A 57,671-nucleotide genomic window follows, 5' to 3' on the forward strand; every position below is an offset into this window, starting at 1 on the left:
TCGTTGACGCCGGAGCGGGTGGACAGGGTGTTGCGTCCGAAGGTGGACGCGGCGCTGCACCTGCACGAGCTGACCCGCGACCTCGACCTCTCCGCGTTCGTGGTGTTCTCCTCGGCCTCCTCCAACTTCGGTGGCGGCGGCCAGGCCAACTACGCCGCGGCCAACGCCTTCCTGGACGCCCTGGCACACCAGCGGCGCGGGCTCGGCCTCCCCGCGGTCTCCCTGGCCTGGGGCATGTGGGAGCAGCGCAGTGAGATGACCGGGGACCTCGGCGAGGCGGACCTCCAGCGCATCGCGCGAGCCGGGCTGAACGCGCTCAGCTCGCGCGAGGGCCTCGCGCTGTTCGACGACGCGCTCAGGACCGACGAGACCGTGCTCGTGCCGACCCACGTGGACCTCGCCGCTCTGCGCGCCCAGGCCCAGACCGGTGACGTCCCCGCGCTGCTGCGCGGCCTGGTGCGGGTTCCCCGGCGCCGGGCCGCGGCGTCGGAGCCCACGCACACCGGCACCGGGTCGCTGCGGGACCGCCTGGCCGGTCTCTCCGCGGCCGACCAACACCGGGCACTCCTTGACCTGGTGCGGGTGCAGGTGGCCACCGTCCTCGGCCATGGCTCGCCGGAGGCGGTGGAGCCCGACATGGCCTTCAAGGAGATGGGCTTCGACTCGCTGACCACGGTGGAACTGCGCAACCGGCTCAACGCGGAGACCGGGCTGCGGCTGTCGGCGGTGCTGGTCTTCGACCACCCGACCCCCACGGTGCTGGCGGTCCACCTGCGGGAGGAACTCCTGCCGGACGGCGGCACGGGCGAACCCCTGGTCTTCGCCGAGCTCGACAAGCTGGAGCCCTTGCTCTCCCACGTGATGGACGACGGCGAGGCGCGCACGAAGGCGGCCGGACGGCTGAGGGAGCTCCTGGAGAAGCTGGTCGAGGCTTCCGACGACTCCGGCTCCGCCGAGGTGGTCGAACGGATCGGATCGTCGTCCAACGACGAACTGTTCGCCTTCATCGACAACGAGCTCGGGCTGTCCTGAACCGGTGTCCAGCGCCCTCTGACCCCCCTGACTTTAAAGAAAGTGACGGCACACAGTGAGCGAGACGAAGCTCCGCGACTACCTCAACAGGGTGACGACCGATCTGCACCGCACCCGGCAGCGCCTTCAGGAGGTGGAGGCGAAGCAGCGTGAGCCCATCGCGATCGTCGCGATGAGCTGCCGCTTCCCCGGTGGGATCAGCTCTCCCGAGGAGCTGTGGAACATGGTCGCGGACGGCGCCGACGGACTCTCGCCGTTCCCGACAGACCGCGGCTGGCACGAGGAGGTGTACAACCCGGACCCCGACAGCCAGGGCACGAGCTATGTGAACGAGGGCGGGTTCCTGCACGACGCCGCGCAGTTCGACCCCGTGTTCTTCGGCATCTCCCCGCGTGAGGCGCTGGCGATGGACCCCCAGCAGCGGCTCCTCCTTGAGGTGTCCTGGGAGGTTCTGGAGCGGGCGGGCATCGACCCGCTGTCCGTCAAGGGCAGCACCGGCGGCGTGTTCATGGGCGCCGCCTTCCAGGGGTACGGCGCGGCAGGACCGATCGAGGCCGAAGAGGTCGAAGGCCATCTGATGACGGGGCAGACGCCCGCCGTCACCTCCGGCCGGATCTCCTACGTCCTCGGCCTCGAAGGCCCCGCGGTCACGGTGGACACGGCGTGTTCGTCGTCCCTGGTGACGCTGCATCTGGCCGCGCAGGCGCTGCGCCAGGGCGAGTGCGACTTCGCCCTGGCCGGCGGCATCACCGTGATGGCAGGCCCCGGAACGTTCACCGAGTTCAGCCGTCAGCGGGGACTCGCCTCCGACGGCCGCTGCAAGCCCTTCGCGGCTGCCGCGGACGGCACCAACTGGTCCGAGGGCGTCGGCGTGCTGCTCGTGGAACGCCTGTCCGACGCCCGCCGCCACGGCCACCCCGTGCTGGCGGTGATGCGCGGCTCCGCGGTGAACCAGGACGGCGCCAGCAACGGCCTGACGGCCCCCAACGGCCCGTCGCAGCGCAGGGTGATCCGGCAGGCGCTCGACAACGCGGGACTCACCCCGGACGACGTCGACGTGGTGGAGGCGCACGGTACGGGTACCACGCTGGGTGACCCGATCGAGGCGCAGGCACTGCTGGCCACCTACGGCCAGGGCCGGCCCGCGGACCGGCCGCTGTGGCTGGGATCCATCAAGTCGAACATCGGTCACGCGCAGGCGGCGGCGGGTGTCGCGGGGATCATCAAGATGGTGATGGCGATGCGGCACGGCGTCCTGCCGAAGACGCTGCACGTCGACGAGCCGACCCCGCACGTGGACTGGTCGGCGGGGGCCGTGGAACTGCTGACCGAGGCACGGCCCTGGCCGGAGACGGGCCGGCCCCGCCGGGCGGCGATCTCCTCCTTCGCGATCAGCGGCACCAACGCGCACACCGTCATCGAGCAGGCCCCCGAAGCCGAGGAGCCGGGGCCGGCCGATCCGCAGGAGGGCCCGGGAGCCGAGGCACCCGGAACGGTCGCCGCCGCCGTCGTGCCGTGGCTCGTCTCCGGCAAGGGCGAGGCCGCGCTGCGGGCACAGGCCGAGCGGCTGCACACGCGTCTGACGGCTCAGGGATCCTCGCGGGACGACGATCCCGCGGCCGCACCGGTGGCGGACGTCGGCTACTCCCTGGCGGTGTCCCGGTCGGCGTTCGAGCACCGCGCGGTGGTGATCGGCGAGGACCGCGAAAGCCTTCTGCGTGGCCTTCGGGCCGTGGCGCAGGGCGAGATCGCTCCGGGTGTGGTCAGGGCACAGGCGGTGAAGGGCCGCAGGACCGCGTTCCTGTTCACCGGCCAGGGTGCGCAACGCCTGGGTATGGGGCGGGAGTTGTATGACTCCTTCCCGGTGTTCGCTCAGGCTCTGGACGAGGTGTGCGCCCATCTGGATGTGCTGCTGGACCGTCCGCTGAAGGACGTGATGTTCGCGGCCGAGGGTGGCGCGGACGCCGAACTGCTGGACCGGACCGCGTTCACGCAGCCCGCGCTCTTCGCGGTCGAGGTGGCGTTGTTCCGGCTCCTTGAGCACTGGGGTGTCACCCCGGACGTGCTCATCGGGCATTCGGTCGGTGAGATCGCTGCCGCGCATGTGGCGGGAGTGTTCTCCCTTAAGGACGCGTGCACGCTGATCGCGGCGCGTGGCCGTCTGATGCAGGCGCTGCCGGAGGGCGGCGCGATGGTGGCGGTGCAGGCGTCGGAGGAGGAGATCGCGGCGTCGCTTGCCGGTCGTGAGGCCGAGGTGAGCATCGCGGCCGTCAACGGCCCGACCGCCGTGGTCATCGCCGGTGACGAGGCCGCCGTACTGGAGATCGCCGGGCAGTGGGCCGAGCAGGGCCGTAAGACCCGCCGCCTGCGCGTCAGTCACGCCTTCCACTCGCCCCGCATGGACGCCATGCTGGACGACTTCCGCAAGGTCGTCGAGGGGCTGTCGTTCGCCCCGTCGGCCATCCCCTTCGTCTCCAACGTCACCGGAGAACCGGCTTCGGACGCCGAGGTGTGTTCGCCGGAGTACTGGGTGCGGCACGTGCGCGCGGCCGTGCGCTTCGCCGACGGTGTACGCAGCCTTGAGGCGCAGGGAGTGAACACCTTCCTGGAGGTCGGCCCGGACGCCGTGCTGTCGGCGATGGCCCAGGACTGTCTGGGCGAGCGGTCCGAGCGGGCCGCGGTCGGCCCGGTGACGGTGCCGATGCTGCGCAAGGACCGGACGGAGGTCCAGGCGCTGACGGCCGCCGTCGCCGAACTCCACGTCCACGGCGCCGCAGTCGACTGGGAGCGGGTGTTCTCCGGGCGCGGCGCGCGGCGGGTGGCCCTTCCCACGTACGCCTTCCAGCGTCAGCGCTACTGGCTCGACTCCATGGCGGCCGTCGGCGACGTCGGCTCGGTGGGCCTCGGACCGGTATGGCACCCGCTGCTGGGCGCCGTGCTCTCCCTGGCGGGCGGCGACGGGGTGCTGCTCAGCGGGCGGTTGTCGATGGCCACGCACTCCTGGCTCGCCGATCACACGGTGCAGGGCATGGCGCTGGTGCCCGGGACGGCCTTCATGGAGATGGCCGCCCGAGCGGGTGACCAGGTGGGGTGCCCCCGGGTCGACGAGCTGGTGATCGAGGCGCCCCTGGTGATGCCCGAGCGCGGCGGGGTGCAGATCCAGGTCGAGGTGCGGGAGGCCGATGCCGAGGGCCATCGTGAGGTGAGCGTGTACTCACGACCGGAGTCGGCCGATGACCGGGCCGACCTCGGGGAGCCGTGGGTACGGCACGCACACGGTGTGCTCACCCCGCCCGGCCCGGCCGCCTCCTTCGACTTCGTGAAGTGGCCGCCCTCCGGGTCCAAGCCCGTCGACATCTCGGGCGGATACGAGCACGCCGCCGAACACGGGCTGCGCTACGGCCCCGCGTTCCAAGGGCTGCGGCGCGCCTGGCGACGCGGCGACGCGGTGTTCGCCGACGTCGAACTGCCCGAGGACCAGCTCGGCACCGCGAAGTACTTCGGCCTGCACCCGGCGCTGTTCGACGCGGCCCTCCACGCCATCGGCGTGGGCAAGGAAGTGCGCGGCGGCGACGACGCGCCGAGCGCGGGCACTCTGCTGCCGTTCTCGTGGCGAGGCTTCTCCCTGGACGCCGTCGGCGCGGGAGCGCTGCGCGTCCGGGTGGTCCCGGACGGGCGTCAGGCGGTGTCCCTGGCGATAGCCGACACGTCGGGCCGCCCGGTGGCGTCGGTCGACTCGCTCGTTCTGCGGCCCATGCAGGCGGACGCGCTGAGGAACGCGAGCCGCAAGACCGGTGACGCGCTGTTCCTCATGGAGTGGACGGCGGGCGCGGCCGCGCCCGCCGAGGGCGTGGCGTCGGGCTGGTCGGTGGTCCTTGGCGACGACCGCCTCGGCGTGGGCGCCGCCCTGGAGGCGTCGGGCGTCACCACCGACGTGTACACGGACCCGGCGGCGCTCGGTGACGCCGTGGCGTCGGGCACGCTCATGCCCGGCACTGTGGTGCTGCCGGTGGCTTCGGACGGCTCGGCCGTGGCGGGCGAGGTGCATGCGCGGGTCGCCGAGGTACTGGAGACCGTCCAGTCCTGGGTGGCGGACGAGCGGTTCGCGGGGAGCCGGCTGGTGCTCGTGACCCGGGGGGCCGTGGACACCGGCGACGGTGTGACGGATCTGGCGGGCGCGGCCGTGTGGGGACTGGTGCGCTCGGCGCAGTCGGAGAACCCGGGCCAGGTGGTGCTGGTCGACATCGATGACGTCGAACGGTCGGCCGGGCTCCTCGCGGGCGTGGCGGCTTCCGGCGAGGAGCAGGTGGTGGTGCGCTCCGGCGAGGTCCGCGTGCCGCGCCTGGGCCGGGCGCCGCTCTCGGGCGAGGCTCAGGAGCGGGAGGTGTTCGGTTCCGGCTCGGTCCTTGTGACGGGGGGCACAGGGCTGCTGGGCGGCTTGGTGGCCCGGCATCTGGTCACCCGGCACGGCGTCCGGAAGCTGGTGCTGTTGTCCCGCCGCGGGGCGGAGGCCGACGGCGCCGCCGGGTTGCGGACCGACCTGGAGGCCGCGGGCGCCGAAGTGGTGATCGAGGCGTGCGACGCCGCGGACCGCGAGGCACTCGCCACGGTCCTTTCGGGGCTGCCCGAAGAGTTCGCGCCGAGCGCTGTGGTGCACGCGGCCGGGGTGCTCGACGACGGGCTGTTCGCGTCCCTGACGCGCGAGCGGGTGAGCGCGGTGCTGCGGGCGAAGGTGGACGCGGCCTGGAACCTGCATGAACTGACCGCGGACATGGACCTGTCGGCGTTCGTCCTCTTCTCCTCGGCCGCCGGTGTGCTCGGCGCGGCCGGACAGAGCAACTACGCCGCGGCCAACGTGTTCCTGGACGGCCTCGCGTCGTGGCGGCGCACCCAGGGGCTGCCGGGCGTCTCGCTGGCATGGGGCCTGTGGGAACAGGCCGGCGGCATGACCGGGCACCTCGGGCAGGAGGACCTGCGCCGGGTGGCGCGTTCGGGTCTGGTGCCGCTCTCCTCCGAGGAGGGCCTGGAGCTGTTCGACGAGGGCGTCACCTCCGGCCGGGCCGTGGTGATCCCCACCCGCCTCGACCTGGGTGCGCTGCGCGCCCAGGGGGCCGCGATGCCCGCCGTGTTCCGTGCCGTCGTCCCGGAGCCCGCGGCCCGGCGCACGGCCCGGGCGGCCGAGTCCGAGTCCGGCGACCAGTCCGCCCAGTTGCGCCGGCGACTGGCAGGCCTTTCGGAGACCGAGACCGAGGAGGCGCTGCTCGAACTGGTGCGTACGCTCGCCGCCGCGGTGCTCGGGTACACGTCACCCGACGAGGTCGACACCAGCCACGAGTTCATGGAGATGGGCTTCAACTCCCTCACGGCGGTGGAGTTCCGGAACCAGCTCGCCGCGGTCACCGGCCTCCGCCTTGACACCACGGTGGTCTTCGACCATCCGCGCCCCCTGGAGCTGGTGTCCCATCTGCGGCCCCGGCTCGCGGCCGGAATCGCGTCCGCTCCCGCCGACCGCCGGCCCAAGGCGCCGTCGGCCCAGGCCGCCACGTCGACGCCCGCGACCGCGCCTCCGGCCTCGCAGGCGGACGCGCCCGACACCCTCGGCTCCCTGTTCCGGGAGGCGGCGGCGCTGGGCAAGACCAAGATCGGCATGGATCTGCTGGTGAACGCCGCGCGGCTGCGTCCCACCTTCGAGGACCCGGCCGACTTCGAGGGGACCATCAGGCCCGTGCGGCTCTCCCGGGGTGCCGAGCACCCCCGGCTGATGTGCTGCTCCTCCTACATGGCGCTGGGCGGCGTCCACCAGTACGCGCAGCTCGCCGCCCCCTTCCGGGGCAGCCGGGACGTCGCGGCCCTGCCCGCCGTGGGGTTCGTCCAGGGCGAGAGCCTTCCGGCCACCCCGGAGGCGCTGTTCCGCCTCCAGGCGCGGATCGTCTCGGAGTACGCCGACGGCGCCCCGGTCGTCCTCGTCGGTTCGTCGGCCGGCGGAATGGTCGCCCACTCGGTGGCCGCCGCTCTGGAGAGCCAGGGCACACCGCCCGCGGGAGTCGTCCTGCTGGACACCTACCTCCCGGACAGCGCGAGCATCGGCCAGTTCGAGAACACCATGCTCGACGAGATGTACGAGCGGGACGCCCTCGTCTCCATGGAGGGCGTCCGGATGTCCGCCATGGGGTGGTACCTGCATCTGTTCGAGGGGTGGAAGCCGCCGGAGAGCGCGGTTCCCAGCCTTCTCGTCCGTGCGGCGGAACCGATGGGAGAGCTGGACCCGGACGCGCCGGGCTGGCAGTCGGACTGGCCGGCCGACTCCGTGATCGACGTACCCGGAACCCACTTCACGATGGTGGAGAAGCAGGCGGCCACCACCGCACAGGCCATCGAGGACTGGGTGTCCGGCCTCTAGCGCAGTACGCGCCCGCCCGCACCGACGGCCCGCGGGCGGGCGCCCCACGCCGCAGCCGAGGCCGGCGCGGCACACAGCTTTGACGCAGGGTTTTACCCAAGGCAGGAGTTAGGTGAGCACCATGTTGAACGGGTCCAGTGACTCGGGAGATTCCATCGCGCAGGCTGGACCGGGCCGTGACGAGAGCACTGAACTGCCCTCACTCGGTTCGGACTTCCACGAACTGCCGGACCTCGAACAGCGCAGGGTCCTCTTCGACCTGGTACGCGCACACGTAGCCGCGGCGCTGCGGTCCGAGTCGCCGCGCACCCTCGACGCCGGGAGTTCGTTCCTCGACCTGGGCCTCGACTCGCTGGCGGCGGTCACTCTGCACCGCGGACTGGTCGCCGCCACCGGGCTCACCCTCGAGGTGACGCTCGCCTACGACCACCCGACCCCCGGCGAACTGGTGGACCACCTCCACCGGCGGATCGTGCCCGTGGCCACGGACGAGGCCGCCCCCGCGCGTGCCGTCGTGGGCTCGGACGACCCCATCGCGATCGTCGGGATGAGCTGCCGCTTCCCCGGTGGCATCAACAGCCCCGAGGACCTGTGGAAGGTCGTCTCCGAGGGCGTGGACGCCATCACGCCGTTCCCCACCGACCGCGGCTGGGACCTGGAGGCGCTCTACAGCCCGGACCCGGACCGCCCCGGCACCAGCTACGCGACCGAGGGCGGGTTCATCCACGACGCGCCCGAGTTCGACGCGGAGTTCTTCGGCATATCGCCGCGCGAGGCGCTCGCCATGGACCCGCAGCAGCGGCTGCTCCTCGAGACCAGCTGGGAGGTCTTCGAGCGGGCCGGAATCGACGTGACCGAGCTGCGGGGGAGCCGCACCGCCGTCTTCACCGGCGCGGAGCACCACGACTACGGGCCCCACCTCCAGAGCACCAAGAGCGGCCTCGAGGGCTATGCGCTGACCGGCATCGCGGGCAGCGTCGCCGCCGGGCGCATCTCCTACACCTTCGGCTTCGAGGGCCCGGCGTGGACCGTGGACACCGCGTGCTCCTCGTCGCTGGTCTCCCTGCACCAGGCGGCGCACTCGCTGCGCCAGGGGGAGTGCGATCTGGCGCTCGCCACCGGCGTCGCCACCATGCCGACCCCGGGTGACTTCATCCTCTTCAGCCGCCAGCGCGGGCTCTCCTCCAACGGGCGCTGCAAGGCGTTCGGTGCCGAGGCCGACGGCACGTCATGGGCCGAGGGCGTCGGCGTCCTCCTGGTGGAGCGGCTCTCCGACGCCCGGCGCAACGGCCACGAGGTGCTGGCCATCGTGCGCGGCTCCGCCGTCAACCAGGACGGCGCCAGCAACGGCCTGACGGCCCCCAACGGGCGCTCCCAGCAGCGCGTCATCCGGCAGGCGCTGGCCAACGCCGAGCTGACCGCGGACCAGATCGACGTGATCGAGGCGCACGGCACCGGAACCTCGCTCGGCGACCCCATCGAGGCGCAGGCGCTGTTCGCCACCTACGGCGAGAGCCGCCCGGAGGGGGACCCGGTGTGGCTGGGCTCCCTCAAGTCGAACATCGGCCACACCCAGGCGGCCGCCGGTGTGGGCGCCGTCATCAAGATGGTGATGGCCATGCGCCACGGCATCCTGCCCAAGACGCTGCACGTGGAGGTACCGACCCCGCACGTGGACTGGTCGTCGGGCGGTGTGGCGCTGCTCGCCGAGCAGCGCGCCTGGCCGGAGACCGGGCGGCCACGCCGGGCCGGCATCTCCTCGTTCGGCATGAGCGGCACCAACGCGCACGCCATCATCGAACAGGCCCCGCCGCAGGAGCCGGCCCCCACCACGGACGCCGACGCCGACCCGGACACGGCCTCCCAGCCCGTGTCCTGGCTGGTCTCCGCCAGGAGCGAGGAGGCGCTGCGGGCGCAGGCCGCGCGGCTGCGCGAGCACGTGGTGCGCCACCCCGACGCGCGGCCGGTCGACGTCGGATGGTCGTCCGCCGTGACACGAGCCGCGCTCGAACACCGTGGCGTGGTGGTGGCGTCCGACCGCGAGGGGCTGCTGCGCGGCCTCGCGGCGCTCGCCGAGGAGACCGACGCGCCGGGCCTGGTCCTTGGCAGGTCCACGGCGCAGCGGGTGGCGTTCCTGTTCACCGGCCAGGGCGCCCAGCGGCTGGGCATGGGCCGTGAACTCCACGAGACCTACCCGCTCTTCGCCGACGTGTTCGACGAGGCGTGCGACTACCTGGATGTGCGCCTCGGGGCCTCCGTGCTCGACGTGGTCTTCGGCCCCGAGGACGACGACGCCGCCGCGACCGGTGACGAGCTCAACCAGACGATGTTCACCCAGGCCGGTCTTTTCGCCTTCGAGGTGGCCCTGTTCCGCCTGCTGGAGTCCTGGGGCGTGCGCCCCGACTTCCTGATGGGGCACTCGGTGGGCGAGATCGCCGCGGCCCACGTCGCCGGGGTGCTGTCCCTGGAGGACGCGTGCGCCCTGGTGGCGGCCCGCGGACGGCTGATGCAGGAACTGCCCGAGGGCGGCGCCATGGTGGCCGTCCAGGCAACGGAGCAAGAGGTGGCCGAGAGCCTGGAGGGCCGCGAGGACCAGGTGTCGCTGGCGGCGCTCAACGGCCCCACCTCGGTGGTGCTCTCCGGCGACGAGGACGCGGTGCTCGAACTCGCCGCCCACTGGGAGGCCCAGGGCCGCAAGACCAAGCGACTGCGGGTCAGCCACGCGTTCCACTCCCCCCGGATGGACGCCATGCTGGAGGAGTTCGGCCAGATCGCCGCCTGCCTGGCGTACTCGACCCCGGCCATCCCGGTCATCTCCAACGTCACCGGCGATGTCGCGGGCGCCGAACTGGCCACCCCGGAGTACTGGGTCCGCCATGTGCGGGAAGCGGTCCGCTTCGACGACGGCATGCGCCGCCTCGCCGACCAGGGCGTGACGACGTGCGTGGAGCTCGGCCCCGACGCCGTGCTGACCGCGATGGGCCAGGACTGCCTGGACGCCGTCGGCGCCGACGCGGCCTTCGTGCCCCTGGCCCGCTCCGGGCGCGCCGAGGCCCAGACGCTGGCGCAGGCGGTCGCCACCCTGTACGCGAACGGCGTCGGCGTGGACTGGGACGCGGTGTACTCCGGGCGCGGCGCACAGCGCGTCGCCCTGCCGACCTACGCCTTCCAGCACAAGCGGTACTGGCTCGAGTCGGGCGGCGCCGTGACCGGCGACGCCCGGAGCGTCGGCCTCGGCAGGGTGGACCACCCGCTGCTCGGCGGCCTCACCGAACTGGCCGAGGGCGACCGCACGGTGCTGACCGGACGCCTGTCGCTGCAGACCCACCCGTGGCTCGCCGACCACGCCGTGGCCGGTGGAGTGCTCTTCCCCGGCACCGGATTCGTGGAGCTCGGCCTGCTCGCGGGCACCGAGACCGGGGCGGGACGGCTCGGCGAACTCACCCTTGAGACCCCGCTCCTCCTGCCGGAGCAGGGCGGCGTCCGCGTCCAGCTCGTGGTCGGCCCCGCCGACGCGTCCGGCGTACGGCCGCTGGGCGTGTACTCGCGCTCCGACAGTGACGAGCCGGGGGAGGAGTGGGTGCGGCACGCCCAGGGCGTCCTCGAGGCGGACAGCGGCGCCGCGGTCACCGACAGCCTGCTGCAGTGGCCCGTCCCGGGCGCCGAACAGGTGCCGATGGAGGGCTTCTACGAGGGCCTGGCCCAGGTCGGTTACGGATACGGACCGGTCTTCCAGGGCCTGGAGTCGGTCTGGCGCCTTGACGGCGACGTCTACGCCGAGGTGGCGCTGCCGGACTCGGCCGCTCAGGAAGCCGGACGGTTCGGTCTGCACCCCGCCCTGCTCGACGCCGCTCTGCACGCCATGGAGATGGGCGACTTCGGCGGCGAGAGCGGACGCGTGACCCTGCCGTTCTCCTTCACCGGGGTGACCCTGCACGCGGTGGGCGCCGGACGGGTGCGAGTGCGGCTGCGCCCGCAGGGCAAGGACACGGTCGCGCTGCTGGTGACCGACGCCACGGGCGCGCCCGTCGCCTCGGTGGAGTCGCTGGTGGTGCGGGAGGTGGCGGCCGAGCGGTTCGCGTCCGGGCCGCGCTCCACCGGCGGCGACGGAACGCTCTTCCGGGCCAACTGGGACGTGCTCGCCACCGCTCGCGGCGGCGACCGGACCGCGGCCGGTGTGTCCACGGCCGTGGTCGGCGCCGACCGGGCGCGGGTGAGCGAACTGCTCGCCGCCTCCGGTGTCGAGCACGCCGAGTACACCGGAGTGGACGCGCTCGTCACCGCCCTCGACGAGGGTGCCGCGGTGCCCGACGTGGTCTGGGCCTGGTGCGACGCCGGGCCGGACGTCGACGATCTCGCCGACGCCGCCCACAAGGCCACCCACCGGGCGCTGGCCCTGGTGCAGTCCTGGCTCGCCGAGGACCGGTTCGACGGATCCCGGCTGGTCGTGGTGACCCGCGACGCGGTCGCCGCGGGACCGGGCGAGGGCGTCGCCGGACTGGCCAACGCCGCCGTGTGGGGACTGGTGCGCTCGGCGGCCACGGAGAACCCGGGCCGGCTCCTCCTGGTGGACCTCGACCGCCACGCCGAATCGGCCACCGCGGCCGCCGGTGTGGTGACGACCGCGATGGCGGCGGGCGAGCGCGAGGTGGCGGTCCGCGCCGGCCAGGGGCTGGTCCCCCGGCTCGCCAGGAACGCCTCCGGGCGGGTGCTCGAAGCCCCCGTCGGCACCTCGGCGTGGAAGCTCGGCACCACGGGCGGCGGCACCCTGGACAACCTCTCGCTGCTGCCCGACCCTGCGGCGGAGGCGCCGCTGGCCCCCGGATACGTCAGGATCGCGGTGCGTGCCGCCGGTCTGAACTTCCGTGACGCGCTGATCGCCATCGGCATGTACCCCGAGGACGACGCCACCATGGGCGGCGAGGGCGCCGGTGTGGTCCTGGAGGTCGGCCCGGGCGTGACCGACCTGGCCCCCGGAGACCGGGTCATGGGCATGATCAACGCCTCGTTCGGGCCCATCGCGATCGCCGACCGGAGGCAGATCGTCCACATGCCGCGCGGCTGGACGTTCGCGCAGGGAGCCTCCGTGCCGGTGGTCTTCCTGACCGCCTACATCGGCCTGGTGGAACTCGGCAAGCTGCGGGCGGGCGAGTCCATCCTGGTGCACACCGCCACCGGCGGTGTGGGCATGGCGGCCGTGCAGCTCGCACGCCACCTCGGCGCCGAGGTGTACGCCACGGCCAGCCCCGGCAAGTGGGACACCCTGCGGGCGATGGGATTCGACGAGGAACACATCTCCTCCTCCCGTGACCTGGACTTCGAGCCGCGCTTCATGGAGGCGACCGGCGGCCGGGGCATGGACATGGTGCTGGACTCGCTCGCCCGCGAGTTCGTCGACGCCTCCCTGCGGCTGCTGCCCAGGGGCGGGCGGTTCCTGGAGATGGGCAAGATCGACGTGCGCGACCCCGAGGTCGTCGCCCAGGACCACCCCGGGGTGAAGTACACGGCGTACGACCTGGTCGCGGCCGACTACGACTGGGTCCAGCGGATGCTGGTCGAGCTGGTCGAGCTCTTCGACAGCGGCGCGCTGCACCCCATCCCGGTGACGGCGTGGGACGTGCGGCGGGCCCCGGACGCGGTGCGGTACATCAGCCAGGCCCGGCACATCGGCAAGAACGTGTTCACCATGCCCCGGACCCTCGACCCCGAGGGCTCGGTACTGGTGACCGGCGGCACCGGCGGCCTGGGCCGCGAGGTGGCACGCCATCTGGTGGCCGAGCGCGGCGTGCGCAACCTGGTGCTGGTCTCCCGGCGCGGGCCGGACGCGGAGGGCGCCGCCGACCTCGCGGCCGAACTGACCGAGGCGGGCGCCTCGGTGACACTGGCGGCCTGTGACGTGGCCGACCGTGCCTCGCTGGAGCAGGTGCTGTCCGGCATACCCGCCGACCACCCGCTGACCGCGGTCGTGCACGCGGCGGGCGTACTCGACGACGGTGTCATCGACACCCTGTCGCCGAAGCGGATCGACGCGGTCTTCGAGCCGAAGGTCGACGCGGCGTGGAACCTGCACGAGCTGACCCGGGAGACGGACCTGGCGGAGTTCGTGATGTTCTCCTCCGTCGCCGGTGTGTTCGGCAGCCCGGGACAGGGCAACTACGCCGCCGCCAACTCGTTCCTGGACGCGCTCGCCGCACACCGGCGCGGCCTCGGCCTCCCGGCGGTCTCACTGGCCTGGGGCCCGTGGGAGCAGGCCGGCGGCATGACCGGCACCCTCAGCCAGGCGGACATGGTGCGCATGGCGCGCGAGGGCATGGCGGCCCTGTCCATGGCGGGCGGTCTGCGTCTGCTGGACGCCGGCGCCGTGAGCGAGGACGCCCTGCTCGTGCCGATGCGCCTTGAGACCTCCGCGCTCAGCGGCCAGACCGACATCCCCACCCTGCTGCGCGGCGTGGTCCGGGCGCGGAGCAAGGCGGCGGGCGGCGGCAAGGCGACCGCTCCCGAATCGGCCAAGGTACGGCTGGCCGGTCTGGCCGGAGCCGAACTCGAGCGGGCGCTGCTCGATCTGGTGCGCGGCAGCGCGGCGATGGTCCTCGGGCACAGCGGCGCCCAGTCCATCGAGCCCGACCGCTCCTTCCAGAACCTCGGCTTCGACTCGCTGGCGGGCGTGGAGTTCCGCAACCGGCTGAACTCGGCCACCGGGCTCCGCCTCCCCTCCACGCTGATCTTCGACAACCCCACGCCCGCGGTGCTCGCCGAGTATCTGCGCGGCCGGGTGGCGACGGACGGCCCGGCCGAGCCGGACGTCGATCCGGAAGAGGCCAGGATCCGCGCCCTGCTGACGTCGATCCCGCTGGAGCGGCTGCGCCGCGCGGGTCTGCTCGACACACTCACCGAGCTGGCGAGCGGCAAGGACCAGGCCGAGAAGGACACCGAGGAGAAGGAGACGGACTCCATCGACGCGATGGACGACGACGACCTGATCGACATGATGCTCGGCGACCTCGACACCTGACGGCCCGCGAGTCCCCCCGGAGACCTCCGGGGGGACTCGCGGTCCCGGCCCACGGCTCGCGGAGCGTCGGCGTCGTGGGTGGCTCCCCCCAAGAGACTTCAAGAAGAAGAAAGGCTCAGTGAAACCCGATGACCGCAAAGGTCTTTGCGACGGAAGCGGTGCATGCGCTTCCCGAGTTCGAACAGAGGGCCCTGGCCATCGCCGAAGCCCTCCGTGAGCGCGGGGTCGGCGACGGCACCCGGGTCATGCTGAAGGCCAGCAACTCCGTCGGCTTCGTCGGGGTCCTCCTCGCCCTGATGCACACCGGCGCGTCGATCGTCATGGTCGACCACCAGGAGCGGGCGGAGGCCACCCAGCGCATCTGCGACCGGGCCGGGGTCAAGATCTGTGTGGTCGACGACGACACCCCGATGCCCAAGAGCGGCCCGGCCAGGGTCACCGTCTACGAGCTGCTCATGGCGTCCATGGAGCAGACCCCCGCCGAGCGGCGGCTGTCCCTCGACACCTGGTGCGAGCTGCCCGACGGCCTGATCATGTGGTCCTCCGGATCCACCGGGGAGCCCAAGGGCATCGTCAAGACCGGGGCGAAGTTCCTGAAGAACCTGGAGCGCAACGCCCAGCAGGTGGGCCATCGCCCCGATGACGTCCTGCTGCCGCTGCTGCCCTTCTCCCACCAGTACGGGCTGTCCATGGTGCTCATCGCCTGGCTGGTCAAGTGCTCGCTGGTCATCGCGCCCTACCGGCGCCTCGACCGGGCGATGACCATGGCGGGCACCTGCGGGGCCACGGTGGTCGACGCCACCCCGGCCAGCTACCGCAGCATGCTCAACATGATCGGCAGCAAGCCCGCCCTGGCGGACGAGTTGTCCGGTGTCCGGATGTTCTGCAGCGGGGCGGCCCCGCTGGACCCCGGCCTGGTCGCCGACTACGTCGAGCGATTCGGACTGCCCCTGCTGGACAGCTACGGCAGCACCGAGGCCGGGAACGTGGCCTTCGCCACCGAGGACAACGCGGTCGCCTGCGGGCGGGCCGTCGAGGGCCTGAAGCTGCGGATCGTCGACGACGAGGGCGCCGTCCTCACCTCCGGCGAGGTCGGGGAGATCCAGATCCATTCGCCCGACCTGATGGAGGGCTATCTGGCGGAGGACGGCACGGTCACCCCCGTCGACCCGGCCAGGGCCGACTGGTACCCCACCGGCGACTTCGGCTATCTGGACGGCGGGGACAACCTCTTCGTCCTCGGCAGGAAGGCCGCGGCGCACCGCAACGGCCACACGCTCTACCCCGAGATCATCGAGCACAAGCTGGCCGCGGCCGGCTGCCTCGTCAAGATCGTCCCGGTCCCCGACGAACAGCGCGGCTGCCAGCTCTTCTTCTTCGTGGAGGACGAGCAGCAGCGCGAGCCGCGGCACTGGCGGGAGCCGATCACCTCCCTGCTGCCCGACTTCGAGCACCCCAACCGCATTCACGTCCTGGAGCGATTCCCCCTGAACCGAAACGGCAAGCCCGACAAACGAAAGCTCGAGCAGCTGGCTCTCGACCTGACGCCGCGAGCGAAGGCATGACAGAGCAGCAGGCCACCGAGCCACAGGCCACCGAGCCACAGGCCACAGAGCCGCGGACATCCGATCCGGAGACCAGCCGCACGGCGATGGTCTTCCCCGGGATGGGGCCCTTCCGCTTCACCGATGTGGGCGAGTTCCTGCTGACCAACCCCCATGCCCGGCGCCGGCTCGCGATCGCCGACGAGGTGGTGGGGTACTCCGTGTTCGACCGGTACCGCCAGTCGGACGCCGACGAGGAGGGGCAGTACACCGCGCACACCCAGATCGCCTTCCTGACCGTCTGCCTCTCCCTGGCCGACTGGGCGGAGGAGACGCTGGGAGAGCGGCCCGAGCTGTGCGCCGGACCGAGCTTCGGCCAGCGGGCCGCGGTGACCTACGCGGGGTCCCTGCCGTTCGAGGAGACCGTGCGGCTCACCGCCGAACTGGCGCGCTGCGAGGAGGAGTACTTCCGGCAGGAGCACCGTGACGCGGTCACGCACTGCGTGATCCACACCCCCGAGGAGCGGCTTCAGGAGGCGCTGGCCGAACTGGACGCCGAGGGGGAGTGGCACGACGTCTCCGGCTACATCGACCAGGGCTTCTACCTCGTGTCCCTGCGCGAGCCCGTGCTCGACCGGTTCAAGAAGCGGATCGGCGAGCTCGGGGGGTACAACATGTACACCATGTGGCCGCCCGTGCACGCCCCGGCGTTCGGCGCCCTGCGCCGCAAGGCGGAGGAGGTGCTCGGCACCTTCGAGGTGGCCGACCCCAAGCTGCCGGTCGTCGCCGACCAGAACGGCGAACTGCTGACCGGCGCGGACGGTGTGCGCACCATGCTGCTCGACACCTTCGACCACCCGATCCGCTGGCCGGACATGGTGGAAACGATGCGGGAGCAAGGCATCACCAAGGTCTGCATCGCGGGTCCGGACAATCTCTTCGGCCGGGTGAACCGTACTGTGGACAACTTCGAGGTAGTGGCCATCGACGCCCGCAAGGCGATGCGCCCGCGGGTCCGGCAGCGGAGCGCCCGCCGGGCGAGGCGGTGATGGTGGGCGCTGCCCCCGGGCAGCGCTCACCACGTCAATCAGCGCGGTGACCCCGGAACCGGACACACCCAGAGCTGCTTCGCGGTCAACGCCACGAAGGGCAGGGCGATACCGACCCATCGAAGTGCGTCTTCCCGCGTGCCGCGCGAAATGACGACGCGTCAACAGCCATTCCCACCTGATGCCACTTACCCGTGCGGGTGCAGGGCGGGCAGGTGGGCCATGGCTGTGGTCCGGGCTGGTCGGTGCTGGGCGGCCGTGACCAGCAATTCCCTAGAGTCCTCTGTCCTCGCTGGTCCGTGTCCCGCACGGCGTGCTGGGCTAGAGGCCGCCCACCCACCACAGGGAGAAACCATGTGTGATGCGCGAGGTCCGGGTTCGATACCACGGGGAAGGGCCGGTCGGCCCGCAGCGGGTCCCGGCGCGACGAGGGGATAGGTCCAACATGCTCCCCACTGCCCTCCACGGGAGTGGCCCGTCGAACTCTCGAATCACCATGCTCTGCCCCGACTTTCCCTTCGCCTACGACGACTGGCTGCGCCACCCGGCGGGCCTGGGCGGCGTCCCGGCCGACGCTGTGGGAACCGAGGTCGCGATCGTCGGCGGCGGGATGGCCGGGCTGGTCGCCGCGTACGAACTGATGCGGATGGGACTGCGTCCGGTTCTCCACGAGGCGGGACGCCTGGGCGGCCGGATGCGCTCCGCCGGCTTCGACGGGTTCCCGGACGAGGTGGCCGAGCTGGGAGCCATGCGGTTCCCGCTCTCGGCCGCCTCGCTGTTCCACTACGTTCGCATGCTGGGCCTGCGCACCACGCCGTTCCCCAACCCGCTCGGCCCGTCCACCCCCATGACGGTGTTGGACATCGGCGGCGTCAGCCACTGGGCCCGGACCGAGGCCGATCTGCCGCCCGTCTACCGGGAGGTCGCCGACGCCTGGGACAAGACGTTGCGCGAGCGGGCCGACGTATGGGTCATGCAGGAGGCGATCCGCACCCGGGACACGGCCACGATCAAGGCGCTGTGGAACCGCCTCGTGCCGCAGCTGGACGACCAGTCCTTCTACGGCTTCCTCAGTTCCACGCCCGCCTTCGCCTCCTTCCGGCTCCGTGAGCTCTTCGGGCAGGTCGGCTTCGGCACCGGCGGCTGGGACACCGACTTCCCCAACTCGATGCTGGAGATCCTCCGCGTCGTCTACACCGAGGCCGACGTCGACCAGCAGTCCATCGAGGGAGGCTGCGAACAGGTACCGCTGGGCCTGTGGCGGCACGCTCCCGAGGGCCTCGCGCACTGGCCGGCCGGTACGTCGCTCGCCACGCTCCACGACGACCGGCCCCGGCCCGCCGTCACCGCGCTGCGTCGCGCGGGGGAGCGTATCGAGGTCACCGACGCCGACGGCCGGACGCGCGACTACCGGGCGGTGGTCTTCACCGGGCAGCACCGCCTGCTGAACAGCCGGGTCGCCTGCGACGACGCGCTGCTGCCCGGGCCGGTCCGGTCGGCGATCGAGCGCACCCACTACATGAGTTCCTCCAAACTGTTCGCGCTCACCGACCGGCCGTTCTGGCTGGACGTCGACGCCGCGACCGGGCGGGACGTGATGGGGATGACGCTCACCGACAGGCTGCCGCGTTCGGTGTACCTCAACGACTGGGGGCCCGGCCGACCCGGAGTGATGTGTCTGTCCTACACCTGGAACGACGACTCGCAGCGGGTCGCCGCGTTGTCCGCCGAGGAGCGGTTGGAGGTCGTCCTGCGCTCGCTCGGCGAAATCTATCCGGGCGTGGACATCCGGTCACACATCATCGCGCCGCCGGTGGCCGTCACCTGGGAGAACGAACCCTGGTTCACCGGAGCCTTCAAGGCCAACCTGCCGGGCCACTATCGCTACCAGCGCCGCCTGTTCACCCACTTCATGCAGGACGCGCTGCCTGAGCACCAGCGAGGATTCTTCCTGGCCGGCGACGACGTCTCCTGGACCGGCGGCTTCGCGGAGGGCGCGGTCACCACGGCCTTGAACGCCGTGTGGGGTGTCGTACGTCATCTCGGCGGCGACTGCCACCCGGCCAACCCCGGGCCGGGGGATGTGTTCGCCGAGCTCGCGCCCCTGGAGCTCGACGAGTTCTGACCCGGGGACACCACGAAGAAGCGGTCCCGTGTGCACCCGGCACACGGGACCGCTTCTCCGTGGCAGATCCGCCGTACGCCCTGTCCCTCGGCCGTCGTCACCGGTGAGCCGGACGTCCTGGACGTGGGTACGGCGGCGGCCGTCCGGCCAGTCGAGGAACTGGAGGGCGGACACGGCCCCGCCGCCCGTGGTCGCGGCGGAGACCGTGATGGGGGACGGGGGTGGCTCTGGAGCTGCGGGACATGCCGGCATCAGCTGCCCCGTCTGTGTCTCGGCCGGTGTCTCGGCCCGTTCTCAGGCGGGCCGCTCGGTGCCGGAGCCGACCGCGGGGAGCGTCAGGGCGGTGAGCACCATGCCCTCGCCCACCAGCCACCGGCCCGTCAGGTCCACGGCCCCGCCGTCGGCCGCCCGTATGAGCTCGGGCGGCAGGGGCACCAGCAGCCGGACCGAGAACGTGCCGTGCTCCATGCCCGCCGCTCCTGGCTCGCGGGCGAAGCGCAGCCGGGCGTCCTCGAAGCCGAGCGGTTTGAGGGTGAGGGGGAACCACACCTTGTAGACCGCCTCCTTGGCGCTGAACAGCAAGCGGTCCCAGGGGATGTGGGGCGCCGCGCTCGTCAGCCGGGCTAGGTCGGCCCGTTCCTCGGGCAGCGACACCGCGTCGAGGACGCCTTCCGGCAAGGGACCGGCCGGTTCGGCGTCGATGCCGAGCCCCGCCAGATCGCGATCGTGGGCGACCGCGGCCACCCGGTACCCGGCGCAGTGGGAGATCGCGCCGACCACCCCGGCGGGCCAGCAGGGCGCACCCGACGGGCCCGGCAACAGCGGGGCCGCCGTACAGCCGAGCGCCGCCAGCGACAGGCGGGCGCAGCGGCGGCCGGTGGCGAACTCCCGTCGCCGCTTGGCCACCGCCCGTGCCACCGTCGCGGCCTCCTCCGGGAACAGCGGCGGAGCCGACAACTCGCCGCGCACCTCGGTCACTTCGACATGGTCCGGCAGCAGCCGGCGCATCAGCGGCGTCATCGGGCACCTCGCTGGGACAGGGCACCCCGGCGGGGCAGGGGCTCGCGCAGCAGCGGATCGGGTCGGCCGCGGGCCTGCCACTCGCGCGGGTGGCCCGGAGACACCTCGCGGTGCGGCACTCCGTCGTGCCAGATGGTGCGGGGGATGTGGAGATGGCCGTAGACCACGGTGGCTGCCCGGTAACGGCGGCGCCAGTGCAGTCGCAGCGCCCACTCGACATCCACGGTCAACTCCCCGATGTCACCCGCGTCCCCGACGTCACCCGCGACGATCGGCCAGTCGGAGAGGTCGGAGAGGTCGGAGGGGTACAGATCCTTAACGACCGCCCGGTTCTGCTCGTAGGCGACGTGCAGGTCGCTGACCGCGAAGAGCCGTCTGCCCGTGGGGCCGCGTACTGCTTCGCCGTTGGAGGTCCGCGGATTCGTGGTGCTGGGCATGCCGAACTCCTCGCTGCGGGTCCGGCGCCTCGATTCGCGTCCGGCGCTCAGATTTATGCCATCGGCCCACCCGTTCCTTCAACGCGTGACCGGCGTGCCGGGCCAAGGACGAGGGATTCGCCCAGACTCCCCGACGCGTGACCCCCCTGGACTCACGCGCCCCCGATAGTGGTGTGGTGTCCACCTGAACAGGCAATGCTCCACGGTCGATACACAGAAGCAAAGAGAGAAAAGGGAATGGAAGCAGCGTGAGTGTGAGCCCCCAAGACGACGGCCAGTGGTGCCGCCGGTTCCAACCGGTGTCCCCCGCCGCCCACCGCCTGATCTGCTTCCCGCACGCGGGGGGCTCGGCCAGCTACTACGTGCCCGTCGCCAACGCCCTCGCCCCGCACGTCGACGTCGTCGCGCTGCAGTACCCGGGCCGCCAGGACCGGCGCAAGGAACCGCTGATCGACGACATCGGCACACTCGCGGACCGCGTGCACGAGGCGCTGCGCGGCGAGGCCGACCGTCCGCTCACCTTCTTCGGCCACAGCATGGGCGCGCTCGTCGCCTTCGAGGTCGCTCGAAGGTTCGAGCGGGACGGCCGCACGGCCCCCGTACGGCTCTTCGTCTCCGGCCGGCGGGCCCCCTCCCGCCACCGCGAGGAGAACGTCCACCTACGCGACGACGACGGGGTCATCGCCGAGGTCAAGGCCCTGAGCGGCACCGACGACCGGGTGCTCGGCGACGACGAACTCCTACGCATGATCCTGCCCGCGCTGCGCGGGGACTACCGGGCAGTGGAGACGTACCGCTGCCCGCCCGGCGTCACGGTGGACATCCCGGTCACCGCCCTGGTCGGCGACAGCGACGCCAAGACGACGATCGACGAGGCCCGCGACTGGGATCGGCACACCACGGCCGACTTCGACCTGCGGATCTTCCCCGGCGGGCACTTCTACCTCAACGAACGCGCCGCTGACGTGCTGAGCGTCCTCGACGAGCACTTCGCGGCGCTGAGCGTCCCCGACGGGGTCTGAGCCGGGGCCGGAGCCGTAGTCGGAATGGCACCGGCCGGGCCTCCGGCCTTCCTCTGTCGAACAGGCCCGCGTCCTTGAGCACGGCGGCGAGCCCCGGGCGGCCGGAGGTCGACATCGTTCGATAACAGCTCGTCAGATGTCGCTCCACCGCCCGCCCGTTGACGCCGAGGGTGTCGGCCATGACCGGCCTGCGAAGCCGGTCCGGCACCGGGGCGGCCAGTTCCGGCTGCCGGGTCGCGGCCGCCGAGTGCAGCAAGGTCACCAGCAGCTCCCGCTCGTCCCTGCGCGCGGTATCCGACCGAGGGGTCGGGCCGACACCTCCAGGGCTTCCTGGGCGAGTTCGAGAACGAGTCGCCGCTGGGAGTCGATGAGGTCCGCCTCCGGAGGGGAGACCCCGAGGAATCCGGCGTCGAAGCGCTCGACCTCGTCGAGGAACTCACCCCAGCGGCAAGCCTCTTCAGTGCCCTGAACACACTCGCCCGAGCCCGTCTCGGTGTCCGTGCCCGCGCCTTAGGTGTCGTTTCTTGCCCTCGGCATGGGACCACAGCGTTCGGCTACCGCATGCACGCCGACGGTGCGCGTGCCGCCGGCTCTGCACGTCAAGGGCGCATGCACTAAGGCGACCCCTAGAATCCGCCCGGCCCAATGTGCTTCGCGAGGTCTCGGCGTGCCCCGTGTTTTGGGAAACGACCAGATGTCGCGCCGAGGGTGAAACAGGTATTGCGCACACCCAGGACTTCCTCCTTAATAGGTTCGGCCAGCCCGAAGCGACGGGAGTTGCATGCCGGGATCTTGGATCGGCACAGGTGGCGATGGACTGGCCGGTTCGGACGAGACGGAGGAACGCTTAGTGAGCGCGGAACTCGTGGAAATCCGAAGAGTCTTGATGAAGCTGCGTGACAGCCTGCACGAGCTGCGGAACGGCCAGGGCGACTCTCCGTACGTGCGCAGGCTGATGAATGATCTGGACCGTTTCGAGCTGAACATGGAGGACCTCAAATCGCGGGACCAGTTGGCCTCGATGAACGCCTCTGTGGCCACGTTGACGCAGATGGCCGTGGAGAACGTCGCCCGCGACGTCGTCCGCGTACAAGAGAGTTTCGACCACAACGTGTCCTGGCACGACGCTGACGACGAGGGGATAGGTGGTCACCGCCGCTGAGCGGCCGCCCGGCTCCGCGGCGGCCGCCGGGACCGACAGCCGGGCGGCCGCTCTTCGTCGGTCACTTCACGAAGTCGGGCAGCACGCGGGGCGGCCAGCTGCCGACCGTGAAGACGCCCATCGCGTAGGCGCGGGAGACCAGCGTGGCGCGGTTGGGCGCCTTGAATCGGCGCAGCATCAAACCCACGTGGTACTCGACGCCCTGGCGGCTCAGATACAGGCGCGAGGCCAGCTGGATGGTCGATGCGCCGGTGGCGACCCCTTCCAGGATGCGGGCGTCGAGAGGAGTGAGAAGAGGCGTCGACTTCGCTGCCGGGGCGGCCTCGGGCAGGTCGTCGTCGGGGGTCATCAGGACGACGACACCTGAGAAGGCGTCCCCCTCACCCTGGATCGCTATGCCTGTTATCTCGGCCGAGAAGACCCGGTCATCGCCGCGTTTCGCGACCACTTTCTCCACGAATCTTCCGCCATGGCCGTCCGAGAGATGGCTGAAATGCTTGGGCAGGACGTTGCGGGCGCTCGGGTGCAGTACGTCGTAGATGCTCTGTCCGCAGACCTCCTGTGAGGGACGTGCGACATGACGGAAGAAGTCGGAGTTCGCTGCTTCGATGTTGAGCTCGGCATCAAGACTTGCCATACAGGTGAAAGGGTGCGGCCCGGTTGTCCGACGATTTCGGTGAACAGTTTTCTGTGCGGGCAAGGGAAGACCGTCGGTCATGGTCGTTCGGTCGGTGTTCTGGGGCATGAAAACCTCTCCCGAGTGTCGGCTGAGCAATAGATCTGCAGCGGAGTCGGCGCTGCAAACCAGTCGAAGGATCGGATGCGCTATCTGTGTGCCGCTGGCGGTGATATCAGGGTTGGCTCACTTCGAGAGTCAACGGTTCATCTGACCCGCAGCGGAAAACTGCGATGCCCCTGTGGGGTGGGAGGCCACGCAGTGAATCCGCGTACTCGCCGGTGGGCGTCATCGGGTTGACCGGCACCGCGAGCGCGCTTGCTGCTCCCTGGCCCGGCTTCAGGCGCCGGCCAGAGCGGGCCGTCGGGGCGTGACAGACCGAGTGGCAAGTGGTGCCGCTTCGGCAGATCCACTCCCGCATCGACGGCCGGGCCGCCCTGTCGCCGACATCTGCGCCGCCGTGGTGCCTGATCTCATGATCAGAAAGGTAGGTACCAGAATGAGCCGATACTAGAGATATACGGTCAGAGTTGTTGCCCAAAAGGGCATGTCTTCCTGGTCGCAAGGGGTCGGGCTGACTCGTGGCAGCGGACCTCGAGGACGTGGACGGGGCGCGGCACGGAGCGGCGGCGGGCCAGGGCGTGGCCTTGCGGAGGAGACGGCCAGCAGAGCGGCACCGCACCCGCGGGCGTACTGCGTGTCGGTGCGGAACCGGCACGGGTCTCCGACCTCGACCAGCAGGTCCATGGCGGTGACTGTGCCGATGCGGCAGATCTCGGCGTGTGTGCGGCCCAGGGGGGACCCCAGTGTCCGGCAGCACGCGGCCGCCGGGCCACCGGCCGCCACGACCCGCCCGCCCTGCCGGGCGCCGAGGATGAGGACGAACGTGAAGGGGGTTCGGGGCGTGGCACGGCTGCGTTCCCTCATCGGGGAACAGATCACACGCGCGATGCGCCGGAGCCCCGAGGGGTGTGAGGAAGAGCAGCCACGAGGTGTGTGGCGGACAGTGGAGCGCAGTGCTGGGAGTGTTGAGCACGTCGGTCTCACAGACCGCGATGCCATCGCAGGCCACCACGCCGGTGAGGCGTTGCCGCACGCCAACGCCCATGGTGGAGTCCACCACCCCGGCCAGGCGGGTTGGCGCCGCGCGTACGGCCGTTGGGCCACGACTGCGCGTCGTCCGCCTGCCCTAAGTCCTGCCTCGCGATGTCAACCATGGTCAAGGGACTCCGTTCTTAGCATCTAGTGTGCTGCTGCGTTGGACTGGTGGCAGGCGTGAGCGCTCTTGGCCCCTTGCAGCGCACGGCTCTGAGAGTCCTCCGTTTCGGACTCGTCCGCGTTCTCGCCACAGATAGGGCTACTGTTCACCTTCTGAACGGCCACGATGTCGGGGGCGGAGGCAAGGAGCAGCTCATCCTCCAGGTTTCCTCCCGGGTTCCGTGGCGCGTCCCAGGGGCGCTGTTCTGCAGGTTGAAGGCGGCTGCCGTGTAGTTCTGCACAGCGGCCGGGGTCGGCGGTCCCTGGGTGACCACAAGGTCTGCAGCGGCGTTGTGAGCACGGCCAGCGCCACGGCTCCCGCCAAGCCCTGCCGGCGGGGGCCCGGCGCGGGCGGTAGGGATGTTCATGGTGCCGGATGGTAATAGCAGTTGTTCAACGGCCAATCAACAACTGTTGAACGAGCGCGGTCATGGGGCACCGTGGCCGACCGTCAGCCGAGCCCCACCCGCACCGTCTTGTGCGGCTCCGGCCCGCCCTCCGTGCCCCATCGGTCCGCGAACGCCGCCACCAGGGCAAGCCCCCCGGCCCGACTCGTCGTCCGGCTCGGGCTTACTGGCTCTGACGCAAGCGGTTCATCATATGACGTTCAGCTTGCCGACTCTTTGGTGTGGTTATGGAGGGGAGTCTGTCGAGGCCGTTGATCGTGCCGGACGAACTGTGGTCGCTCATCGAGCCGTTGCTGTCTGATCCTGCTCCGAAGCCGGTCGAAGACAGACCGCGGATACCGGACCGGCGAGCCTTGTGCGGGATCCTCTTCGTCCTGCACACAGGCATCCAATGAGAGTACGTGCCCCAGGAGTTGGGCTTCGGTTCGGGCATGACCTGCCCGCAGGGGCCCCAAAGCGGGCCCAGCCCGGTCGACCGCGCACGGCCGGGCAGGCAAGCGCCACCTCATCGCCGATGGGCAGGGCATCCCGCTCACCGTGTCGCTGAGCGGCGGAAACCGCAACGACGTCACGCAACTCCCGCCCCTCCTTGGCAAGATCGCGCCCTGTCATCGCGGAGCGGGGCCAACCGCACGGCACCGGCCTGGGCATCTTCCGATACCTCGCCGAGCCCGCGATCTCCTGGCTGCACGGCTTCCGTCGGCTGCGTATCCGCTGGGAACGACGCGACGACATCCACGAAGCCCTTCCTCGGCTTGGTGGCTTCACGGCCTTGCGGCTCACTGCTTCGCTTGGGCATCCATAGAAGTCAGCGGAAATGCCTCGCCGGAGTCCGCGTAAGGGTGGAACCGGCCGACCCAGGAGGGATCCTGAAGGGCGCGGACCTGGGCACGGGGCAGTGCCATATGCACATCGCGGGCGCCGTCCTGGTCGGCCGGGGTCGGCGCGATGTGCACGGTCCAGGGAACCACCATGGAGGTGAAGTCGTACCAGAAGGGGGTGCCTTGCCCGAAGTCGATGCTGTAGAAGGGCAGCTTCGACCAGTTGTTGATCGCGATCGTGCTGTCGAACGAGTCCAGCGCCATCGTGGTCATGACACGCTTGAGGCGCCCCGCATCGCGTTCGGCACAGAGAAACGCCACTTCCTCGCGGATTCTCTCCTCTGTGTTCTCGGCATGAGCCGCGCGGACCGTCACGGCGACCTCGCCGAGCGGGCGGGAGCGCAGTTCGCCTGTGGTCATCCTGGGCCGGGTATTGGTGACGGCGTTGCCCCAGTAGTCATCCGGTACGGCTCCGCCGACGAACGAACGGAAGTCGGCGATGAGGCCGAGCCTTTCGTCGCTCGTGTCGGGGCGGTCACGTAATGCGCCGAGGACTTTCCAGAGATGGGCGGTCAGCGCGTCATTGGTCGACACCCACTGCTCCGTGCCGGCGAGGTCGGCCATCGCGGTGGCCTTGATGGTGGCCAGTTCAGCCGCCGTGAAGCGGGTGGTCACCGTCGTCACGCTGCCGAGGCTGCCCCGCAGGATGCGGCCGAGGAAGGCGGCCTTCCGGCCTCGCTCCATGACCGTGAGATGGGCGCCGCCCGTACCGGTGTCACCCGTGGCCGACGCGGCGAGCGCGTCGATGACTCCACGGTCGTGGCTGGGCTCGGAGGACCCGAGGCCTCGGTGCTCGCGCGCCCAGCTCTCCAGGAAGCTCATATAGCTGGTCCCGTCGGCCACGGCGTGGTTCATCGTGAGGCCCAGAATGGAGCCGCCGCCCTGCATATGGGTGAGCTTCACCGTGAAAAGCGGCGTATCGCGGTCAACCACCCAGAACGGCATGGCGTGACTGAGATGACGCTCCAGCCCCTTCTTCGCCGTGCGGCGAGGCCCGTAGTCCGGCATGGGCACGGACGCGTGTGCCTCGACGAAGCGCACACCGGCGTCGTCGCAGAGCACGCTGAGACCGCCGTCGGGATCCCTTTTCATGCGGCCCGCAAGGATCGGGAAGTTGCGCAATGTCCTGCCGAGGGAGGCGCGGAGCGCCTCGCCGTCGAGTGTCTCCCGGTAGAAGAAGACACGTGGCGTGTAGACCGTGCCGATGAGCATGTCGTAGACGCTCAGCCGTATGCGGTCACCGCTCGCCTCTCCGGCACGTACGGCTAACGTTCGTTTGGCGCCGCTCGCGGTGGCGGATGCCGTCATACTCACACGCTCTTTCGTCCGGACCGAACACGCTGTCGCGTCGACGCGTTGACCCTAAACCCCCGATCGTGAGCGGCCTCAGGGAGTGGAACCGGGTTTAGGGAAACCCCCCACCTTCCGTCGAAGTCGATCTTTCCCGGGTGTCGTGGGCGTACTACGGGCCGTCCGGCGAAGCACGCGACGGAGCCGCACGTCGATGCGTCCGCGTACACCAAGAACTGGGCGCGGATCCCGCCGAGTGTGCTCGCCGCGCGAGCCAGAGTGCCGCTGCGCGGGGCGCGTTTGGTCCGTGACTGGTCCGGAAGCAGTGGTCAGGAGTGGGATTCCCGCGGGAGGAACTGGAATCCATCGAGCAAGACGGACTCGCTGATGATTGCGTCGTCGGTAGGCGCCTGACGGGCGAAAGTCCAGGTCAGGCGCCTCCTTTTGCGCGTCTAGAAGAAGCCGAGCTTCTTCGGCGAGTACGACACCAGGAGGTTCTTCGTCTGCTGGTAGTGCTCCAGCATCATCTTGTGCGTCTCGCGGCCGATGCCGGACTGCTTGTAGCCGCCGAAGGCGGCGTGCGCCGGGTAGGCGTGGTAGCAGTTCGTCCAGACACGGCCCGCCTGGATCGAACGCCCCGCGCGGTACGCGGTGTTGATGTCCCGCGTCCAGACGCCCGCGCCGAGCCCGTACAGGGTGTCGTTGGCGATTTTGATCGCGTCGTCGAAGTCGTTGAACGACGCCACCGAGACGACCGGGCCGAAGATCTCCTCCTGGAAGATGCGCATCCGGTTGTCGCCCTCGAAGATCGTCGGCTGTACGTACCAGCCGCCGGCCAACTCGCCGTCGTACTCGATGCGCTGGCCACCGGTGAGGATCTTCGCGCCCTCCTGCTGCCCGATGTCCAGGTAGGAGAGGATCTTCTCCAGCTGGTCGTTGGAGGCCTGGGCGCCGATCATCGTGTCCGTGTCCAGCGGGTGGCCCGGCTTGATCAGCTCGGTGCGGGCGACCGCCGCTTCCAGGAACTCGCTGTAGTTCCCGCGCTGGACGAGCGCCCGCGAGGGACAGGTGCAGACCTCGCCCTGGTTGAGCGCGAACATCGTGAAGCCTTCGAGGGCCTTGTCGCGGAAGTCGTCGTCGGCCGCCCAGACGTCGTCGAAGAAGATGTTCGGGCTCTTGCCGCCCAGCTCCAACGTGACCGGCTTGATGTTCTCCGAGGCGTACTGCATGATCAGCCGCCCCGTCGTGGTCTCGCCGGTGAACGCGACCTTCGCCACGCGCGGGCTCGACGCCAGCGGCTTGCCCGCCTCCACGCCGAAGCCGTTGACGACGTTCACCACACCGGGCGGCAGCAGGTCGCTCACGAGGTTCAGCCACACGTGGATCGACGCCGGGGTCTGCTCGGCGGGCTTGAGCACCACGGCGTTCCCCGCGGCGAGCGCGGGCGCCAGCTTCCACGTCGCCATCAGGATCGGGAAGTTCCACGGAATGATCTGCGCCACCACACCGAGCGGCTCGTGGAAGTGGTACGCCACGGTGTCGTCGTCGACCTCGCTGAGCGTCCCCTCCTGCGCGCGGATCACCCCCGCGAAGTACCGGAAGTGATCGATGGCGAGCGGGATGTCCGCCGCCAGCGTCTCCCGTACCGGCTTGCCGTTCTCCCAGCTCTCCGCCACCGCCAACTGCTCGAGGTTGGCCTCCATGCGGTCCGCGATCTGCCGGAGGACGGCCGCGCGCTCACCTGCGGACGTACGCCCCCACGCGGGCGCGGCGGCGTGCGCCGCGTCCAGCGCCCGTTCCACGTCCTCGGCCGTACCCCGGGCGATCTCCGTGAACGGCTGCCCGTTGACCGGACTCGGGTTCTCGAAGTACTGCCCACGAGCCGGCGGCACGTACTCGCCCCCGATGAAGTGGTCGTACCTGGCCTGGTAGGACACGACTGCGCCCTCGGTACCGGGCGCCGCGTAACGGGCCATCTTGACTGCCTCCCCGGACACGCTGCCCGCCGTTGGGCAGCTCTCGGCCGGGAGCGTACGGAGGGCGAGGTTGCAAGTACGTTGCGTGCGGGCGGGGCCGCGCGTACTTCGGCACGTGCACGGGTGTGCGCGTACGCAGGGACTGCCCTACGGTCGGGGCGAGCGGCCGCACCCGTCCGCCGTGAGCTCCTGGTCCAGGGCCCGGAGGCGGGCCACCACCGGTGCCGTCGGCCGCACCGCGGCAAGCGCCCGCCACACCTCCACGTCGTCCTCGCCCCACGGCGCGTGCGCCCAGTCCGACAGGAGGTCCGGGTCGCCACGGGCGATCAGCGCCGCCCGCATCTGGTCCGTGAGCCGCCGCCGCAACCGCACCACCGCGGGCGCCCGCGCCCCCGGCAGCAGCGGCCCCGAGTAGACGGAGAACGCCGCCGTCACCGCCCCGCAGCCGAGCCGCCGCTCCACCACGTCCACATCCGACGTGACCGGCACCGCGAGGCGGTACGGCCGCGACCGCAGCACCTCGGGCCCGAGGACCTGCCGCAGCCGCGTCAGCTCCGCCCGCAACGTCACCGGCGTCACCGCCTCGTCCTCGTACAGCGCGCACAGCAGTTCGTCGCCGCTGAGGCCCTCCGGGTGCCGGGCCAGCAGCACCATGATCTCGCTGTGCCGTCGGCTCAGGCGTCGCTTGCGTCCCCCCACGAGCACCAAGGCCTCGTCCCGGCCGAGCGCCGTCAGCTCCAAGACGTCCGCGGGATCCGCCGCCGGTGCCAGCAGGGCCAGTTGGGACTCCGCCGCTCGTGCCACCGCCTGCACGAAGGCCAGGCTGTGCGGATGCGCCAGGCCGTCCCCGCCGGTCACGTCGACAGCCCCGAGCAGTCGCCCGGTACGCGGGTCGTGCACCGGCGCGGCCGCACACGTCCACGACTGGACCTCGCGGACGAAGTGCTCCGTGGCGAACACCTGCACCGGGCGGTCGACGGCCACGGCCGTCCCCGGCGCGTTGGTCCCCATCGCCGACTCCGCCCAGCGCGCGCCCGGCACGAAGTTCATCCGCCCCGCCCGTGCCCGGGTCGTGGCGTGGCCCTCGACCCACAGCATCCTGCCGTGCGCGTCGCACACCGCCAGCAGGTGCTCGCCGTCCTTGGCGAAGCCCCCCATCAACTCCCGGAACAGCGGCATCACCCGCGACAGCGGATGCTCCGCCCGGTAAGCGCCCAGGTCCCCGGCCGTCAGCTCGACCGAGGCCCCGGTGTCCGCGGGGCTGACCCGGGCCCGCGCCGAACGCCGCCACGAGTCGGCCACCACGGAGCGCACCGGACGGGCGACGGTACCCGCCGTGGTGAACCGCTCATGGGCACGGCGCATCGTGCGCACCCGCTCGGCGGGGTCGGCGCCGGGCTCGAGGGCCACCCATGGATCGGTCAAGTCGGCCTCCCGGACGGCGGTGACGGCGATGGCAGCGGTGCGGTGCTGCCATCGTCACCCCGGGAACAGAAGCCGACAAGCGCCCGCGCACCCCCGCTGGCCGGTCTTCCCCGGCCGTCAGACGGAGTTGACCATGCGGATGTAGCGCGACCAGTCCCAGTACCGTCCGGGGTCCGTGTGATCGGAGCCGGGGACCTCGACGTGGCCGATGATGCGCTGACGGTCCTTGGGGATGGCGTACTTGTCGCAGATCGCCGCTGTCAGGCGCGCGGACTGCTCGTACATCTCGTCGGTGAAGTACTCCGGTTGATCCACCCATCCTTCGTGTTCGATGCCGATGCTGCGCGTGTTGTAGGTCCAGTTGCCCGCGTGCCAGGCGACGTTCCGCTCGCTGACGCACTGCGCGATGTGTCCGTCCGACGAGCGGACCACGTAGTGCGCGGACACCTTCTTCGCCGGGTTCTTGAAGATGGCCAGCGTGTCGGCGTACGTCTCCTGGGTGACGTGCACGACGACGTAGGTGACGGGGTAGCTGCTGGGGCGGTTGGAGGCGGTGTAGTTCGAGGAGCTGGCCGGTACCCATTCGACGGGCGGGTAGGCGGCCGCGCGCGTCTTCGCCACGGCGTGGGGGGACGTCAGGAGGGCCGAAGGCACGGCGGCGAGAGTCGCGCCCTGGAGGAGACGGCGCCTGCTGGGCAGGAGTCTTGCCGCGTGCGGTGCCGCGTGTGGAGCCTGTGGCCGAGTGCTGTCGCCTGCCGCGTCCGTCGTCTGGTGCGTCGCTCGTTCACTTGCTTGATCCATGGCTGTTCTGCCTCTCGGTGGGGGGAGGGTCTTGACCGCACGGTGAGTGCGTCTCAGGGTGCGTGGAAGGCTGGACCTTGCAGGCAGAGCTTCATATCTCGTGGCGCGCGGCATGGTCGCGATGGCGCTGTGCGGGGCCTGAGGCGGTCGCGCCGGGGGCCGCCGAGCCGTTCGGCGACGTGGCCGTCTCGCGCAGCCGGATGTGCGAGACGCGCTGGATCTCGCATGCGGGCAGCCGCTCCTGGCGGAGCTTCGCCACGCACGTGTGGTGCGGGTCGCAGACGTTCGCCGAGCTCGCTTGGACAGTGTGAGCGGCGTGCCCGTACGCGTCCAGATTGCTGAAGTCGAAATCGTGTGCGGGGTGTTGGGCGAGATGCTGTACGGGGTGTCGAGCGGGATTGGGTTCGGCGATCAGGTTGGGCACGGTGCCGGTCGTTGTGCGGGTGCGGGTGCGGGTGCGGGTGCGGGAGTGGGGCGCTGCATCGCTGATCGTCCAGGTGCGGCGGTCCGGCGCGGGGCGGAAGGCGAGCAGGGGTGGGGCGCTCATCGGGTGGTGCTCCGCTCTCGGCCGTGCGGCGTCAGGTCGCGCGGTGGGTCTGGGGCTTGGGGGAGGTGCAGGGCTTGCGGTGAGTCTGAGGCGCGCAGTGGGTCTGAGGCGTGTGGTGGGTCTGAGGCGTGAGGCTGGTCGGAGGTGCGCGGGCGGCCCGCACGAGCCGTCGCGGGCACGAGGGTGGCACTTCCGGCCACCGCCAAGTGGAGCTGACGCGCCGATCCCGGCTCGATTTCCCCCGACGTGCGAAAGCTCGGCATGTGAAACACCGACACGCGAATCCCCGACACGTGAATCCCCCGATCATCGCGGCCTGGCCCCGCCGTGTGCGAGGCGGCCGGCCCACGTGAATAACCGTACGGGCGTGGGCGATTGAGGTGGAAGTGCTTGCAGCGTATCTGTGTACGGCACGCGGGCTGTGGAAAACCTGACCACTCGTGTGGGTGACAGGAGGAAGGGGGCAATGGTCAGGTGATGGGGGATAGCAGGCGGGGCGCGGGGGGACAGGGCGGCAGAGGCCCGCCGCACGCCCCGCCGGGCCGAGCAACGCCCCTCGAAAGGGCCGAAGCCAGCCAGGCGTCTCCGAGCCGGATCCGGTGGGGCTAAGCCACCCCGGCCGGATCGTCGAGCACCGCCCGCACCACCGAGTGCGCCGCACCCAGCAGCGGCCCCTCCGAGCCGATGTGAGACACGGCGACGGAGCAGCCAGGACCCGCGGTGCGCCGCCCCAACTCTTCCGCCAGGCACGGCAGCAGCCACGGGGCGAGGCGGGACACGGCGCCACCGAGCACGATCGTCCGCGGATCGAGCAGGTTGGCGGCGCCGGTGAGCGCGATTCCCAGCGCGGTCCCGGCGTCGCGCAGCGCCCCGAGGACCCGCTCGTCGCCGGCCGCGGCGCGTTCGGTGAGCAGGCCGACGCGGTCAGGACCCGGCGGCAGCCCCGCGGCGCGCAGCACCGCTACCTCGCCCGCGTACTGCTCCAGACAGCCGCGGCCGCCGCATGCGCAGGCCGGCCCGTCGGGGTGTACCGGCACATGCCCCAGCTCGCCCGCGAAGCCCCGGCTGCCGCGCAGCAGCAAGCCGTCGACCACGAGGGCCGCGCCGATGCCGATCTCCGCCGAGACGTGCAGGAAGTCGTCCGGTGCGCCGTCACCGAGCCACAGCTCTGCCAGGGCGCCGAAGTTGGCCTCGTTGTCGACGGTCAGCGGCAGTTCCGGCGCCAGGATCGCGCCGATGTCGGTGTGGTGCCAGTCGAGGTTGGGGGCGCGCACGACGGTGTGGCTGTCGCGGGCGACCAGGCCGGGCACCGCGACGGCCAGACCGGCAGGACGCAGGTCGTCCCGCTCGGCGTTCTGGGCGACCTCGCGGACCAGGGCGGCGAGATCAGCGAGCACGGGCTCCGGTGCGCGCCCCCGGTTGCTGACCCGTCGCGACGCACGCGCGCGTACGTCACCGCGCAGGTCGACTGCGCACACAGCGAGATGGTCGACGCCTACCTCCGCGCCGATGCCGACGGGCCCGTGCGCACTGACGGCGAGTGCGGAACCGGGACGGCCCACCCTGCCGGGCCGCTCGGGCCCCAACTCCTGAAGAAGACCCGAGTGGATCAGTTCATCCACGAGCGTGGACACGGCTGCGCGCGTCAGGCCGATCCTGGAGGCCACGGAGGCGCGCGACAACGGCCCGTGCGCGGCGACCGTGTGCATGACGCGTGCGAGATTGCGGCGGCGCATGCCCTGCTGGGTGTCGGGCAGTCGGGCGCCCGACTGCCCGGCGCGCGTCGTGTGGGGCGGTGCGCTCATGCCCTGGCGTCCCCGTCCAGGAGGGGAGCCGCGTCGCGGAGCACGTCCGTGATCCTGGAGAGCGTCGACTCGTCCCGCTCCACGGCGTCGAGCGCCTTGCCGCTCGCGGTGCCCCAGCGGCGGGCGACCGCCGCAGGGTCCTCACCGGTCAGCAGGCCTGCCGCCTGCGCGGCGGCGCCGAGCGCGACGAGTTCACGTGCCTTGGGAATCTGGACGGGGCGTCCCGACAGGCGCCGTACGGTCTGCTGCCAGGCGGTGCCGCGCGCCCCTCCGCCAATGAGGAGCAGCGGCTGCGAACGGTCCGCGTCCGCGCCGAGGACGGCGTCCAGAGCGCCCAGGAGGGCGTGGACGGCCCCGTCGTAGGCCGCCTGGAGGATCTGGCCGGGTGTCGTGTCGTGGCGCAGCCCGTGCAGCAGACCCGAGGCGTGCGGAAGGTCCGGGGTGCGCTCCCCGTCGAGGTACGGGAGCAGCGTGACGGACCCGCCGGGCCGCACCGCGTCGCGCTCCAGGCGCAGGAGCGCGGCCATACGGTCGACGGCCAGGGTGCAGTTGAGCGTGCAGGCGAGGGGCAGCCAGGCACCGCGCGCGTCGGCGAAGCCGGCGACCGTGCCCGTCGGATCCGTACTGCGGTGCTCCGAGACCGCGTACACCGTGCCGGACGTGCCGAGGCTGAGCACGGGGGTGCCGGGGCGCAGTCCGAGCCCCAGGGCCGCCGCCGCGTTGTCGCCGGTCCCGGGTGCCACCAGAGTGCCTTTGGAGAAGGGCAGTTCATCGCCGCCGCGCACGGTGCCGACGACCTCCCCCGGGCGTGCCACGCGCGGCAGCGCCGCGGGGTCGAGGCCCACCAAGCCGAGGATCTCCTCGTCGTACGACTCGGTCGCCGACGCCCACCAGCCCGTGCCGGAGACGTCGCCCCGGTCCGTGGTGCCGGATCCGGTGAGGCGCTGTGTGAGGTAGTCGTGAGGGAGGCGCACGGCGGCGGTCGCGCGGGCCGACGCGGGCTCGTGCTCGGCGAGCCAGGCCCACTTGGTGACGGTGAAGGACGGCCCGGGCACGCTGCCGACGCGGTCGGCCCACGCCTTGGCACCGCCCGTCTCCGCGACGAGCCGCCGGGCCTGGGGCGCGGAGCGCACATCGTTCCACAGCAACGCGGGGCGCACGGGCCGGCCGCGCTCGTCCAGCGTGACGAGGCCGTGCTGCTGTCCGGCAACCGACACGGCGGCGGCCTCGCGCGCGTGGGTGCCGCACTGGCGCAGCGCCTCACCCAGGGCGCTCCACCACTGCTCCGGATCGCTCTCCCGCAGCGCCCCGGAGGTGACGGTGTGCGGTGCCTGGCCACTGGCGACGACCTGCCCTGTGGCCGCGTCGACGACCAGGACCTTGGTGGACTGCGTGGAGCTGTCCACTCCGACGACGAGGGGACCCTCGGCTGCTGGCGCTGACGACATCGGCGTCTCCGTTCCCGCTGCTTCGCGCTTCTCGGGAGTGCCGGGGCCCGCCCGGCACTCGGCCCGTCTCACGGGGGTGTGCCCACCCCTGAGCGTGCTTCCCACTCCGGGGCGTGACCGCTCAGAGATACCCGATGTGAGCCTCGGGCTTCTCAGCGGCGCGTGAGGATACTAATTTGTTAATCGGCATGACGAAATAGTCCAGGAGCCGTCAAGGAGCCGCACATGAGCTACCAGCCCACCCCGGAGGACAAGTTCAGCTTCGGCCTGTGGACCGTCGGCTGGCAGGGCCGGGACCCCTTCGGCGACGCGACCAGGGCGCCGCTGGACCCGGCCGAAGCGGTACGCCGCCTCGCGGAACTCGGTGCCTACGGAGTGACGTTCCACGACGACGACCTCATCCCGTTCGGCTCTTCCGACGCCGACCGCGCCACCCACGTGAAGCGTTTCCGCACGGCCTTGGACGCCACCGGACTCGTCGTCCCGATGGCGACCACGAACCTGTTCACCCACCCCGTCTTCAAGGACGGCGCGTTCACGGCCAACGACCGGGACGTCCGCAGGTACGCGCTCCGCAAGACGATCCGGAACATCGACCTCGCCGTCGAACTCGGCGCGCACACCTACGTGGCCTGGGGCGGGAGGGAAGGCGCCGAGTCCGGCGCGGCCAAGGACGTGCGCGACGCGCTTGACCGGATGAAGGAGGCCTTCGACCTGCTTGGCGCCTATGTGACCGAGCAGGGGTACGACCTGCGCTTCGCGATCGAGCCCAAGCCGAACGAGCCGCGTGGCGACATCCTGCTGCCCACCGTCGGACACGCCCTCGCGTTCATCGAGCGCTTGGAGAGGCCCGAGCTCTACGGCGTGAACCCCGAAGTGGGCCACGAGCAGATGGCCGGCCTGAACTTCCCGCACGGCATCGCCCAGGCCCTGTGGGCAGACAAGCTCTTCCACATCGACCTGAACGGCCAGAGCGGCATCAAGTACGACCAGGACCTGCGGTTCGGCGCGGGAGACCTGCGCAGCGCCTTCTGGCTGGTCGACCTCCTGGAGAGGGGCGGTTACGACGGGCCACGCCACTTCGACTTCAAGCCGCCCCGCACCGAGGACTTCGAGGGCGTGTGGGCGTCCGCCGCGGGCTGCATGCGCAACTACCTGATCCTGCGCGAGCGTACGGCGGCCTTCCGCGCGGCCCCAGAAGCGCACGAGGCGCTGCGTGCCGCGCGTCTGCACGAACTGGCGCGGCCCACGGCTGAAGACGGCCTCGCGGGGCTGCTCGCCGACCGCGGCGCCTACGAGGAGTTCGACGTGGCGGCGGCCGCCGAGCGCGGCATGGCCTTCGAACGGCTCGACCAGCTGGCCATGGACCACCTCCTGGGAGTACGAGGCTGACGGCCGGGCCCGCGGGCTGACGGCCGGTCCCAGGAGAGAGCGGGCCGCGTGTGCCGGAACTGTCCGTTCCGTAGCCCGTGTGTGTATCAACTCTCCCGCAAGGGTCGCGTGATGACCGCTTCGAGATGACTCTTGGCGGTATGGCCACACCACCTGTACCGCCGCAGCCCCCTCGTTCGCCCGGTGATGTCCCCCCTGGGGGTGGTGGCTACGGCCCGCCCCCAGGGGGTAGTGGTTACGGGCCTCCGCCAGGAGGAGGCGACTTCGACACTCCTCCTGGCGGATACGGCCCACCTCCAGGAGACGGGTGGCAGCCGCCGCCCGAGGGAAGGCCGCCCGGGCGGCGCAACGGCCTGTTCATCCTGCTCGCCGCGCTCGTGGCTGTCGGGGTGATCGTCGCCGTGGCCCTCGTCGCCTCCGGAAGCGAGGACTCCCCGGACGACAAGCGGCCTTCGGAGAGCTCCAAGAGCAGTGAGCCCAGCCCCAAGCCCTCCTTGAGCATCCCGACACGGATCCCCACGCGACTGCCGAGCGACTTCCCCAGCGGGCTTCCCACCGAGCTGCCGAGCGATTTCCCGACGCTGCCCACGAGGCTGCCGAGCGACCTCGAGTCGCTCCTGCCGACGCCCGCGGGCAACTAGGTGCCGTGATTCCCGCCTGAAGCCCTTCGTGGCTACAGCGCCCGGGGAAGCCTCACGTACGTCACGGAGGTCTCCACGCCGCTGTCGACGAGGCGGCCGTCCTTGTCGAACGCTTCGGGGCCGTCCGTCATCCCGAAGTCGTTGTCATTGATGAGCGCCAGCGTGCGACGGTCGACCCGGGCCACGCCTTCGATCTTGCCGGGTACCCCCTTGACGGCGCCGAGGTTCACGATCAGGCGCTTGCGCAGCACCGGCACACCCGAGGCCTGGGGGTCGTCGAGCTGCTCCAGGGAGGGACGCGTGGCGGCGTTGTCCCACCGCTTGCCGAGGATGTTCGCGCGCCGGTCCAGGCGGACGAGCTGAAGCCGGGCCGCCTTGTCGGTGCGCTCCTCCACGAGCAGGCGATCGCCGCCGACGGCGACGACGGAGGAGATTTTCAGCTCGGAGGTGTCGTCCTCCCCGGGGTCGACGACACCCACCGGGTCGAAGCGGTACGCGTACTCGGCCGTGACCGCCTGCTTGCCCGGTGCGAAGCGCAGCAGCCGGACCGTGCGCGAACCCTCTCCCGCGCCCTGGTCCGGCAGCGACAGCGGGCTCTGCACCGCCATCACCAGATCGCCGCCCGGCAGTTGCGCGAGCCCTTCGAAGCCGCGGTTGACCTTCCGGTGCAGGAGCACTCCCGGCAGCGCCTCGACGACCGGGTAGTCCGCGCCGCGCAGCTTCAGCCCCTTGGGGACGTAGCGCTTGATGACCTTCCCGCGCGCGGAGACGTGCACCAGTGACGGGCCGTACTCGTCGACCAGCCAGAAGGTGCCGTCCGCGGCACGGATGATGCCTTCGGTGTCCAGACCGTTCGGGTCGTACGAGAGGGGCTTGGAGGCGTCGTAGGAGTACGGGGCCTCGTCGCGACCCTCTTGGTTGGGCAGTCCGGTGACCGGCTTCCCGGAGCGCGTGGTGATCGGCAGGGCGTCGATGACCTTCACGGAGCGGCCGGACACGCGGATCTTCACGATCGCCGGGTCGAAGCCGGGCACGGGGAACGTCCGGCGCTTCTTGCCGTCGACCTTGATCTGCCCGTTCGGTCCCCGGTCGGTGACCGTCCAGAACTCGCCCTTGCGGCCCGCCGGGTAGATGTCGCTGCCAATGCCGCCGAGGTCGACACCGCGGTCGTTGCGCACGGTGCCCGGCAGCAGACCGTTGCTGAACTTGCCCAGCGGGATGTCGCTAAGGGTGGCCTTGGCAGTGACGCGGGCGGTACCTCCCGGCTGCCCGGAGTCGGCGGGGGCGCCGACGGCGGTGCCGGTCACCGCGAGAGCGGTGAGTACGGCGAGCGGCACGCCGGCAGCGGTGGATCGGCGGACACGGCGCTGACCGGCGACGGGCGCGGACATCGGAGCCTCCTGGGGCACGAGATCGGTGACGGCGCCACTTTTCGCCGCCCTCACGAACGCCAGGTGTCGTGGGAGTGAACCGACAGGAGTCCTGCGGATGAATCACGTGTCGTTCGTGAAGATCGCGTTCCCGTGCCGGTCGCCGTGCCGTGAGCGCGGTACCGAGCCCGTCGCCCGCAGCGCGCCGACGGCGCCTCCCGCGAGGGGCAGGAGGCGCCGTCGGTCATCACCAGCCGATCAGCAGCGGTGGGGGCACCTACCTCGTCATCCCCCTTTCGGCCAGCTCCGCACAACTGCATCGGCGCGCTCAACGGTCCTCGATGCCATGACCTTGCTCAATCGCTGACCGGGGCGAGTGCGCGTGCCGGTGTTCCCGGCGCACAGGGCGCGCGTGTGGATACGCCGGTGTCGCCGTACACGTTTCAGCCATGCGGAGCCAGTGCGGTCGCGTGACCCGGTGCGGTCACTCGCCGCCCGTCACGACTGCCAGGGCCGTCGCCGGATCGTGGGCCGCCGGTCCCGCGGGCGTCCAGCTACCGTGCTCCTTGCGGTACGGCCACCAGCGGCCGTCGTGCCCCTGGCGGAGCTGGGCGTCGGCACCGACGACCGTCCAGCGGTTGGCGGCGGCGCGCAGCGTCGGCCGCTCGTCCTCGTCCCACGCCGCGTCGAGCGCGGCACGCGCGCGTGCCAGGGCCTCGCCTTCCGGAATCCACTCCTCCTCCAGTACGGCGAGCGCACCCCGTCCACCGAACTCCCACGCTCGTACGGCACGCGCGAGCCCGTCCCTGTCCCTGCCCGAGCCTTCCGCCAGCCGGGCGCCGATCGCCGTGGGCGCGGCCGTCGCAAGGCGCACGGCGTCCTCGGCGAGTGCCAACTCGGCTTCGACGGGCAGCCCTTCGTGGCCGGGGGAGAGGGCCTCGGCGAGCAGTCGGTGCGCCTCGGCCGCCGTGCGGGCCGCGAGGAACGCGAGCGCCGGCACGTCGACGCCGGGCGCGGGATCCGTCTCCGTGTCCAGGGACGGCGGCAGGCCCGGTTCTGAGGGCAGCGGAGGCAGCTCGGGCAGCGGAGGCAGGATCACCCCGTCCGCGTACGCCTGGGCGGCGTCCACGCCCTCCTGAGCGGTGTCGGCGGCCACCGCCTGAGGGGCGGCTTCGACATCCTGGCCCGCGACACTGCGCACTTGCAGTTCGTCGAGGAGCTCACGCTCGCCGCGGCCCCGCATCAGGAGCAGGACGAAGGGATCCTGGTCGAGCAGCCGCGCCACCTGGTAGCAGAGCGCGGCCGTGTGCCCGCAGTGGTCCCACGCCTCGCAGTCGCACTCCGGCTCCAGATCGCCGATGCCCGGCAGGAGTTCGACGCCCGCCGCCGCCGCGTCCTCCACCAGGTGGGGAGGCATGTCCCGGTCGAGCAGCGCGGCGATGTGCCCGGCCCGCTCGACGGTCATGCCCAGGAAGTGGTCCCACTCCTGCGGACTCAGCCGCTGGAGCAGCACGTCCGAGCGGTGCGGCGTGCCGTCCTTGTCCTGGACGAGCGCCGTGATGCGTCCGGGGCGTACGGAGACCGCGCCCACGGCTCCCGCGCGCGCCAGTCTGCGGCCGGTCTTGAGCTGCGCGGTGTCCAGGGCCGTGTCCTCCAGGGCCTGCATCCAGGCGCGCCCCCACCAGGTCTCCGCGAAGCCCCGCCCGTGCGCGGGCGGCAGGGCGGCGAAGGTCCGCTCGCTGTCGCCCGTCGTCGGCTCGCCGTCGTACGCCGTCAAATGGTCACTCCCGTCGGTGTCGCTCATGCCGTCCTCGTGCGCCCCTGGGCGGGCCTCGTCGTACGCGTCGCTCATCGCGCACCCCCTCGCAGCTCCACCAGGTCGGCCAGCTCGGCGTCGGTCAGCTCGGTCAGGGCCGCCTCGCCGGAACCGAGGACGGCGTCGGCCAACTCGCGCTTGCGCAGCAGCATCTCGGCGATGCGGTCTTCGATCGTGCCCTCGGCGATCAGGCGGTGCACTTGGACGGGCTGCGTCTGGCCGATGCGGTAGGCGCGGTCGGTGGCCTGCGCCTCCACGGCCGGGTTCCACCAGCGGTCGTAGTGCACGACGTGCTCGGCCCGCGTGAGGTTCAGGCCCGTGCCGGCGGCCTTCAACGACAGCAAGAAGACCGGCACTTCCCCGTCCTGGAAGCGCTGCACCATCGCCTCGCGTTGGGCGATCGGGGTGCCACCGTGCAGGAACTGGGTCGGGACGCCACGCGCCGCCAGGTGCTGTTCGATGAGCCGCGCCATCTGCACGTACTGGGTGAACACGAGGACGCCCGCGTCCTCCGCCAGGATCGTGTCGAGCAACTCGTCCAGGAGCTCCAGCTTCCCCGAGCGGCCGGTGAGACGGGGCGCGTCCTCCTTGAGGTACTGCGCGGGGTGGTTGCAGATCTGCTTCAGGCCGGTGAACAGCTTGACGATCAGACCGCGGCGGGCGAAGCCGTCCGCACCGGAGATGTCCGCGAGCGCCTCGCGCACCACCGCTTCGTACAGGCCCGCCTGTTCGGTGCTGAGCGACACCGCGCGGTCGGTCTCCGTCTTGGGCGGCAGCTCCGGGGCGATGCCCGGGTCGGACTTGCGGCGCCGCAGCAGGAAGGGGCGCACCAGGTTGGCGAGCCGCTCGGCCGCGGCCGGGTCCGTGCCGCTCTCGACGGCCTGGGCGTAGCGGGTGCGGAAGGTGCTGAGCCTGCCGAGAAGGCCGGGGGTCGTCCAGTCGAGGATCGCCCACAGCTCGGAGAGGTTGTTCTCCACCGGGGTGCCGGTGAGCGCCACGCGCGCGCGTGCTCCGATGGCGCGCAGCTGCTTGGCCGTCGCGGAGTACGGGTTCTTGACGTGCTGGGCCTCGTCGGCGACCACCAGGCCCCAGTCGACTTCGGAGAGCCGCTCCGCGTCCAGGCGCATCGTCCCGTAGGTGGTCAGGACGAACTCGCCGTCGGCCAGGTCCTCCAGACCGCGCTGGGCGCCGTGGAAACGGCGCACCGCCGTGCCGGGCGCGAACTTCTGGATCTCGCGCTGCCAGTTGCCCATCAAGGACGTGGGGCACACGACGAGGGTGGGTCCCGTCGTGGCCTCCTCGCTCTGGCGGTGGAGGTGCAGCGAGATCAGCGTGATGGTCTTGCCCAGGCCCATGTCGTCGGCGAGGCAGCCGCCGAGTCCCAGGGAGGTCATCCGGGCCAGCCAGTTCAGGCCGCGCAGCTGGTAGTCGCGCAGGTCGGCGGCGAGCGCGGCGGGCTGCCCGACGGGCTCCATGCCCTCGGGGTCCGCGAGGCGCTCGCGCAGCGTCGCGAGCCATCCGGTGGGCTGGATGTCGACACGACGGCCGTCGACTTCGGTGCTGCCCGTCAGGGCGGCGCTCAGCGCGTCGATGGGGGTGACCTTGCGGTCCTGCTGTGCGAGGGCCCGGCGCGCCTCTTCCGGGTTGATGAGCACCCACTGGTCGCGCAGCCTGACCACGGGCCGGTTCGACTCCGCGAGCCGGTCGAGTTCCTCGCGGGTCAGCTGCTGGTCGCCCAGGGCGAAGCGCCAGTTGAAGGCGAGCAGCGCGTTGGCGGAGAGGTACGACGGCGTGTCCGACGTCAGCTTGTCGGGGCCCTTGGGGGCATCGCCGTCGTCGTCCGGGCCGATCACGGCGCGTGCGGTGAGGCTGCGCGCGAGCTCCCGCGGCCAGTGCACGTCGACGCCCGCCACGGCGAGCACGCGCGCGCCTTCACCGAGGAGGGCCGTTACCTCCTCGTCGGCCAGCTCGATGGCATCGGGGACCGTCGCCTGCAACAGCGGGCCGAGCGGCGACCACGCGCGTGTGGCACGCCGTAGGGCCAGCAGTGCGTCCATACGGGCTCGCGGACCGAAGGCCTCCGCCGCGGCCCCGGAGCCGGACCACACCTCCGCGGCGTCGGCGACGAGCGACGGGTCGCTGACGCTGTGGATCTGCACCACGGCCCGGAAGGGCAGTCGCGTCTCCTGGGAGGACTCGGCGAGGAGCCCCGGGACCTCGACCCGCAGGGAGATCCGCACCCCCGCGTCGTGCCCGGCCGCGACGTCCGCGGCCCAGGCGCGCTGCTCCGGCACGTGCTGCGGTTCGGGCGCGGCGAAGGCCCGGTGGCCCGCGGCCGGTACGGCGGCGGGGGAGCGCGGCAGGGTGTCGGCGACCGCGTCCAGGAACTGGCGCAGCAGCCGCTCGGGCGCGGGCAGCCGCGGCGGCGCGGCCCCGTCGAGCGGGACCGCGTGCGCCGCGGGGGGCATCGCGGCGGCGAGGTCGCGCAGTCGCTCCAGATCCCCGGCGCCGAGCGGGCCCGCGCGCCAGGCGTCGTGGTCGCTGTCGGTGAGTCCCGGCAGCAGCAGCCCCCGGGCGGCCAGTTGCAGCGCGAGCACGGCGGCCGTGCCCCAGAAGGCGGCGGTCGGATGAGCCCCGGAGGCGGCCCGCACGCGCGTGAGGACGGGCAGAGCGACCCGTACCGGGAGCAGTACCGCCGGTACGACATGGAGGTGGACACCGTCGTCGTCCGGCACTGCGACGGTCAGGTCCTGGACGGTGCCCGCGGCCGTGGTGGGCGGGGCGTCGTCGTCCGGGTGCCAGAAGGCGACGTGCCCGGTCCGCCCGGGGTCACCGGGTACGAAGACGACGGAGCACTGAGAGAGTTCTGAGATCTCGGAGGGAGTGACAGCGGGGAGCCTGTGCACAGCGATGGCGCATTCCTCAAATTTGACTAATGAGACCGGAGCGGCCGAGAGTACAACACGATTCCGGACCTGCGGGCTTCGTGAGGCCGTGATCCCGATCACTCTCGGTGGTGAGGGTGTACTCAGCACCCCTATGGCCCCCTGCTGGCACCCCGCCCGATACGGGTGGTGGCGCCATGGTCGCCAACGGTCACTGATCCGTACGTTTCCTGAGGTCAGCCCATCCTCGTGGAGCCGGAGAATCGACCATGCCCCAGGCCAGCACAGCCGTCATGGCCCGCCCCGCGGGCGCGTCCAGGCAGCCGTCCGCCGGAAGTGACTTCGCCCCGCTGTTGCGCACCGTCAAGTCCCAGGGACTCCTGGAGCGGCGCACCGGCTGGTACGCCCGCAGCATGATCGTCAACGCGGCGGCGCTGACGGCGGTGGCGGTGGGCATGTTCGCCTTGGGGCACACCTGGTGGGTCCTGCTGCTGGCCCCGGCTCTGTCCGTGCTGTGCGTCCGTACCGCGTTCATCGGCCATGACGCCGGGCACTCCCAGATCACCGGCAACCGTACGGCCGCCAGGCTGATCGGGCTCTTCCACGGCAACCTCCTGCTGGGCATGAGCGTGAGCTGGTGGAACGACAAGCACAACCGTCACCACGCCAACCCCAACCACATCGACAAGGATCCTGACGTCGCCGCCGACGTCCTGGTGTTCACCAGCAAGCAGGCCGGGGTCCGCGTCGGCTTCCGGCGCTGGCTCACCCGCCACCAGGCCTGGCTGTTCTTCCCGCTCACGCTGCTGCAGGGCATCGCCATGAAGGTGTACGGCTTCCGGGACCTGCGCCGTCAGAGCCCGCGCGGACGCGTGGTGGAAGGCGCTCTCCTGGTGGCCCACCTCGTGGGCTACGGGGCCCTGCTCCTGACCGCGATGCCCCTGGGGCACGCCCTCGCGTTCGCCGCCCTCCACCAGGCCCTGTTCGGCCTGCACCTGGGCATGGCCTTCGCGCCCAACCACAAGGGCATGGAGATGCCCGACCCGGACGGCGAGCGGTGGGGGCACCTCCAGCGGCAGGTGCTCACCTCCCGGAACATCCGTGGCGGCGAGGTCACCGACTGGCTCCTCGGCGGCCTCAACTACCAGATCGAGCACCACCTCTTTCCGAGCATGCCCCGCCCGCACCTGCGGCTCGCCCAGCCACTGGTCCGCGCACACTGCCATGCTGTGGGTATGCCTTACGCAGAGACCGGCCTGATCGATTCCTACCGGCAGGTGCTTCGCCACATGTACGAGGTGGGGGAGCCGCTCAGGGCGGAGTGACGCCGAGTGGCCCGGAGGGCGTCGAGGAGTTCCCGGGCACGACTCGGGGTTCTCTCGGGGTCGCACCTCAGGGGCCGGTCAGGGTCGCGTCCTGGAACTGGGCAAGGGGCCGATCCCGTTTCTCAAGGCAGAGAGCGGCAAAAGCCGCGAAGGAGGCGACGGACATGTCGAAGAAAGCGAAGATCGCCGCAGGAGGCGTGGCGGCAGGGCTCATCCTGCTGATCTGGCTGCCCTGGTGGATTGCCTTCCTGATCGTGATCGGCATCCCGGCGGCGGCCTATCTGACACTCGACCCCTCACAGCGACGCAGGCTGCGCCGCGTCAGCCGCAAGGAGCTCGGCCGCTGAGTGGCCGCGGCTGCCCGGCCTTCGTAGCGGGCGGTGCAGGTCCGCTGGCCGCTGCTCCGCCCACGGCATGCGATACGCGACGGGCCCGCTGTGGGCGGAGCGCAGAGGGGTGGGGCAGGCGAGGAAGCCCCGGCCCGTAGGCGCGGTGTGACGCGCGCGTGAGGCGCCGCAGGTGCGAGACGGCTCAGGGGGGAGGAGCTCAGGGGCAACAAGGTCCGCGAGGAGAAGGGCCAGGGACGGCAAGGTCCAGAGCGGAGGCGGCAGCGGAGGAGAGGGGGAGGGGGCTCGGAAACTACAAGGCTCAGAGGCGCCAAGGTCCAGAGACAGCAGGTGACGGCAGGTCCAGAGACGCCAAGGTTCAGAGGCGCCACGATCCATGACGTCAAGGCGCAGAGACACCAAGGCTCAGAGAAGACAAAGCCCAGCAGGGAGAAAACTCGCCGAGATCGAAAACCCGTTGCGTCAGCCGGGCACGGCCCCGCACCATGGCGCCCATGACTTCCGGAAAGGAGGCCCAGCGATCCCACGGTGATCGCTGATGGCCGCACACGAAGCGTCGTCACAGACGCGCCACGTCAAGAACCAGACCACACCCGAGAGCGCCCCGGCACCTCTGACGCCGGCCTGGCTGAGGTACCACTTCGACCCGCTGCCCTTCCCGGCACGCACCAGCGCGCTCGCGCGCTACGCCCGCACCCTCGCCCCGGCCGCATACGACTCCCTGCACCACGCCCTCGATGCCGGTACGCCGGACGAGCGGCACGCCGCGCTCTTCCTCGCCGTCGCCCGTCGCGACCTCACCACCGTCGCCGACGCCCTGACCGACCCGCTGTTGCGCCGCCGCGCCCTGGCGGCGGCCATCCGGCTGCCCATCGCCGACGAGGCCCTGGAGCAGCTCGCGCTGAGCCCCGTGGGCGCGGCTCGGCACGAGACGTACCGCGTCTTGCGGCACAGCCGCCGCTCCGCCCTCGCGGCGCGTCTCCTGCCCGCCGTGCACCAGCAGTACGGCGCGCGGGACGCCGCCCTGCTCCTGCCCGCATGTCCCGCCGAAACCGTCGCGGACTGGCTGCCTCGGCTCGATCCGCCCTCTGGCGTGCTGCACACGCTGGCCCGCACAGCGCCACGGGCGGTCGCGGGGCTGCTCGTCTCCCGTTCCCAGGGCACATCGCGTCACCGTCGTTGCGCCACGGGCGGTCACCGCGCGGTGGCGAGCCTCGCCGCGCGGCGCGACCGGGACGCCGCACTGCTCCTGCTCGACCAAACCCCCGACCTGGTGTCCGGGCCTGCGGCCCGCCACCTGCTGCGGTGGCCCGACCGCGTGCTGGAGATCCTGCGCGATGCGCCCCCCGGGGAGGACGGATCGCCGCGCGAACTCTCCCTGCCGCCCGGGCCCTTGCCGCCCTCCGTGCGTCGCGCCCTGCGCGCTCTCCCGCCCGAGGATCTGGTGGATCTCGCGCGACGCTGCCCGCCGACCCGTGTCGGCACCGGCCGTTCCCGTCGCGTGGAGGTAGCCCCGGACGGCCTGTTGGCGCTGCTGCCCGCGCCGGAGCGGGACCGGCTGGTCAGTGAACGGACAGCGCGGTCGCGCGCTGTCCGTGGCGTCCCGCTGCCCACGCTCGCGGCCCTGGCCGCGGCCGACCGCGCGCCTGGTGGGCCCGTGGGTGGAGCGCTGGTCGCGCCGGGACTGGATGGTGTGCCGCCTCGCCCCCGCGCTGCCGCTCGCGCAAGGCGAACCGTTGCTCCGTGCCCTCGCCGAAGGCCATCGCGCACACCTGCGTGCCCTGGCCTGGCCCGCGCTCCTCGCCTGCGCCGAACTCGAAGGCGATCCGGATGAGTTCGCCCGCGTCGTCGGTGACTGCGAGCGGGCATGGCACGACCAGGACGAGGTGCGCCGTGCTGCTCTGGAGCAGTTGTCCGGTGCCCCCGGGCGGCTCCTGGCGGCTCTCCCGGACCGCGTACTGCGCGACGCCGCGGTGACGACCGTGCAGTCCCGCGACTCGACCGCCGGAACGTTGGCCGCGGCCGACACGTTGCTGCGCCGGGCCGTCCACAGCGCGGCGTCGAGAGGGGGCGTGCGCCGCGCCGCCTACGCCGCGGAGTTGCTGGGCCACGTCGTCAGCGACCCGCGCCTCACGCGGTCGCCCCGCCCCCTGCGCGTCGACAGAGCGACCGCGCAAGCCATCTGGAACGCCACGCCGCCAGAGACACGCGCGCGTGCCGACCTGCGCGTCCACCTCGCCGCGCTCCTGGCACCCCACCTGGACGCCCTGCCCGACCTCGACGCCCTGGTGCGCCAGACCGCGCTGGAGGACGACGACCCGCAGCTCGCGGCGCGCGCGGCGGCCACCTGGGTGGCCCCGGGGCCGCTACGGGAACAGCGCTGCGCCGAACTGGTCGGCATCGACGCCTCGTTCGCGACACTGCCGCGCGTCCTGGACGTCCTCGCCGCCCGCCGCACCGACCTCCTGAGCGATCTCCTCGCAGCCGCTCCCGAAGGTCTGACCGGCCGTGTGCGGCCCCGCGCCGCCGCCTGGACTCCCCGGCTGCGCGCGGGCGTCGTAGGCCGCTGGCTGCCCGCACAGCGCCACGCCTGGGAGGCACACCACGCCGAGGTCGCCCAAGATCCGCACGCCCCGTTGCGCGCCCGCGCCGACGCGGCCGCCCACCTGCGTGACCCGAGTCTGCTCACCGCGCTCGCCGACACGGCACCCCAACCGGTCGCGGCTGCCGCACTCGGAGCGCTGGGGTCGGCCATGGAACCGCTCCTGGGCGATCAGCACACGGTGTACGGCGCCGCGACGCCCGGAAGCGAGCCCGTCCTCGACACCCTGCTGCGCCATGCCGCGACGGGCGGCGTCCGCGGGCGCGCGGCCATGGGTGCCCTGCGGAGCCTCCTGAAGGCCCTGCCCGAGCGGGACGCCCTCATGCTGCTCGCGCCGGTCGCGTGCGCTGCGGACACCCCGGTGGGCTCCCGCAAGGAAGCCGCTCGCGCACTGGCCGAACTGCCCGGGGAGGCGGCCCATGACGCGCTGGTGTCCGCCTGGGACGCGCCACGGCAACACCGTGACGTGCGTGCCGTCCTGGCGCTCGCCCTCGTGGCCACGATCGACCGCCCCGGAATCGCCGATCGGCTGCTGCGGGGTGCCACCGAACCCGCCGTGCGCGAGGCGATCGTCCACACGCGCGTGGGGCCCGTCAGGGACTCCATGACCCAGGCCTACCGCACGTTCCTGACCCGCCTCTTGAAGGAAACAGACGATGAGACCGCCGTCGCCGTGTGCAGGGCCCTGCCGGCCTGGTGTGCGCCGGACAGCGACGACGTCCTGCGGGCGTTGGTCGCTGTGGCCGTTGACCCGGCGCGCAGCCGACGCCAGTGGAACGCGGCGGCACGGGAGCTGATCTGGCTTCCCCTCGGCCCGTCCGGCCTCCGCGTCCTCGCTGACGCCTTCCAGGAGCTGCGACAGCGGGGGATTGCGGCCGACCGGCAGGTGAGGGAGGACGCCGTGCGCCGTCTTGCGGGCATCGCCGACGCCTTGTCGCGGGCCCAGCACGCGACCGTGGAGACCCTGCCCGTCATTGACGAACTCGCAGCGGCTCTGTGCGCGGTCGGACTGCGACGCGGGGCGGCCCGACTCCTGTGGGACACCTGCCTGGCCGCGCTGCGGCACGGCCGGTGCGACCGGGAACGCTGGGAAGGACTGCTCAGTCTGGTCGAGGAACGCCCTGAGCGGCTCGCCCTCAGCGGCGAGCCGTATCTGGACGTCGACGCCCCGCGTGCCAGGAGCGCACTACTCAACGCCGCCCGGCTCCTGCGAGAACGCGGCACCCCGGTATCGGGCCTCATGGCCCTCACGTTGGTGAACGCCGGTGGCCAGGCGGCTTCTTGGGAGGACGCCTGGATGGGCGAACTGGAGGCTCTGCGACGCCACGAGGACGGCGACACGGCGACCGCCGCGCTCCTCCTGGACACCGGAAGACGCTGAACCGCCCTGCCAGGGAGGAGCCGCAGACCAGATCCCCCTGAGAGCCGCCGCCCGCCGCCCCACCCCGGGAGGAACACCCTCCTAGGGAGGATCACCTCCCTAGGAGGGGCGTACCGCCATCCTGTCGAGCGCTGCGAGGAGGCCGGGGAGTTCGGGGCCGCGCCCCACCGGAAGCACCTCGCCCGGCTCCTCGTCGAGCAGCACGAACGCGATGTCGTCGGTCCTGGCGACCATGGACCAGCCGGGACCGTCGGCACGCAGGGTACGGGCCTCCCCGGAGGCGAACGACGACCGGACCCGGCCGAGGGGAGGAGGCGTCTCCACGTAGGCACGCACTTCGGCCAGGACGCGCCGTACGCCCGTCAACGGCTCCGCGTGCGCGGCCTCGGCGGCCACCGCTGGGAAGTCGTCCCGCGGTTGCTCGCCCCCGGACCCGGTGCCCGTCGTGAAGTCGGTGTCGTCGATCTGCTCGCGCCAGGCGGCCCACTGCAGGGCGATCTCGTCGGCACCGAGGCGCCGCTGCGCGGGCCCCCACGCGTCCGCCTCCGGTGGCGCCAGGGGCGCGCGGTGGGGCCGGCCGGGTTCGGGCTCCGGGTCGTGCGGCGCGGGCACGCCCGGCGCGGCAACGGCCACCGCGAGCGGCCAGCCCGGCAGCGCCTCGACCACGGTGCGCTCGCCCGGCGACAGGTCGTACTCCATGCCGCAGTCCCACGCCGCGATCGCGACGGCGACGAGCGAGACGTCGTCGGTCACGACCGTCCAGCGCGCGCCGGCGCCGTCCTGGCCGAGCACCAAGCCGTATCCGGCGGCCACCGGCGGCAGGCCGAGGGCCGCACAGGCCTCCGGGTAGTCGTCGCCGAGCACGCTGGGGAACTTCGCGGGCGTCAGCAGCACCGCCGTCAGTACGTACAGGGCGTCGTCATCGGCGGCGACGGCGTCGTCCGTTCCGGCCATGCAGGCCTCCCCATCACTGCCCACTTGTTTCTCCGGCGGCGCACCATAACCACTGGCCCCAGGCGTCGTCGAGGGGGCGGTGACCAGGAAAATCCGCTCGTCTGCCGGTACAGGAGCCCGCTACGGTGCTTGTCATGTCCCGGGTCAGTTCGCACTTCGTGTGCCTCGCGTGCCGCGTGTCGTACAAGAAACCGGCCGACTACGCGCGTGTGCGTCACGATGTCTGTCCGCGCTGCGGCGACCCGCTGCTCGACGCGGGCTCCGCGCTCGCCGTGCCCAAGCGCAGGGACATCGCCGCCTGGCGGGCCCTGTCCGCGGTCCTGAGGGCGGGCGTGCGCTTCCACCAGGACTGCTGCGGATACGGTCCGGGCTACCGCCCCCGCACGCCGCGCGAGGTCCGTGAACGGCTCGCCCACGCCGCCGAGACAGGCGTTCCGCCCAGCGTGGCGCTCGTCTGCGCCGACCCCACCCACACCGACGTCACGGGGCGGGCAGACCGAGGAGCGTACGCGCCACGGAGTCCGGGGACTCGTCGTGCTCCCGAGCGAGGGCGATGACCGCCCGACAGGCCAATTCGCTCACTCCGAAGGACAGCGCTTCAGGCGAGACCCAGCCGGCGGCCTCGTCGATCTGCTCCTGGTCGTCCTCGGCACAGGCCGCCACGTAGACGGCGGCCGCTTCGAAGAGGTTGTGGGCGCGCTTGTCGTCGGCCGACGCGGTGTCCACCCTCCAGAGCTTGCGAATCCAGTCGATCATTCAGGTCACCTTCCCCCGTGCGGGCCTACCACTAGGTGCTCATCCTTCGTACTCCAAAGTAAAGTTGAAGGCTCGGCGGCAGAAGGGGACCCGTGCGGTGAAGCGCTACGAGCGACTCCAGCAGATCCGGTGCCTCGATCCGGAGAAGGACTTCCTGGAGATCTACCGACTGTCCGCGACCTACGAGTTCCCCTGGGACTACACGCGCGCTCTGGAGCTCGCGCTGTACCGGACCTACGCGGTGCCGAGCATCGGCGCCCTCCTGGCCGAGACGGCGGAGTTCAACACCCGTACGCAGAAGCGGTACGACGACACGGCGCTGCTCCTCGACGCGGTCGTCGAGCACGGCTTCGACAGCGACGAGGGGCACACCGCGATCCGCCGCATCAACCAGATGCACCGCAGTTACGACATCAGTAATGACGACATGCGCTACGTGCTGTGCACGTTCGTCGTGATGCCCAAGCGCTGGATCGACGCCTACGGATGGCGCAGGCTTTCGCGGCACGAGACGGCCGCGACAGCGGTGTACTACCGCACTCTGGGCCAGCACATGGGCATCAAGGAGATCCCCGGTACCTACGAAGAGTTCGCACAGTGCCTCGATGCCTATGAAGAGGCCCACTTCGGATGGGACGAGGGGGCGCGCAGCGTCTCCGACGCGACCCTGGAGCTGATGATCTCCTGGTATCCGCGCCCGCTGGCGCCCGTCCTGCGCAGGGCGACCCTGGCGCTGCTCGACGAGCCGCTCCTGCGGGCCTTCCGCTACGAGCGGCCTTCCGCGCCGACGCGCGCGCTGACCCGGCGCGCGGTGCGGCTGCGCGGCCGCGCGGTCCGCCTGCTGCCACCGCGCACGGCCCCGCACTACGCGCGGCAGAACTGGGAGGTCAAGGGCTACCCGGACGGTTACCGGCTCGGTGAGCTCGGCACTCGTCCGGCGCCCGGTGTGCGTGGCTGTCCGGTGCGGCACGCGGAGGCGTCCGCGGCGGGCTCAGCCGAGTGACGCGAGGGTCTTGCGCAGCCAGCTGAGCTCGGCGCGGCTCGTGGCCCGCGCGATGGTGAGGATGCCCTGCCGGAACGGGTCGTCCAGTTCCTCCGCGCGCAGCGGCCGGTCGCCGTCGTAGAAGAAGCTGGCCGGTTCCTGGAGGAAGGTGAGGCGCCGCCGCAACACCGCGGCCTGGGCGTCCGCGTCCTCCAGGTGCCGCAGGAAGGCGAGCACCGTGAACCAGCGGTTCTCGTCGGTGATGTCCGCCCGCTCCGGCTCGGCCAGACGGCGGCGCAGCTCGCTCCTGCCGTCCGCGGTGAGGCTCAGCACGTGGCGCGGCGCGGCCACGGCGCCGGGTTGGGTCTCGCGGGCCAGCAGCCCCGCCTTCTCGAGCCGTTTGATGGCCGGGTACAGCGTGCTCTCCGCGACCGGGCGGACGTGCCCCGTCAGGGCGGTGATGCGCTTGCGCAATTCGTAGCCGTGCAGTGGGCAGTCGTACAGGAATCCGAGGATGGAGAGCTCCAGCATGCCCGCATTCTGCCGCACTCACGGAGTACATCGATATCGTAGTACTTCGATGCCGATGTATTGTGTGCCGGAACACGAACACGGAACGCAGGGCGTGGAGCGCAGGACGCAAGAAGCGGAATGCAGCGCTCAGCGGATCGACGCGGTACCCAACGGGTCACGGCACTCAAACGGCATTCAAGGGGGAGCGGAACATGACGATCGGGAACGCGCGGTTCGACGCGGAGGGCAGCCTGATCCGGTGGACCGAGTTCGAGGGCGAAGGGCCCGCGCGCGTGTACGTGCACGGCCTCGGTGCGGCATCGGCGCCCTACCACGCGCACATCGCCGCCAGGCCCGAACTGGCGGGACGCAGATCGCTGTTCGTCGACCTGCCCGGGCACGGGCTGAGCGACCGCCCCAGCAGCTTCGGCTACACCCTGGAGGACCACGCGGACGCGCTCGCTGCGGCCCTCGACGCGGCGGACGTGCGTGACGCGGAGATCGTCGCGCACAGCATGGGCGGGGCCGTGGCCATCGTGCTGGCCCACCGCAGGGCCGACCTGGTGGCGCGCCTCGTCCTCACGGAGGCCAACCTCGACCCGTACCCGCCGAAGACCGCGGGCAGCAGCGGAATCGCGGACTACGAAGAGGACGCTTTCGTCGCCGAAGGCCACGCGCGCGTACTGGAGAAGGTCGGCCCGGGGTGGGCCGCGACCATGCGCCTCGCCGATCCGCGTGCCCTGCACCGCAGTGCCACCGGGCTCGTGCGCGGGACGCAGCCCACGATGCGCGCGATGCTGATGGAGCTCTCCGTAGAGCGCGTCTATGTGCAGGGCGCCCTGAGCGGTGACGTCCCGGGCGGTGACGGTCTGGAGGCGTCCGGCGTGCGGGTCGTCACCGTGCCGGACGCCGGGCACAACGTCATGCTGGACAACCCGCCCGCCTTTGCCGCGGTGCTCGCGGGACGCTCCTGAGCGACGCTCTCGCGAGCCCTTTAAGGGCGTTGTCGTACGGCCAGGGCGAGGAAGCGGGCGTCTTCGTCGACGTACGACGTCATCCGCCAGCCCGAACCGGCGAGGAGCGGACGGAGGTTGTCCTCGGCGCGCAGGTCGTCCGGGGTGATCTGACGGCCCTGGCGGGCCGCGAGGGCCGCGCGCCCGATGGGGTGGAACAGCGCGAGCAGGCCCTCCGGGCGCACCACCCGGGCCAGCTCCCGCAGGTTCTCGGCAGGGTCGGGCAGGTGCGCGATGAGGCCCGCGCCGAACACGGCGTCGAGCGTCCGCGCGCGCACGGGCAGCCGCGTCACGTCCGCGAGCAGGAGCCGCCCGTGGGACTGCCTGCCCGCCCGCACGGCGGCTTCCAGCATGGCCGGAGTGAGATCCACCCCCAGGACCGTCCCGGAGGGCCCCACCACGTCCCTGAGCGCCGGCAGGGCGCGGCCCGTGCCGCAGCCGGCGTCCAGGACCCGGGCGCCCGGCCGCAGCCTGAGCTCGGCCACGGCAGCGCGGTAGGCGGGGCCGTCGTCGGGGAAGCGGCTGTCCCAGTCGGCGGCGCGTGCCGCGAAGAACTCCCGGACGCGTGCGTGGTCGTCGGTCATGGGCTCATGATCCCGCATGCCTCCGGAGGCCGCTCCGGAGCAGTGAGCACACTTTTGATCTGAAATGATCATGTTTGCTAAGGTCTGTGCCTCATGACGCCACAGAAGCGTGACTACGCCAAACTCTGGTTGGCCTCCGGAACTTCAGCCCTGGGAGACGGGGTCACCCTGGCCGCGGGCCCGCTCCTGATGGCGACCCTCACCGACGACCCCGCGCTCATCGCCGGTGCCGTCTTCGCCCAGCAACTTCCCTGGCTGCTCTTCTCCCTCCTCAGCGGCGCCCTTGTCGATCGCGTGGACCGCCGGATCGTGGTGGCCGTCGTCGACGCGGTACGGGGCGTCGTGATCGGGGCGCTGGCCCTCCTCGCCTGGGGCGACCTGCTGAGCGTCCCCGCCGTCTACGGCGCGGTCTTCCTGATGGGCCTCGGCTCGACGCTCGCGGACAACGCCAGCCAGGCCCTCGTGCCGAGCGTGGTGCCCCCGGAGGACCTCGCCAAGGCCAACGCCTGGCTCTCGGGAGCCCGGATGCTGTGCAGCCAGTTCGCCGGGCCGCCCTTGGGGGGATGGCTCTTCGCCGCGGCGGCCGCGCTCCCGTTCGGCGTGGACGCCGCCACCTTCCTCCTCGCGGCCGGACTCGTCTTCTCCATCCGCCCGCGCACCGACGACGAGCGACGGACCGCGGCCCCAGGCCCGGACCGGTCCTCCATACGGCGCGACATCGGCGAAGGCTTCCGCTGGCTGTGGAACCACCGCGCGCTGCGGCTGCTCGCCCTCGTCGTCGGTCTCATGAACATCACCTTCGGTGGCGCCTTCGCGGCGTACGTGCTGTACGCACGGGAACGTCTCGGTCTGACCGAGGTCGGCTACGGATTCCTGCTGTCGGCCACGGCCATCGGCGGCGTGGTCGGCACGTTGTCGGCCGCGCGTCTCGACGCCCGGTTCGGCGCCGCCCCCCTGCTGCGCGCGGGGCTGCTCGTCGAGACGTGCTCCCACCTCGTGTTCGCGGTGACGCGGTCTCCTTGGGTGGCGGCCGTCACTCTGGTCGTCTTCGGCGCCCACGCGACCGTCTGGGGAGTCGTCGCGGACACCTACCGGCAGCGGGCCACACCGGCCGGACTGCTCGGCCGGGTCAACAGCGTCCATCTGCTGTTCAGCATGGGCGGATTGGCCCTCGGCTCGCTGATCGGCGGTGTCGTCGCCAAGACGTTCGGCATCGTCGCGCCGTTCTGGGTGGGGTTCGGGGCCATGGCCGTGGTCGTCGTCCTCGCCTGGGGCGCCATGACGCCGTCCGCGTTCGCGCCCCGGGCGGAGGAGGAGCCGGCCCCGCCGAAGGCCCCCCTCCCGTCCTGAACGTGCGGGCTCGGGCCCTGACCGCCCGGGCTCAGGAATCCCGCGCCAGCTCCTGCGGCCGTACGGGCTGCTCGACCGGTTCGCCCCAGCTCTGGGGCGAACCGAAGTGCCGTTCCACCCACGCCGGGTCGTACACGGAGTCGAGATAGCGCTCGCCCTGGTCGGGGGCGAGCGCCACCGCGGTGAGGGCGGACGCGTCCCCGCGCGCGGCGAGCCAGCGCAGCGCGCCGCTGACCACCGTGCCCGTCGAACCGCCGAACAGGAAGCCCTGCCGCGCCATCGCGTGACAACTGTCGACGGTGTCCCGCTCGGGCACCATCACCACGTCGTCCACCAGGCTCGCGTCGAGCAGCGGAGGCCGCACCCCCGCGCCGAGGCCTGGAATCATCCGGGGCAGCGCGGGACCGCCGAAGGTCACCGAGCCGACGCTGTCGACGGCCACGATCGTCACCGGCCTGCTCCGCTCGCGGAAGTAGCGGGCGCAGCCCATCAGCGTGCCGCCGGTGCCCGCCCCCACGAAGAGGACGTCGAGCTCCGGGAACTCGGCCGCGATGGCGGGCGCCGTACTGCGGTAGTGCGCCCGCCAGTTGTTCGGGTTCGCGTACTGGTTCAGCCAGACGTACCGCGCGTCCTCCTCGCACATCCGCTGCACCAGGTCGAGCCGCGCGCCGAGCAGGCCGCGGCTCTCGTCGGCCTGCGTGACCACGCGCACCTCGGCACCGAACGACTCCATCAGGCGGCGGCTCGCCCGGTTGCACCGGGAGTCCGTGACGCAGACGAAGCCGTACCCCCGGTGCGCCGCGATCATGCTCAGCGCGATGCCGAGGTTGCCCGAGGACGACTCGACGATCACGGACCCAGGGGTGAGAACACCGTCCCGCTCGGCCGCGCGCACCATTTCGAGCGCGGCCTTGAGCTTGATGGAGCCCGCGGGGTTGAAGCCCTCGCACTTGAGGTGGAGCGGCACCCCGAAGACCGCTGCGAGATTCACGAACACGTCATCCGCGTTGATCTCGTAGGGGGCTGAGACAACCGGCACTTCATCACCCCTTTCGTTCGGGCGCCGACTAGGCGCCGGTACGTCCGTAGCGGTCGAGCTCATGGAAGAAGCCCTCCACGACGCCGAGTCGGCCCGCCTCCCGCAGTCGGTCGTGGACATGCCGGCCGAGAGCGATGTCGAGGACGCCGAGGCCGAACGGGGAGAAGATCACCGGCCGGTCCGTCGGGACCTGGGCCCGGCCCTCCAGGACGTCGTACAGGGTGCCGTCGATGAAGTCCCGGTTGCCCGTACGCTGTTCGGTGAGGTGGACGGAGGTGTCGGCCTTCAGGCAGTGCTCCACGTCGTCGACGAAGTTCGCCGACGCCAGGACCACTTCCGGGGCCACGTCCCGCAGCGACACGTTGAGCACCAGCGGGTTGTGCGCGAACCACGCGGGCTCGTGGACGTGCGGGGTCGCCGCGACGGTGGCGAAGACCACCAGGTCGCTGTCCCGGATCACGTCCTCGGCGGTACGGCCGACGGTGACGCGGGCACCGCCCGGACGGCCGTTCAGGTACTGCGCGAACGCCGCCGCGTGGTCGTCGGACAGGTCGTGCACGCCCACCTCGTCGAAGGTCCATCCGGTGGCCTCGAAGTAGTGGTGGATGTAGCGGGCGATGAGCCCGGTGCCGATGAAGCCGATGCGGCGCGGCCGCTCACCGGGGCTGAGCCGGCCGGCCGCGAGGACCGCCGAAGCCGCGGTCCTGGAGGCGCTGATGATCGAGCTCTCCAGGCACGCGAACGGGTAGCCGGTGTCGTGGTCGTTGAGGATGAGGACCGCGGACGCGCGGGGGATGCCGGACGCGACGTTGTCGGGGAAGCTGGAGATCCACTTCAGGCCGTCCGTCGGCTGCTCGCCGCCCACGGACGCGGGCAGGGCGATGATCCGCGACTTGGGCCGGTCCGGGAACCGCAGGAAGTACGACGGGGGATTGACCGTGGAGTTCCGGCCGTGCAGCCGGTAGACCTCCTCGACCAGATCCACCACCTGCGTCTCGCCGCCGGTGAGCACCTGGGCGACCTGCTCGCCGGTGATCACGGCGAATGACGGCACGACGGGCTCGTGGGACAAGGCTGACTCCAACCGTGAGGGATTCATGAACTGTTCGGTGTTCCGTGGGGCAGGGGCGCACGCCGTCGCGATAAGGCATGCATCCTGGAAGCAGGGCCGCGCCGGTTCGGAAGCCGGAAGCGCCCGGGATCGGAGGCCGGGGCGCGCGGCAGCCCGGAAGCGCCCCGGTGTCAGGGCTGCGCGGGGCCGGGGAAGGCCGGAAGCGCCACGGGGTCACCGAGGACGACCGCGACCTGACGGCTCCCCTCGTACGGCTCCCGGCTGTGGGCCATCCGCAGGTTGTCGACGATCATGAGGTCCCCGGCCCGCCACGGCTCACGCAGCGTGTGCTTC

At 71.6% G+C, this 57,671-nt stretch carries 36 protein-coding genes and 3 pseudogenes (1 of these 39 running past the window's edge); 18 read left to right on the forward strand and 21 right to left on the reverse strand.

Features of this window, described 5'->3' with window-relative positions:
* The 6 genes and pseudogenes from IG74_RS0130070 to IG74_RS0130095 all read left to right on the forward strand — a co-directional run.
* Positions 1–1,032 (forward strand): beta-ketoacyl reductase (locus IG74_RS0130070; RefSeq protein ID WP_030683807.1); only part of this gene is annotated, 1,032 nt, incomplete at its 5' end.
* 55 nt (positions 1,033–1,087) lie between these two features.
* Positions 1,088–7,432, forward strand: a pseudogene (locus IG74_RS0130075) (type I polyketide synthase); the annotation flags it as partial.
* 112 nt (positions 7,433–7,544) lie between these two features.
* Positions 7,545–14,444: an SDR family NAD(P)-dependent oxidoreductase gene (locus tag IG74_RS0130080; protein ID WP_420709960.1), complete on the forward strand. Its 6,900-nt coding sequence runs from the start codon at positions 7,545–7,547 to the stop codon at positions 14,442–14,444.
* A 128-nt stretch (positions 14,445–14,572) separates the two neighbouring features.
* Entirely contained in the window at positions 14,573–16,009 is a 1,437-nt protein-coding gene (locus IG74_RS0130085; RefSeq protein ID WP_030683820.1) for a class I adenylate-forming enzyme family protein, read from the forward strand.
* Positions 16,006–17,037, forward strand: a complete 1,032-nt coding sequence (locus tag IG74_RS0130090) for an ACP S-malonyltransferase (protein WP_030683822.1) — start codon at positions 16,006–16,008, stop codon at positions 17,035–17,037. Before IG74_RS0130085 ends, IG74_RS0130090 begins: the two co-directional genes overlap by 4 nt.
* 496 nt (positions 17,038–17,533) lie before the next feature.
* Positions 17,534–19,162, forward strand: a complete 1,629-nt coding sequence (locus IG74_RS0130095) for a flavin monoamine oxidase family protein (protein ID WP_030683823.1) — start codon at positions 17,534–17,536, stop codon at positions 19,160–19,162.
* 294 nt (positions 19,163–19,456) lie between these two features.
* Here IG74_RS0130095 and IG74_RS0130100 read toward each other — a convergent pair whose 3' ends face one another.
* Both IG74_RS0130100 and IG74_RS54775 read right to left on the reverse strand, forming a co-directional pair.
* Complete coding sequence (locus IG74_RS0130100) at positions 19,457–20,182, reverse strand: 4'-phosphopantetheinyl transferase family protein (RefSeq protein WP_030683824.1); 726 nt, start codon at positions 20,180–20,182, stop codon at positions 19,457–19,459.
* The gene (locus IG74_RS54775) at positions 20,179–20,619 is read right to left on the reverse strand and encodes a hypothetical protein (RefSeq protein ID WP_030683827.1); all 441 of its coding nucleotides are present in this window, start codon (positions 20,617–20,619) and stop codon (positions 20,179–20,181) included. Before IG74_RS54775 ends, IG74_RS0130100 begins: the two co-directional genes overlap by 4 nt.
* Before the next feature lie 248 nt (positions 20,620–20,867).
* Here IG74_RS54775 and IG74_RS0130110 point away from each other — a divergent pair, with 248 nt between their 5' ends.
* A complete protein-coding gene (locus tag IG74_RS0130110) occupies positions 20,868–21,641 on the forward strand; it encodes a thioesterase II family protein (RefSeq protein WP_037826261.1) in 774 nt (257 codons plus the stop codon).
* A gap of 258 nt (positions 21,642–21,899) precedes the next feature.
* Here IG74_RS0130110 and IG74_RS54780 read toward each other — a convergent pair.
* Positions 21,900–22,094, reverse strand: a pseudogene (locus IG74_RS54780) (beta-ketoacyl synthase N-terminal-like domain-containing protein); the annotation flags it as partial.
* Between the two features lie 397 nt (positions 22,095–22,491).
* Here IG74_RS54780 and IG74_RS0130115 point away from each other — a divergent pair.
* Positions 22,492–22,803: a hypothetical protein gene (locus IG74_RS0130115; RefSeq protein ID WP_030683831.1), complete on the forward strand. Its 312-nt coding sequence runs from the start codon at positions 22,492–22,494 to the stop codon at positions 22,801–22,803.
* A 61-nt stretch (positions 22,804–22,864) separates the two neighbouring features.
* On the opposite strand, the gene IG74_RS0130120 is transcribed toward IG74_RS0130115, so the two are convergent.
* On the reverse strand, positions 22,865–23,548 hold the full coding sequence (locus IG74_RS0130120) for a helix-turn-helix transcriptional regulator (RefSeq protein WP_234334497.1): 684 nt from the start codon (positions 23,546–23,548) through the stop codon (positions 22,865–22,867).
* 1,822 nt (positions 23,549–25,370) lie between these two features.
* Here IG74_RS0130120 and IG74_RS49795 point away from each other — a divergent pair.
* Positions 25,371–25,948, forward strand: a pseudogene (locus tag IG74_RS49795) (transposase).
* Here the strand turns inward: IG74_RS49795 and IG74_RS0130125 are convergent.
* The 7 genes from IG74_RS0130125 to xylB all read right to left on the reverse strand — a co-directional run bounded on the left by IG74_RS0130125 (position 25,923) and on the right by xylB (position 35,316).
* A complete protein-coding gene (locus IG74_RS0130125; protein ID WP_078869133.1) occupies positions 25,923–27,332 on the reverse strand; it encodes an acyltransferase in 1,410 nt (469 codons plus the stop codon). The pseudogene IG74_RS49795 and the gene IG74_RS0130125 sit on opposite strands and share 26 nt — an antisense overlap.
* A gap of 434 nt (positions 27,333–27,766) precedes the next feature.
* The gene (locus IG74_RS0130130; RefSeq protein ID WP_030683836.1) at positions 27,767–29,290 is read right to left on the reverse strand and encodes an aldehyde dehydrogenase family protein; all 1,524 of its coding nucleotides are present in this window, start codon (positions 29,288–29,290) and stop codon (positions 27,767–27,769) included.
* A 147-nt stretch (positions 29,291–29,437) separates the two neighbouring features.
* Positions 29,438–30,715: a GAF domain-containing protein gene (locus tag IG74_RS0130135; protein ID WP_030683838.1), complete on the reverse strand. Its 1,278-nt coding sequence runs from the start codon at positions 30,713–30,715 to the stop codon at positions 29,438–29,440.
* A 117-nt stretch (positions 30,716–30,832) separates the two neighbouring features.
* Positions 30,833–31,369 (reverse strand): N-acetylmuramoyl-L-alanine amidase, encoded by a 537-nt coding sequence (locus IG74_RS0130140; RefSeq protein WP_324607521.1) that lies wholly within the window; start codon positions 31,367–31,369, stop codon positions 30,833–30,835.
* 238 nt (positions 31,370–31,607) lie between these two features.
* Entirely contained in the window at positions 31,608–32,063 is a 456-nt protein-coding gene (locus tag IG74_RS0130145) for a hypothetical protein (protein ID WP_030683842.1), read from the reverse strand.
* A 605-nt stretch (positions 32,064–32,668) separates the two neighbouring features.
* Positions 32,669–33,868, reverse strand: coding sequence for an ROK family transcriptional regulator (locus IG74_RS0130150; RefSeq protein WP_030683843.1), 1,200 nt, complete (start codon positions 33,866–33,868; stop codon positions 32,669–32,671).
* Positions 33,865–35,316 (reverse strand): xylulokinase, encoded by a 1,452-nt coding sequence (xylB, locus tag IG74_RS0130155; RefSeq protein WP_030683844.1) that lies wholly within the window; start codon positions 35,314–35,316, stop codon positions 33,865–33,867. The genes IG74_RS0130150 and xylB overlap by 4 nt, the downstream gene beginning before the upstream one ends.
* Positions 35,317–35,541: 225 nt before the next feature.
* Between xylB and xylA the strand changes: the two genes are divergently transcribed.
* Both xylA and IG74_RS53595 read left to right on the forward strand, forming a co-directional pair.
* The gene (xylA, locus tag IG74_RS0130160) at positions 35,542–36,708 is read left to right on the forward strand and encodes a xylose isomerase (protein ID WP_030683846.1); all 1,167 of its coding nucleotides are present in this window, start codon (positions 35,542–35,544) and stop codon (positions 36,706–36,708) included.
* 377 nt (positions 36,709–37,085) lie between these two features.
* Positions 37,086–37,349 carry a hypothetical protein gene (locus IG74_RS53595; protein WP_037826265.1) on the forward strand — a complete coding sequence of 88 codons (264 nt, stop codon included), beginning with the start codon at positions 37,086–37,088 and terminating at the stop codon, positions 37,347–37,349.
* Positions 37,350–37,381: 32 nt separating this feature from the next.
* Here IG74_RS53595 and IG74_RS0130170 read toward each other — a convergent pair whose 3' ends face one another.
* The 3 genes from IG74_RS0130170 to IG74_RS0130180 form a co-directional block, all read right to left on the reverse strand.
* A complete protein-coding gene (locus IG74_RS0130170) occupies positions 37,382–38,740 on the reverse strand; it encodes an esterase-like activity of phytase family protein (protein ID WP_030683849.1) in 1,359 nt (452 codons plus the stop codon).
* A 463-nt stretch (positions 38,741–39,203) separates the two neighbouring features.
* A complete protein-coding gene (locus tag IG74_RS0130175; protein ID WP_420709961.1) occupies positions 39,204–40,571 on the reverse strand; it encodes an SWF or SNF family helicase in 1,368 nt (455 codons plus the stop codon).
* Positions 40,568–43,441 carry a DEAD/DEAH box helicase gene (locus IG74_RS0130180; RefSeq protein ID WP_030683853.1) on the reverse strand — a complete coding sequence of 958 codons (2,874 nt, stop codon included), beginning with the start codon at positions 43,439–43,441 and terminating at the stop codon, positions 40,568–40,570. The genes IG74_RS0130175 and IG74_RS0130180 overlap by 4 nt, the downstream gene beginning before the upstream one ends.
* Before the next feature lie 248 nt (positions 43,442–43,689).
* Between IG74_RS0130180 and IG74_RS0130185 the strand changes: the two genes are divergently transcribed.
* The 4 genes from IG74_RS0130185 to IG74_RS0130200 all read left to right on the forward strand — a co-directional run bounded on the left by IG74_RS0130185 (position 43,690) and on the right by IG74_RS0130200 (position 49,075).
* Positions 43,690–44,745 (forward strand): fatty acid desaturase family protein, encoded by a 1,056-nt coding sequence (locus tag IG74_RS0130185; protein WP_030683855.1) that lies wholly within the window; start codon positions 43,690–43,692, stop codon positions 44,743–44,745.
* 164 nt (positions 44,746–44,909) lie between these two features.
* A complete protein-coding gene (locus IG74_RS0130190; protein ID WP_030683858.1) occupies positions 44,910–45,092 on the forward strand; it encodes a hypothetical protein in 183 nt (60 codons plus the stop codon).
* A gap of 538 nt (positions 45,093–45,630) precedes the next feature.
* The gene (locus tag IG74_RS52275) at positions 45,631–46,926 is read left to right on the forward strand and encodes a hypothetical protein (RefSeq protein ID WP_030683859.1); all 1,296 of its coding nucleotides are present in this window, start codon (positions 45,631–45,633) and stop codon (positions 46,924–46,926) included.
* Positions 46,829–49,075, forward strand: coding sequence for a hypothetical protein (locus IG74_RS0130200; protein ID WP_158857830.1), 2,247 nt, complete (start codon positions 46,829–46,831; stop codon positions 49,073–49,075). The genes IG74_RS52275 and IG74_RS0130200 overlap by 98 nt, the downstream gene beginning before the upstream one ends.
* A 99-nt stretch (positions 49,076–49,174) precedes the next feature.
* Here IG74_RS0130200 and IG74_RS0130205 read toward each other — a convergent pair whose 3' ends face one another.
* Together IG74_RS0130205 and IG74_RS0130210 are read right to left on the reverse strand one after the other, a co-directional pair.
* Complete coding sequence (locus IG74_RS0130205) at positions 49,175–50,029, reverse strand: hypothetical protein (RefSeq protein ID WP_030683863.1); 855 nt, start codon at positions 50,027–50,029, stop codon at positions 49,175–49,177.
* A gap of 480 nt (positions 50,030–50,509) precedes the next feature.
* Positions 50,510–50,785, reverse strand: coding sequence for a hypothetical protein (locus tag IG74_RS0130210; RefSeq protein WP_030683865.1), 276 nt, complete (start codon positions 50,783–50,785; stop codon positions 50,510–50,512).
* Between the two features lie 97 nt (positions 50,786–50,882).
* Between IG74_RS0130210 and IG74_RS0130215 the strand changes: the two genes are divergently transcribed.
* On the forward strand, positions 50,883–51,788 hold the full coding sequence (locus IG74_RS0130215) for an oxygenase MpaB family protein (RefSeq protein ID WP_030683866.1): 906 nt from the start codon (positions 50,883–50,885) through the stop codon (positions 51,786–51,788).
* Here IG74_RS0130215 and IG74_RS0130220 read toward each other — a convergent pair.
* Complete coding sequence (locus tag IG74_RS0130220) at positions 51,777–52,298, reverse strand: PadR family transcriptional regulator (protein WP_030683867.1); 522 nt, start codon at positions 52,296–52,298, stop codon at positions 51,777–51,779. The genes IG74_RS0130215 and IG74_RS0130220 overlap by 12 nt on opposite strands.
* A gap of 194 nt (positions 52,299–52,492) precedes the next feature.
* On the opposite strand from IG74_RS0130220, the gene IG74_RS0130225 reads away from it, so the two are divergent.
* Positions 52,493–53,254 carry an alpha/beta fold hydrolase gene (locus tag IG74_RS0130225; RefSeq protein ID WP_030683870.1) on the forward strand — a complete coding sequence of 254 codons (762 nt, stop codon included), beginning with the start codon at positions 52,493–52,495 and terminating at the stop codon, positions 53,252–53,254.
* Positions 53,255–53,274: 20 nt separating this feature from the next.
* Here the strand turns inward: IG74_RS0130225 and IG74_RS0130230 are convergent, their stop codons facing one another.
* Positions 53,275–53,877 (reverse strand): class I SAM-dependent methyltransferase, encoded by a 603-nt coding sequence (locus IG74_RS0130230; RefSeq protein ID WP_030683871.1) that lies wholly within the window; start codon positions 53,875–53,877, stop codon positions 53,275–53,277.
* A 93-nt stretch (positions 53,878–53,970) separates the two neighbouring features.
* Here IG74_RS0130230 and IG74_RS0130235 point away from each other — a divergent pair, with 93 nt between their 5' ends.
* Entirely contained in the window at positions 53,971–55,227 is a 1,257-nt protein-coding gene (locus IG74_RS0130235) for an MFS transporter (RefSeq protein WP_051855654.1), read from the forward strand.
* A 31-nt stretch (positions 55,228–55,258) separates the two neighbouring features.
* Here the strand turns inward: IG74_RS0130235 and sbnA are convergent, their stop codons facing one another.
* The 3 genes from sbnA to IG74_RS54450 form a co-directional block, all read right to left on the reverse strand.
* On the reverse strand, positions 55,259–56,266 hold the full coding sequence (gene sbnA, locus IG74_RS0130240; RefSeq protein ID WP_030683875.1) for a 2,3-diaminopropionate biosynthesis protein SbnA: 1,008 nt from the start codon (positions 56,264–56,266) through the stop codon (positions 55,259–55,261).
* A gap of 28 nt (positions 56,267–56,294) precedes the next feature.
* Positions 56,295–57,338, reverse strand: a complete 1,044-nt coding sequence (gene sbnB, locus IG74_RS0130245; protein ID WP_030683877.1) for a 2,3-diaminopropionate biosynthesis protein SbnB — start codon at positions 57,336–57,338, stop codon at positions 56,295–56,297.
* A gap of 170 nt (positions 57,339–57,508) precedes the next feature.
* Positions 57,509–57,671, reverse strand: partial view of a non-ribosomal peptide synthetase gene (locus IG74_RS54450; protein ID WP_030683879.1) — the 3' end only. The gene runs 3,341 nt beyond the window's last position; 163 of the gene's 3,504 nt are visible here — the last part of the coding sequence; the start codon falls outside the window, past its right edge; the stop codon is at positions 57,509–57,511.

It is taken from the genome of Streptomyces sp. NRRL B-1347 (assembly GCF_000720325.1).
Classification (GTDB): Bacteria; Actinomycetota; Actinomycetes; order Streptomycetales; family Streptomycetaceae; genus Streptomyces.

What these genes read in the sequence shown, in the direction of transcription:
- xylA (WP_030683846.1), top strand. Translation starts at nt 35,542, where the DNA reads ATGAGCTACCAGCCCACCCCGGAGGACAAGTTCAGCTTCGGCCTGTGG.
- IG74_RS0130150 (WP_030683843.1), bottom strand. Translation starts at nt 33,868, where the DNA reads ATGAGCGCACCGCCCCACACGACGCGCGCCGGGCAGTCGGGCGCCCGA.
- IG74_RS0130190 (WP_030683858.1), top strand. Translation starts at nt 44,910, where the DNA reads ATGTCGAAGAAAGCGAAGATCGCCGCAGGAGGCGTGGCGGCAGGGCTC.
- IG74_RS0130225 (WP_030683870.1), top strand. Translation starts at nt 52,493, where the DNA reads ATGACGATCGGGAACGCGCGGTTCGACGCGGAGGGCAGCCTGATCCGG.
- IG74_RS0130125 (WP_078869133.1), bottom strand. Translation starts at nt 27,332, where the DNA reads ATGACGGCATCCGCCACCGCGAGCGGCGCCAAACGAACGTTAGCCGTA.
- IG74_RS0130220 (WP_030683867.1), bottom strand. Translation starts at nt 52,298, where the DNA reads ATGCTGGAGCTCTCCATCCTCGGATTCCTGTACGACTGCCCACTGCAC.
- IG74_RS0130090 (WP_030683822.1), top strand. Translation starts at nt 16,006, where the DNA reads ATGACAGAGCAGCAGGCCACCGAGCCACAGGCCACCGAGCCACAGGCC.
- IG74_RS0130095 (WP_030683823.1), top strand. Translation starts at nt 17,534, where the DNA reads ATGCTCTGCCCCGACTTTCCCTTCGCCTACGACGACTGGCTGCGCCAC.
- IG74_RS0130210 (WP_030683865.1), bottom strand. Translation starts at nt 50,785, where the DNA reads ATGATCGACTGGATTCGCAAGCTCTGGAGGGTGGACACCGCGTCGGCC.
- IG74_RS0130175 (WP_420709961.1), bottom strand. Translation starts at nt 40,571, where the DNA reads ATGAGCGACGCGTACGACGAGGCCCGCCCAGGGGCGCACGAGGACGGC.
- IG74_RS0130085 (WP_030683820.1), top strand. Translation starts at nt 14,573, where the DNA reads ATGACCGCAAAGGTCTTTGCGACGGAAGCGGTGCATGCGCTTCCCGAG.
- IG74_RS0130170 (WP_030683849.1), bottom strand. Translation starts at nt 38,740, where the DNA reads ATGTCCGCGCCCGTCGCCGGTCAGCGCCGTGTCCGCCGATCCACCGCT.
- IG74_RS0130235 (WP_051855654.1), top strand. Translation starts at nt 53,971, where the DNA reads ATGACGCCACAGAAGCGTGACTACGCCAAACTCTGGTTGGCCTCCGGA.
- IG74_RS0130205 (WP_030683863.1), bottom strand. Translation starts at nt 50,029, where the DNA reads ATGGCCGGAACGGACGACGCCGTCGCCGCCGATGACGACGCCCTGTAC.
- IG74_RS0130120 (WP_234334497.1), bottom strand. Translation starts at nt 23,548, where the DNA reads ATGCCCCAGAACACCGACCGAACGACCATGACCGACGGTCTTCCCTTG.
- IG74_RS0130145 (WP_030683842.1), bottom strand. Translation starts at nt 32,063, where the DNA reads ATGAGCGCCCCACCCCTGCTCGCCTTCCGCCCCGCGCCGGACCGCCGC.
- IG74_RS0130230 (WP_030683871.1), bottom strand. Translation starts at nt 53,877, where the DNA reads ATGACCGACGACCACGCACGCGTCCGGGAGTTCTTCGCGGCACGCGCC.
- IG74_RS0130185 (WP_030683855.1), top strand. Translation starts at nt 43,690, where the DNA reads ATGCCCCAGGCCAGCACAGCCGTCATGGCCCGCCCCGCGGGCGCGTCC.
- IG74_RS0130130 (WP_030683836.1), bottom strand. Translation starts at nt 29,290, where the DNA reads ATGGCCCGTTACGCGGCGCCCGGTACCGAGGGCGCAGTCGTGTCCTAC.
- IG74_RS54775 (WP_030683827.1), bottom strand. Translation starts at nt 20,619, where the DNA reads ATGCCCAGCACCACGAATCCGCGGACCTCCAACGGCGAAGCAGTACGC.
- IG74_RS52275 (WP_030683859.1), top strand. Translation starts at nt 45,631, where the DNA reads ATGGCCGCACACGAAGCGTCGTCACAGACGCGCCACGTCAAGAACCAG.
- IG74_RS0130100 (WP_030683824.1), bottom strand. Translation starts at nt 20,182, where the DNA reads ATGACGCCGCTGATGCGCCGGCTGCTGCCGGACCATGTCGAAGTGACC.
- xylB (WP_030683844.1), bottom strand. Translation starts at nt 35,316, where the DNA reads ATGTCGTCAGCGCCAGCAGCCGAGGGTCCCCTCGTCGTCGGAGTGGAC.